This window comes from Rhodococcus sp. LB1, from assembly GCF_001583455.1.
GTDB classification, from domain to species: Bacteria; Actinomycetota; Actinomycetes; order Mycobacteriales; family Mycobacteriaceae; genus Rhodococcus_F; species Rhodococcus_F opacus.
This window is the reverse complement of the sequence record NZ_LTCZ01000223.1, coordinates 1-57,671: the sequence shown is the minus strand read 5'-3', so window position 1 is coordinate 57,671 and position 57,671 is coordinate 1. Positions and strand designations below refer to the sequence as shown.

General features: G+C 66.3%; 51 protein-coding genes (1 of these 51 running past the window's edge). 27 read left to right on the top strand and 24 right to left on the bottom strand.

Annotated features, from left to right (window positions below; translation table 11 throughout):
* From AZG88_RS26570 to AZG88_RS26550, 5 genes are all read left to right on the top strand, one after another.
* A protein-coding gene (locus AZG88_RS26570) for an MFS transporter (protein WP_005250039.1) crosses the window boundary here: on the top strand, window positions 1-933 show its 3' portion. The gene continues 417 nt to the left of window position 1, outside the view; the window shows 933 of its 1,350 coding nt (coding positions 418-1,350); its start codon lies off the left edge, out of view; the stop codon is at window positions 931-933.
* Between the two features lie 92 nt (window positions 934-1,025).
* The gene (locus AZG88_RS26565; RefSeq protein ID WP_061044695.1) at window positions 1,026-1,793 is read left to right on the top strand and encodes an SDR family oxidoreductase; all 768 of its coding nucleotides are present in this window, start codon (window positions 1,026-1,028) and stop codon (window positions 1,791-1,793) included.
* On the top strand, window positions 1,790-2,854 hold the full coding sequence (locus tag AZG88_RS26560) for an L-idonate 5-dehydrogenase (RefSeq protein ID WP_061044696.1): 1,065 nt from the start codon (window positions 1,790-1,792) through the stop codon (window positions 2,852-2,854). The genes AZG88_RS26565 and AZG88_RS26560 overlap by 4 nt, the downstream gene beginning before the upstream one ends.
* A gap of 139 nt (window positions 2,855-2,993) precedes the next feature.
* On the top strand, window positions 2,994-4,202 hold the full coding sequence (locus tag AZG88_RS26555; RefSeq protein WP_061044697.1) for an aspartate transaminase: 1,209 nt from the start codon (window positions 2,994-2,996) through the stop codon (window positions 4,200-4,202).
* 36 nt (window positions 4,203-4,238) lie between these two features.
* On the top strand, window positions 4,239-4,910 hold the full coding sequence (locus AZG88_RS26550) for a 4-carboxy-4-hydroxy-2-oxoadipate aldolase/oxaloacetate decarboxylase (RefSeq protein WP_005250043.1): 672 nt from the start codon (window positions 4,239-4,241) through the stop codon (window positions 4,908-4,910).
* 53 nt (window positions 4,911-4,963) lie between these two features.
* Here AZG88_RS26550 and AZG88_RS52895 read toward each other — a convergent pair whose 3' ends face one another.
* On the bottom strand, window positions 4,964-5,119 hold the full coding sequence (locus tag AZG88_RS52895) for a hypothetical protein (protein WP_164709609.1): 156 nt from the start codon (window positions 5,117-5,119) through the stop codon (window positions 4,964-4,966).
* Between the two features lie 162 nt (window positions 5,120-5,281).
* Here AZG88_RS52895 and AZG88_RS26545 point away from each other — a divergent pair, with 162 nt between their 5' ends.
* A complete protein-coding gene (locus AZG88_RS26545) occupies window positions 5,282-6,277 on the top strand; it encodes an AraC family transcriptional regulator (protein WP_197436309.1) in 996 nt (331 codons plus the stop codon).
* Here the strand turns inward: AZG88_RS26545 and AZG88_RS26540 are convergent, their stop codons facing one another.
* Window positions 6,278-7,381, bottom strand: coding sequence for an NAD(P)-dependent alcohol dehydrogenase (locus tag AZG88_RS26540; RefSeq protein ID WP_005250046.1), 1,104 nt, complete (start codon window positions 7,379-7,381; stop codon window positions 6,278-6,280). It lies immediately after the preceding gene.
* A 26-nt stretch (window positions 7,382-7,407) separates the two neighbouring features.
* Complete coding sequence (locus tag AZG88_RS26535) at window positions 7,408-8,889, bottom strand: aldehyde dehydrogenase family protein (protein WP_197436310.1); 1,482 nt, start codon at window positions 8,887-8,889, stop codon at window positions 7,408-7,410.
* A gap of 158 nt (window positions 8,890-9,047) precedes the next feature.
* On the opposite strand from AZG88_RS26535, the gene AZG88_RS26530 reads away from it, so the two are divergent.
* Window positions 9,048-9,539, top strand: coding sequence for a MarR family winged helix-turn-helix transcriptional regulator (locus tag AZG88_RS26530; RefSeq protein ID WP_082764817.1), 492 nt, complete (start codon window positions 9,048-9,050; stop codon window positions 9,537-9,539).
* A gap of 12 nt (window positions 9,540-9,551) precedes the next feature.
* On the opposite strand, the gene AZG88_RS26525 is transcribed toward AZG88_RS26530, so the two are convergent.
* From AZG88_RS26525 to AZG88_RS26515, 3 genes are all read right to left on the bottom strand, one after another.
* Entirely contained in the window at window positions 9,552-11,132 is a 1,581-nt protein-coding gene (locus AZG88_RS26525; RefSeq protein WP_061044699.1) for an FAD-binding oxidoreductase, read from the bottom strand.
* Between the two features lie 282 nt (window positions 11,133-11,414).
* On the bottom strand, window positions 11,415-12,596 hold the full coding sequence (locus AZG88_RS26520) for a zinc-dependent alcohol dehydrogenase (RefSeq protein WP_005250050.1): 1,182 nt from the start codon (window positions 12,594-12,596) through the stop codon (window positions 11,415-11,417).
* Window positions 12,597-12,686: 90 nt separating this feature from the next.
* The gene (locus AZG88_RS26515; RefSeq protein ID WP_005250051.1) at window positions 12,687-12,983 is read right to left on the bottom strand and encodes a putative quinol monooxygenase; all 297 of its coding nucleotides are present in this window, start codon (window positions 12,981-12,983) and stop codon (window positions 12,687-12,689) included.
* A 105-nt stretch (window positions 12,984-13,088) separates the two neighbouring features.
* Between AZG88_RS26515 and AZG88_RS26510 the strand changes: the two genes are divergently transcribed.
* Both AZG88_RS26510 and AZG88_RS26505 read left to right on the top strand, forming a co-directional pair.
* Window positions 13,089-14,099: a GlxA family transcriptional regulator gene (locus AZG88_RS26510; RefSeq protein ID WP_061044700.1), complete on the top strand. Its 1,011-nt coding sequence runs from the start codon at window positions 13,089-13,091 to the stop codon at window positions 14,097-14,099.
* 63 nt (window positions 14,100-14,162) lie between these two features.
* Entirely contained in the window at window positions 14,163-14,489 is a 327-nt protein-coding gene (locus tag AZG88_RS26505) for a hypothetical protein (RefSeq protein ID WP_005250053.1), read from the top strand.
* A 15-nt stretch (window positions 14,490-14,504) separates the two neighbouring features.
* On the opposite strand, the gene AZG88_RS26500 is transcribed toward AZG88_RS26505, so the two are convergent.
* A complete protein-coding gene (locus AZG88_RS26500) occupies window positions 14,505-15,221 on the bottom strand; it encodes a TetR/AcrR family transcriptional regulator (RefSeq protein ID WP_061044701.1) in 717 nt (238 codons plus the stop codon).
* Between the two features lie 92 nt (window positions 15,222-15,313).
* Here AZG88_RS26500 and AZG88_RS26495 point away from each other — a divergent pair, with 92 nt between their 5' ends.
* The gene (locus AZG88_RS26495) at window positions 15,314-16,525 is read left to right on the top strand and encodes an FAD-dependent monooxygenase (protein WP_061699662.1); all 1,212 of its coding nucleotides are present in this window, start codon (window positions 15,314-15,316) and stop codon (window positions 16,523-16,525) included.
* Here the strand turns inward: AZG88_RS26495 and AZG88_RS26490 are convergent.
* The 4 genes from AZG88_RS26490 to ahpC all read right to left on the bottom strand — a co-directional run bounded on the left by AZG88_RS26490 (window position 16,490) and on the right by ahpC (window position 20,714).
* Window positions 16,490-16,903 carry a VOC family protein gene (locus AZG88_RS26490; protein WP_005250056.1) on the bottom strand — a complete coding sequence of 138 codons (414 nt, stop codon included), beginning with the start codon at window positions 16,901-16,903 and terminating at the stop codon, window positions 16,490-16,492. The two genes, AZG88_RS26495 and AZG88_RS26490, sit on opposite strands and share 36 nt — an antisense overlap.
* A gap of 90 nt (window positions 16,904-16,993) precedes the next feature.
* Entirely contained in the window at window positions 16,994-18,265 is a 1,272-nt protein-coding gene (locus tag AZG88_RS26485; RefSeq protein WP_061699661.1) for a CHAT domain-containing protein, read from the bottom strand.
* 118 nt (window positions 18,266-18,383) lie between these two features.
* Window positions 18,384-19,976: an alkyl hydroperoxide reductase subunit F gene (gene ahpF / locus AZG88_RS26480; protein WP_005250058.1), complete on the bottom strand. Its 1,593-nt coding sequence runs from the start codon at window positions 19,974-19,976 to the stop codon at window positions 18,384-18,386.
* A 174-nt stretch (window positions 19,977-20,150) separates the two neighbouring features.
* Window positions 20,151-20,714 carry an alkyl hydroperoxide reductase subunit C gene (gene ahpC, locus AZG88_RS26475; protein WP_005250059.1) on the bottom strand — a complete coding sequence of 188 codons (564 nt, stop codon included), beginning with the start codon at window positions 20,712-20,714 and terminating at the stop codon, window positions 20,151-20,153.
* 343 nt (window positions 20,715-21,057) lie between these two features.
* Between ahpC and AZG88_RS26470 the strand changes: the two genes are divergently transcribed.
* Window positions 21,058-21,780, top strand: a complete 723-nt coding sequence (locus AZG88_RS26470) for an SDR family NAD(P)-dependent oxidoreductase (protein ID WP_061044704.1) — start codon at window positions 21,058-21,060, stop codon at window positions 21,778-21,780.
* A gap of 46 nt (window positions 21,781-21,826) precedes the next feature.
* Here AZG88_RS26470 and AZG88_RS54200 read toward each other — a convergent pair whose 3' ends face one another.
* From AZG88_RS54200 to AZG88_RS26445, 5 genes are all read right to left on the bottom strand, one after another.
* Complete coding sequence (locus tag AZG88_RS54200) at window positions 21,827-22,144, bottom strand: hypothetical protein (RefSeq protein WP_231914207.1); 318 nt, start codon at window positions 22,142-22,144, stop codon at window positions 21,827-21,829.
* A gap of 177 nt (window positions 22,145-22,321) precedes the next feature.
* On the bottom strand, window positions 22,322-23,083 hold the full coding sequence (locus tag AZG88_RS26460; protein WP_005250062.1) for a ParA family protein: 762 nt from the start codon (window positions 23,081-23,083) through the stop codon (window positions 22,322-22,324).
* Window positions 23,084-23,274: 191 nt separating this feature from the next.
* Entirely contained in the window at window positions 23,275-24,774 is a 1,500-nt protein-coding gene (locus tag AZG88_RS26455) for a tetratricopeptide repeat protein (protein WP_005250063.1), read from the bottom strand.
* Between the two features lie 13 nt (window positions 24,775-24,787).
* Window positions 24,788-25,819 (bottom strand): hypothetical protein, encoded by a 1,032-nt coding sequence (locus AZG88_RS26450; protein ID WP_061044706.1) that lies wholly within the window; start codon window positions 25,817-25,819, stop codon window positions 24,788-24,790.
* Window positions 25,816-27,141 carry a hypothetical protein gene (locus tag AZG88_RS26445; protein WP_061044707.1) on the bottom strand — a complete coding sequence of 442 codons (1,326 nt, stop codon included), beginning with the start codon at window positions 27,139-27,141 and terminating at the stop codon, window positions 25,816-25,818. Before AZG88_RS26445 ends, AZG88_RS26450 begins: the two co-directional genes overlap by 4 nt.
* Before the next feature lie 208 nt (window positions 27,142-27,349).
* Here AZG88_RS26445 and AZG88_RS26440 point away from each other — a divergent pair, with 208 nt between their 5' ends.
* Window positions 27,350-27,892, top strand: coding sequence for a lipoprotein LpqH (locus AZG88_RS26440; protein ID WP_061044708.1), 543 nt, complete (start codon window positions 27,350-27,352; stop codon window positions 27,890-27,892).
* A gap of 96 nt (window positions 27,893-27,988) precedes the next feature.
* Complete coding sequence (locus AZG88_RS26435; protein ID WP_061044709.1) at window positions 27,989-28,792, top strand: hypothetical protein; 804 nt, start codon at window positions 27,989-27,991, stop codon at window positions 28,790-28,792.
* A gap of 9 nt (window positions 28,793-28,801) precedes the next feature.
* On the opposite strand, the gene AZG88_RS26430 is transcribed toward AZG88_RS26435, so the two are convergent.
* Window positions 28,802-29,248 carry a MarR family winged helix-turn-helix transcriptional regulator gene (locus AZG88_RS26430; protein WP_061044710.1) on the bottom strand — a complete coding sequence of 149 codons (447 nt, stop codon included), beginning with the start codon at window positions 29,246-29,248 and terminating at the stop codon, window positions 28,802-28,804.
* 99 nt (window positions 29,249-29,347) lie between these two features.
* Here AZG88_RS26430 and AZG88_RS26425 point away from each other — a divergent pair, with 99 nt between their 5' ends.
* Complete coding sequence (locus AZG88_RS26425; RefSeq protein WP_156517629.1) at window positions 29,348-31,489, top strand: MMPL family transporter; 2,142 nt, start codon at window positions 29,348-29,350, stop codon at window positions 31,487-31,489.
* Window positions 31,490-31,492: 3 nt separating this feature from the next.
* On the opposite strand, the gene AZG88_RS26420 is transcribed toward AZG88_RS26425, so the two are convergent.
* The gene (locus tag AZG88_RS26420) at window positions 31,493-32,653 is read right to left on the bottom strand and encodes a PucR family transcriptional regulator (RefSeq protein ID WP_197436311.1); all 1,161 of its coding nucleotides are present in this window, start codon (window positions 32,651-32,653) and stop codon (window positions 31,493-31,495) included.
* Window positions 32,654-32,945: 292 nt separating this feature from the next.
* Between AZG88_RS26420 and AZG88_RS26415 the strand changes: the two genes are divergently transcribed.
* The 4 genes from AZG88_RS26415 to AZG88_RS26400 all read left to right on the top strand — a co-directional run bounded on the left by AZG88_RS26415 (window position 32,946) and on the right by AZG88_RS26400 (window position 37,559).
* Entirely contained in the window at window positions 32,946-34,268 is a 1,323-nt protein-coding gene (locus AZG88_RS26415; RefSeq protein WP_061044712.1) for an MFS transporter, read from the top strand.
* 34 nt (window positions 34,269-34,302) lie between these two features.
* On the top strand, window positions 34,303-35,109 hold the full coding sequence (locus tag AZG88_RS26410) for a class II aldolase/adducin family protein (RefSeq protein WP_061044713.1): 807 nt from the start codon (window positions 34,303-34,305) through the stop codon (window positions 35,107-35,109).
* 1 nt (window position 35,110) lies between these two features.
* Window positions 35,111-36,034: a 2-hydroxyacid dehydrogenase gene (locus AZG88_RS26405; protein WP_061044714.1), complete on the top strand. Its 924-nt coding sequence runs from the start codon at window positions 35,111-35,113 to the stop codon at window positions 36,032-36,034.
* 262 nt (window positions 36,035-36,296) lie between these two features.
* A complete protein-coding gene (locus tag AZG88_RS26400) occupies window positions 36,297-37,559 on the top strand; it encodes a M20 family metallo-hydrolase (RefSeq protein ID WP_061044715.1) in 1,263 nt (420 codons plus the stop codon).
* 44 nt (window positions 37,560-37,603) lie between these two features.
* Here the strand turns inward: AZG88_RS26400 and AZG88_RS26395 are convergent, their stop codons facing one another.
* Complete coding sequence (locus tag AZG88_RS26395) at window positions 37,604-38,764, bottom strand: PucR family transcriptional regulator (protein ID WP_061699660.1); 1,161 nt, start codon at window positions 38,762-38,764, stop codon at window positions 37,604-37,606.
* Between the two features lie 323 nt (window positions 38,765-39,087).
* On the opposite strand from AZG88_RS26395, the gene AZG88_RS26390 reads away from it, so the two are divergent.
* The 7 genes from AZG88_RS26390 to AZG88_RS26360 all read left to right on the top strand — a co-directional run bounded on the left by AZG88_RS26390 (window position 39,088) and on the right by AZG88_RS26360 (window position 46,613).
* Window positions 39,088-39,858 (top strand): nitrilase-related carbon-nitrogen hydrolase, encoded by a 771-nt coding sequence (locus AZG88_RS26390; protein ID WP_082764820.1) that lies wholly within the window; start codon window positions 39,088-39,090, stop codon window positions 39,856-39,858.
* A gap of 65 nt (window positions 39,859-39,923) precedes the next feature.
* A complete protein-coding gene (locus AZG88_RS26385) occupies window positions 39,924-41,570 on the top strand; it encodes a flavin monoamine oxidase family protein (protein WP_061044718.1) in 1,647 nt (548 codons plus the stop codon).
* 9 nt (window positions 41,571-41,579) lie between these two features.
* Window positions 41,580-43,043 carry an amino acid permease gene (locus AZG88_RS26380; protein WP_061044719.1) on the top strand — a complete coding sequence of 488 codons (1,464 nt, stop codon included), beginning with the start codon at window positions 41,580-41,582 and terminating at the stop codon, window positions 43,041-43,043.
* Between the two features lie 344 nt (window positions 43,044-43,387).
* Window positions 43,388-44,758: an MFS transporter gene (locus AZG88_RS26375; RefSeq protein WP_061699659.1), complete on the top strand. Its 1,371-nt coding sequence runs from the start codon at window positions 43,388-43,390 to the stop codon at window positions 44,756-44,758.
* Complete coding sequence (locus AZG88_RS26370) at window positions 44,758-45,153, top strand: RidA family protein (RefSeq protein WP_061044721.1); 396 nt, start codon at window positions 44,758-44,760, stop codon at window positions 45,151-45,153. The genes AZG88_RS26375 and AZG88_RS26370 overlap by 1 nt, the downstream gene beginning before the upstream one ends.
* Window positions 45,153-45,824, top strand: coding sequence for an RraA family protein (locus AZG88_RS26365; RefSeq protein ID WP_061044722.1), 672 nt, complete (start codon window positions 45,153-45,155; stop codon window positions 45,822-45,824). Before AZG88_RS26370 ends, AZG88_RS26365 begins: the two co-directional genes overlap by 1 nt.
* A gap of 81 nt (window positions 45,825-45,905) precedes the next feature.
* Complete coding sequence (locus AZG88_RS26360; RefSeq protein ID WP_197436313.1) at window positions 45,906-46,613, top strand: PucR family transcriptional regulator; 708 nt, start codon at window positions 45,906-45,908, stop codon at window positions 46,611-46,613.
* A 105-nt stretch (window positions 46,614-46,718) separates the two neighbouring features.
* Here the strand turns inward: AZG88_RS26360 and AZG88_RS26355 are convergent, their stop codons facing one another.
* The 4 genes from AZG88_RS26355 to gabT form a co-directional block, all read right to left on the bottom strand.
* Window positions 46,719-47,606 carry an HpcH/HpaI aldolase/citrate lyase family protein gene (locus tag AZG88_RS26355; protein WP_231914205.1) on the bottom strand — a complete coding sequence of 296 codons (888 nt, stop codon included), beginning with the start codon at window positions 47,604-47,606 and terminating at the stop codon, window positions 46,719-46,721.
* Window positions 47,607-48,065: 459 nt separating this feature from the next.
* Window positions 48,066-51,131 (bottom strand): NAD-glutamate dehydrogenase domain-containing protein, encoded by a 3,066-nt coding sequence (locus AZG88_RS26350; RefSeq protein ID WP_061699658.1) that lies wholly within the window; start codon window positions 51,129-51,131, stop codon window positions 48,066-48,068.
* A gap of 54 nt (window positions 51,132-51,185) precedes the next feature.
* Window positions 51,186-52,640, bottom strand: coding sequence for an NAD-dependent succinate-semialdehyde dehydrogenase (locus AZG88_RS26345; RefSeq protein ID WP_061044726.1), 1,455 nt, complete (start codon window positions 52,638-52,640; stop codon window positions 51,186-51,188).
* Window positions 52,641-52,686: 46 nt separating this feature from the next.
* Window positions 52,687-54,033 (bottom strand): 4-aminobutyrate--2-oxoglutarate transaminase, encoded by a 1,347-nt coding sequence (gene gabT, locus AZG88_RS26340; RefSeq protein ID WP_061044749.1) that lies wholly within the window; start codon window positions 54,031-54,033, stop codon window positions 52,687-52,689.
* A gap of 174 nt (window positions 54,034-54,207) precedes the next feature.
* Here gabT and AZG88_RS26335 point away from each other — a divergent pair, with 174 nt between their 5' ends.
* The gene (locus tag AZG88_RS26335) at window positions 54,208-55,713 is read left to right on the top strand and encodes a PucR family transcriptional regulator (RefSeq protein WP_061044727.1); all 1,506 of its coding nucleotides are present in this window, start codon (window positions 54,208-54,210) and stop codon (window positions 55,711-55,713) included.
* Window positions 55,714-55,743: 30 nt separating this feature from the next.
* Here AZG88_RS26335 and AZG88_RS26330 read toward each other — a convergent pair whose 3' ends face one another.
* A complete protein-coding gene (locus AZG88_RS26330) occupies window positions 55,744-56,229 on the bottom strand; it encodes a GbsR/MarR family transcriptional regulator (protein ID WP_082764822.1) in 486 nt (161 codons plus the stop codon).
* A 131-nt stretch (window positions 56,230-56,360) separates the two neighbouring features.
* Between AZG88_RS26330 and AZG88_RS26325 the strand changes: the two genes are divergently transcribed.
* Window positions 56,361-57,671 (top strand): GMC family oxidoreductase (locus AZG88_RS26325; RefSeq protein ID WP_061699657.1); only part of this gene is annotated, 1,311 nt, incomplete at its 3' end.

The window sequence follows — 57,671 nt, the reverse complement described above, 5'->3', positions numbered from 1 at the left end:
TCCGTGGGCGGTGAGGCGGCGGGAGCCATGACCTTCCTCGCCGAGCACTCGCCGGAGGGCAAGCGCGGACTCATCACCAGCTACGCCCAGATCGCGTCCTTCCTGGCCCTGCTCACCGGCACGCTCGTGGCGTTCGCGATGTCACCGTGGCTCAACGAGGCCGCGATCAACGGCGGCGGACCGGCCAGCTGGGCCTGGCGTGTGCCGTTCCTCGTCGCGATCCCGATGGGCATCATCGGCTGGTACATCCGGCGGGCCATCAGCGACACCCCGAACTTCGAGAAGCTCAAGGCCGAAGGCGGACTGTCCCGCAACCCGCTGAAGGAAGCGTTCGCGACCCCCGAGCACCGCAAGGCGATGCTGCTCGCGCTGTTCATCCCGCTGATGAACGGCTCCGGCTACTACGTGCTGTTCTCCTACATGCCGACGTTCCTCAAGGGCGACAACATCGGCTTCTCGACCGGCACCGCCCTGCTCGTGACCGCGGCGAGCCTCGTGGCGATCTGCATCGCCATCCCGTTCATGGGTGCTCTCTCCGACCGCGTCGGCCGCAAGAAGGTCATCGCCGGCGCGGCGATCGCCATGGCCATCGGTGCCATCCCCTGTTACGCCCTGATCGCGACCGGCAACTTCGTGCTCGCCGTGGTCGGCGCATGCATCATGGCGGTGATCTTCGCCGGTCACACCGCCGTCATCCACATCCTCATCGTCGAGCTCTTCCCCACCCGGGTGCGGTACTCGGCGTACGGGCTGGGCTACAACATCTCCTCGGCGGTCTTCGGTGGCACGGCGCCCCTGCTCATGACGTGGCTGATCCCCCAGTTCGGAATCTACGTTCCCGCGGTCTATGCCGTCGTCACCGCGGTGGGCACCCTCATCGCCGTCAGCACCATCACCGACCGGGCGCACGTGCCTCTCCGCGACACGCTCTGACGGATCCAGACTCGGCCCGGTGGTCTCCTGACCACTCGAAGACCACCGGGCTGTACCAACTTTCACCACCACCAGCAAGACAAGGGAGCGTTATGCCATTCAACGACTACCGGACGGCACTCGTCACCGGTGCCAACACCGGAATGGGTGCCGCGGTCACCGAGATCCTGACCAAGCGCGGACTGACCGTCTACGGTGTGGCCCGCAACAAGGAACGTCTCGACGAGGTCGCGGACAAGACGGGAATGATCCCGCTCGCCGTCGACATCACGGATATCGACGCACTGAGCGCGGCCGTCGAGGGGCTCGAGATCGACGTGCTGATCAACAACGCGGGAGTGTCGGCCACCGGCAACATCCTGGATGCCTCGGCCGACTCGGTCGACGCCATGGTCGATGTCAATCTCCGCGCGGTGCTGCACCTGTGCCGGCTGCTGATGCCGGGAATGGTCGAGCGGGACCTCGGCCACATCGTCAACATCAGCTCCATCGCCGGCCTGTACAACTTCTACGGCCACACCGCCTACCACGCCACGAAGGCTGCGGTGCACCAGATCTCGCGACAGCTGCGCAACGACACCATCGGCAAGCGCATTCGCGTGACCGAGATCTGCCCGGGCAGAGTCGAAACCGAGATCTTCGGACGCAACCTGGGCGGGTCGCCGGAGGCGATGAAGGAAGCGTGGGAGACGTACTACGAAGGCTTCGAATCCATCACGACCAAGGACATCGCCGACACCATCGAGTTCGCGATCGACGCCCCGGGCCACGTCAATCTCGGCCTGATCGAAATCATGCCCACATTCCAGGTACCGGGTGGACTCGACTTCATCCGGCGCAACGATCGAGACCCGCAGTGAAGACTGCACAGCGCGAGTCCGGCGCCCCGCTTCCGGCCGAAACCCTCGGGGTGGTGGCGCACGCCGCGGGAGACCTGCGCATCGAATCGGTGCCGCTGCGCCGGCCCGAATCGTCCGAGACGGTCGTCGAGATCGCATACGGCGGGATCTGCGGATCCGACCTGCACTACTGGACGCACGGGGCGGCGGGTGAGTCGATTCTGAAGGCACCCATGCTGCTGGGCCACGAAGTGGTGGGAACGGTGGTGCAGGCCGCGGCGGACGGCAGCGGCCCCGCAGCGGGTGAACGAGTCGCCGTGCATCCCGCCACTCCCGGCGGTCGCGGCGCCAGGTTCCCCGCCGATCGCCCGAACCTCTCGCCGGGATGCACGTACCTCGGCAGTGCAGCGCAATTCCCCCACACCGAAGGGGCATTCGCGAAGTACGCAGTTCTGCCCTCCCGAATGCTGCGGCCGCTGCCACCGGACCTTCCACTGCGCACCGCTGCGGTCGCGGAACCCGCCGCCGTCGCGTGGCATGCCGTGGCCCGCGCCGGCGACGTGTCGGGGAAGAGCGCTCTCGTCGTGGGGTGCGGACCCATCGGCGGCCTCGTGGTGGCAGTCCTGCGCCGGGCCGGGGCGCGCGAGATCACCGCAGTCGACGTGCACGAATATCCCCTCACCGTCGCACGGGCGCTCGGCGCCGACCGGACCCTCGACGCCACCGACTCCGAGAGCATCGCGGCCGTCGACGCCGACATCGTCGTCGAGTGCTCCGGTAACGGTCTCGGGCTCGAATCGGCGATTCGCGGCGTGACGCGCGGCGGCCGAGTCGTCATGCTCGGACTGCTCCCCACGGGTCTTCAGCCCGCGCCGCTCTCGCTCGTCATCACGCGGGAACTCGAACTCGTCGGATCCTTCCGATTCAACGACGAGATCGATTCGGTGCTCGCCGCTCTGGCGGACGGCAGCCTGAACGTCGAACCGGTGATCAGCCACGAATTCGGCATCGAGGACGGCCTCGAGGCCTTCGCCGTCGCCAAGGACGCGTCCACGTCCGCGAAGGTGTTGCTGGCGTTCTGATTCCAGTCATGCCGAACGGCTATCGCCCGACAAGTAATCGGTCTTGTACAGGCGTGATGTGCCCCCGATAGCCTGGGTGTGAAGGTACCGCCCGACTACCCGGCTTCTTTCGTTCCCACGCCCTCGACCAGGAGGAACAATGTCCACCTTCGTCCCTGCAGCACGAGTCGACCAGATGCGTGAGTCACCGAGTGTGGCAGCTGCGCAACGGGTTCGCGAGCTCCGGGCGTCGGGGCGGGAGATCCTCGACCTGACGGTCGGAGAGCCCGATTTCGACACGCCGGACCACATCAAGGCGGCAGCCGTCGCAGCGATGGAATCCGGTCTCACCAAGTACACCCCCGTCAACGGTATTCCCGCACTGCGGGACGCGATCTCGAAGCGGATGCTCGACCGGACCGGGGTCGAGTTCGCGGACAACGAGATCACCGTCGGCGGTGGTGCCAAGCAGGTCATCTTCCTGGCGCTGATGACGACGGTGGAGGAGGGCACCGAGGTGATCGTGCCCGCACCGTACTGGGTGTCGTACCCCGACATGGTGACCGTCCACGGCGGAACACCCGTCGTCGTCGACTGCCCGGAATCCGACCGGTTCCTGCTCACCGCGGAGAAGCTCGCTGCCGCCATCACTCCCGCGACGAAATGGGTGATCCTCAACGCGCCGTCGAATCCGACCGGTGCGGTGTACAGCGAGCGGGAACTGGCGGAACTGGCAATGGTCCTCGACCGGAACCCGCACGTGAACGTCCTCTGCGACGAAATCTACGACGAGATCGTCTTCACCGACTCACCCGTTCCGAACCTGTTGTCGGCCGCGCCGCACCTCCGTGATCGGATCCTGGTGACCAACGGTGTCTCGAAGGCCTACGCGATGACCGGCTGGCGTCTGGGGTACGGCGTCGGGAACAAGGGCCTGATCGCAGCGATCAACAAGCTGCAGTCGCAGAGTTCCTCCTGCCCGTCGTCGATCAGCCAGGCCGCCGCGGCCGAGGCGCTCACCGGCGATCAGAGTTTCGTCACCACCTCCGTCGCGAGCTACCGGGCACGGCGGGACGTCATCTTCGAATTGTTCTCCCGAATCGAGGGTCTGGAACCCGTACTGCCGCAGGGCGCGTTCTACCTGTTCGTCGGATGCTCCGGCCTGGTGGGCAAGCGGACACCCGACGGCACACCGCTCGAGAACGACCAGGACGTGGTGCTCTTCCTCCTCGACCACGCGTCGGTGGCCACCATCCAGGGCTCCGCGTACGGCGCCCAGTCGTATTTCCGCGTCTCGTTCGCCACGTCCGAGGACGTGCTGCGGAACGCGGCCGCGGCGGTCGAGAAAGCCGTCGCGTCGCTCAGCTGACCCCACCCGCCCATTTACACGACCAACGGAGACACCATGGTTCACGTCACTACCAAGATCGACCGCGCCGACAAGGCCGCGATCGACCGGCTGGGCGCCTACTCGGCCGCCACCATCCACGAAGCCCAGGGCCGCAAGGGCGCACTGGATTCGGGGATCAAGCCCATCGACCGCGATATGTCGTTCTGCGGAACGGCGTTCACGGTCGTCTGCCATCCGCGCGACAACATCATGCTCCAGGTCGCCATCAGCTACGCGCAACCCGGCGACGTGCTCATCGTGTCCTCCGGCGACCAGCCGGCGGGCCAGTTCGGCGACGTGCTGGCCAACGCGTGCGTGGCCCGAGGCATCAGCGCGCTGGTCACGGACGGCGGAGTGCGGGACAGCCGGGAGATCCGCGAACTCGGGTTCCCCGTCTTCTCCAAGCACGTGTGCATCGAGGGAACGGTGAAGGAATCCCTCGGTCCCGTCAACCAGCCGTTGGTGTTCGGCGGCCAGATCATCTATCCCGGCGACGTGATCAAGGGTGACTGCGACGGAGTGGTGGTGGTCCGGCGCGACGAGGTCCAGTTCGCCATCGACGCCTCCCGTGAGCGCGACGCCGCCGAGGCCGCCTACATCGAGCGGTACAAGAAGGGCGAAACCCCGATCCAGGTCAGCAATCTCGCCCAGGTGCTCGAAGCGAAGGGCCTCACCGTCGACCAGTGAGCCGGCCGCTGCCTGCCGCAGCGGTCCATCAGAGTGCCATGACGAAGGTGCGGTTATGCCGTGGACACCTGCTCGGAGGGTTCTCGGCGGAGGTGATGGTCTTCCTCTCCGGGGGTGTCCGAGCCTCCGGTCAGCTCGTCGAGGAGGATGTATCCCCCGTAGCCGAGCCCGGCGACGGCGAGGACAGCGGCGTACAGCCGGTCGAGCATCAGTTTCTCCGTATCGTCTGCGGAAACCCCCGAGCCGGCCAAGTATGCCCCTGGGCCGGCTGGCTCGGGTACTACCCGATCGGACGGTTCAAAGACTGTCCTTGACAGACTTCAAGATAAGGAAACCTTGCAATCGTGGTGTGACTCTGGTCTCATTGTGAGATGTCCACCTCTGTCGGCGGCTCAGCGTCTGTCTCTCTCGTCAGCCGAGACGTCGAAGAGGCGCGCCACGTGGGCGGAAGACTGTTCTACCCGCACTCCGTGGAAGTTCTCGGCGATCAGCAGAGCTTCGGCATACACCTCGACGCCGCAGAGTTGGGTCCCGTCACAATGGGCTGGCTGTCCTACGACACCGAGGTCGAGATCGAAACCGGCAAACTCGAGGACTGGTACCAGGTCAATGTGCCGGTGAGCGGCCGGTTGAAGACGAGTTCGGGCGCCGACCGGATCATCGCGACCCCGTCGTGCGCCGCCGTGTACCGCGCGGACCGCGGATCGGTGCTCCAGGGCTGGGGGCAGGAGACCCGACGGATCCTGGGGATGAAGATCGAACGCCGCGCCGTCGAGGAGCAACTCGCCCTCCTCCTCGGACGCCCCATCCGCAACCCGATCGCCTTCGACCTCGCGTTGGACATCACCACCGGGCACGGGCAGCAGTGGTGGTCCGTGATGCAGGCCCTGTCGGTGCAACTGCGCGACACGGATGCGCTGTTCCGCCACCCGCTACTGCTGGCGCCGCTGACGCAGAGCGTGATCGTGTCGCTGCTCCTGGCATCGCGCCACGACTACAGCGAGCAGTTGGCGGCGACCGTCGCCCCCGCCTGCCCGGCGGCGGTCGAGCACGCCAAGCAGTACATCGAGGCGCACGCAGACGAGCCGTTGACCGCCCTCGAGATCGCGGGCGCGGTCGGGGTGAGTCTGCGGGCGCTGCAGCACGGCTTCCAGACGTCGTTGCACACCACCCCGATGCGCTATCTGCGGGACCTCCGGCTGCGGAAGGTCCGTGGCGACCTGCTGGCGGCCGACCCCGAGACGGCAGGCGTCGCCGAGATCGCCTACCGGTGGGGGTTCAACCACCTGGGTCGCTTCGCCGGGCAGTACCGCGAGTTGTTCGGTGAAAGCCCCTCTGCGGCACTGCGTTCGATTACTTCTCGATGATCAGAACCGGAGAACCGGTTTGATCGAGGCGCCGCTGGTCATGTCCGCGACCGCGGTGTTGATGTCGTCGAAACTGTAGTGCGTGATGAGACGGTCGATCGGCAACCGGCCCGACTTGACGAGGTCGACGAGCACGGGGATGAGAGTCTGGGTTTCGCTGTCGCCGAGCGTCAGACCCACGATGGTGCGGCCCGGGATCATGGCGTTGACGTCGACCGGCACCTCGGTGCCGAAGGCCGGTGCACCGACGATGACGGCCGTGCCGCGAGGTGCAAGCGCGTCGATCGCGGTCCGCAGCACCCCGACGTTGCCGGTGGTCTCGACCGCGCCGTCGACGCCGCCGGGAACGATTTTCGCCAGTTCCTCCGCGGTGTCGACCTCGGCAGCGTTGATCACATGGGTCGCGCCGAGTTCACGGGCGAGTTCGAGCCGAGCCGGAACCCGGTCGACGACGATCACCTTCGGCGCGGGAGTCAGAGCCGCGGCCATCACCGCCGACAGCCCGACGGCGCCCGCCCCCGTGACGAGCACGGTCTGCCCCGGGCGGGGCTTCAGCACGTTCCACACCGCCCCGACTCCGGTCTGCACACCACACCCCAGCGGCGCCAGTACGTCCAGTGGGGCGTCCGGGTCGACCTTGACCGCACTGCGCGCGTCGACGACGGCATGGTGCGCGAAGGAGGACTGCCCGAAGAAGTGCCCACCGATAGCCTCTCCGCCGCGACTGACGGGGCTGGTGCCGTCGGCGCGCCCGCCCCCGATCAGGTTGAGCGGCAACCATGTTGCGCAGTAGGCCGGATGCCCGTCGCGGCAGTTCCCGCACGAGCCGCACGAGCTGAACGACAGGAGGACGTGATCACCGACGTCGACCGTCGTCACGCCGGCGCCGACCTTCTCGACGATCCCGGCTCCCTCGTGCCCGAGCACGCCCGGCAGCGGGAACGGCAGCGCGCCCGAGGCGACGCCGAGGTCGGTGTGGCACAGGCCCGCGGCGACGAGACGAACGAGGATCTCGTCGGGGCGTGGTTCGTCGAGGTCGACGGTGGACACGGTGAACTTCGCTCCGCCGGTTTCGACGACGGCGGCAGTGGTGCTGGTGGTCATGGATGCTCCTGAAAGGGTGAGGCGCTCTAGGCGAGGGAGATGACGACGGACTTGACCTTGGAATACGACTCGAGCGCCTCCGGGCCGTATTCGCGGCCGAATCCGGAGTTCTTCACGCCACCGAACGGGACGGCGGGGTCGAGCATGGCCCAGTCGTTGACCCACACGATTCCGGCCTGCAGTCGGGCCGCGACGCGGTGAGCCCGTGCGACGTCGACGGTCTGCAGGCCCGATGCGAGCCCGTATTCGGTGCTGTTGGCCAGCCCGATTGCCTCGTCCTCGGTGTCGAACGGTTGTACCGTCAGCACCGGTCCGAAGATTTCCTCCTGCACCACGCGGGAGGTGTTGGGCAGGTCGGCGATAACGGTCGGCTGGTAGTAGTGGCCGCCGTTCAGATCCAGGCGTTCGCCGCCGGCGATGATGCGTGCGTTCTCGCTCCGGGCGATCCGCACGTACTCCTCGACCTTCCGCACGTGCTTGTCCCCGGCCATCGGTCCGACGACGGTAGTCGGGTCGAACGGGTCGCCCACGGGCACACCGGGAACGGCCTGGCCGAGGATGCCGAGCACCGTCTCGTAGAGCGGCCGGGCCACGAGCAGTCGCGGGCCGCCCATGCAGAACTGTCCGGTGTTGAACACGAAGCCCTTGATGATCGCGCCGATCGCCTTGTCCACGTCGGCGTCCTCGAAGACGATGTGCGCGGCGTTGCCGCCGAGTTCCATGGTGACGGGGGTGAGGTTCTCTCCGGCGACGCTCGCGGCGTGCCGACCGACCGCCGTCGATCCGGTGAACGCGATCTTGTCGATCCCCTTGTGCTGCAACAGGGCTTCGCCGACGGTCGACCCCTTGCCGGTGACGACGTTGACCACACCCGCGGGAACCCCTGCCTCGGTGAGGATCTCCGCCATCAGCAGGGCGCTCAGCGGGGTGTCCTCGGCGGGCTTGTGGACCACGGTGTTCCCGGCCGCCAGGGCGGGTGCGATTTTCGACGTACTGAGGATGAGTGGGAAGTTGAACGGGGTGATGGCGCCGACGACCCCGAGCGGTTCGCGGCGAGTGTAGGCGTGGGCGTCGAGAGGCGTCTCCCGGTTCGATCCGCCCGCGGTCTGCGCGAGCGCGGCGCAGTACTCGTACTGTTCGGCGGTGGTCACCACGTCGACCGGTCGGCACAGGGAGACGGGTTTGCCGACGTCGACGCTTTCGACGGCGACGATCTCGTCGGCCCGTTCGCGGACGAGCGCAGCGACGCGGAGCAGGATCCGGGCCCGTTCGCGGCCGGGCAGTCTTGACCAGCGGCCGTCGTCGAACGCGGCACGTGCGGCGCGGACGGCGGAGTCGAGATCGTCCGCGTCCGCCTCGGCGACGGTGGTGACGGGTTTCCCGGTGGAGGGGTCGACGATCTCGAATCGTTCCCCGGCGCCGGCCTCGCGCCACTGCCCGTCGATGAACAGCTGACGTGGCCCGATCTGCGGTCGGGTAATGAGGACTGTGTCGTCGGTGACGGTCATGTCGCTGCCTTCGATTCGTATGAGCTGCCGACCGGTTTCGGCAGGGTTCCTTGTGTTCGTTGTTGCGGTCGAACCCGGCTCGGGCGACCTAAGATAGTCAGGAAACCTGAGGTCCGAGTTCGTGGGCCTCGAGCTCGAGGCGCGGGGAGAAGTGGACGATGACGACGGACCTTCCGGACGAGATCGACGAGACACCGCTCGACGGGGAGTACGCGCACGACTCCTCGCCGACCCTGCTGTACGCGATCAAGCAGGTCGAGCTGGCGATCCGATCGCACATGGATGCCCTGCTGCGGCCGATGGGCATCACCGCGCTCCAGTACACGGCGCTGACCGTCCTGCGCCGGCGCGACGGATTGTCGTCCGCCGAACTGGCACGAAACTCCTTCGTCACCGCGCAGACGATGGGCGAGATGCTCTCCGCGCTCGAGCGCCGCGGACTGGTGACCAGGCGCGTCGACCCCGCCAATCGCCGCCGCATGCTCACCAGCCTGACCGCGGAGGCTCTGGACCTTCTCGCCGAGTACGACACGAGCATCTGTGGGCTGGAGGAACAGATGCTCGCCGACATGACTGTTCGTCAGCGCGAGGCGTTCCGCGGATACCTCGGCCGCTGCCGGATCGCCCTGGCCGAGACGCCCGCGCACTGAGGCGCGTGGGTGTCAGAGCTTCTGGCCACGGAACCGTTGCGGCCACACACCGGACTTGCCGGGCGCGATGATGCCGTTGGGATCGAGGGCGTCCTTGATCTTCTCGTGGAACTTCAGCAGCGCACCGTCGCCCCAGTCGAACGTAGCCATCACGTCGTCCATCAGGGCGTTGTGGGTGCGGTACTCGCCGTAGCCCGCGTCGGCGGCCTCGCGGACGAGGACCTTCGTCATCTGCAGGATTTCCTCACGAGCGTCGGGGATCGCCGTGTCGTAGATGAACAGGCACACGTGGTGCATCTCGCGGAGTCCGATGATGAATTGCGCCGCGTAGTCCTTGGCATATTCGTCGGCGCGAGCGCGCACCATCTCGAACTGCTTCATCGCCTCCCGGCCGTCCGGCGCCGACACCGGGGAGAATCCGATGTGCCCGCCGTTGGGTACCCAGTCCAGGAGCTGCAGTTCGTCCAGGCTGGGGACGCCGTTGTTGATCTTGTGCCTGTCCTGCAACACATGTCCACCGCGGTCGGCGCGTTCCTCGTGTGTGAAGAAGCGGGCACCGGGAATCTTGCCGAACGCCTCCTTGATCATCCCGTAGTACATCTCGATCAGCGGCGGAGGTCCGTACAGGGTGCCGTAGAAGTTCCAGAATCCGAGATCGAGGTCTTTCTTCATCCTCTCGATCGCCTCGGCCGGCATCGGCCCGTCACCGTCGAACCACTCGGTGCGCTTCGACACCGCGGCCGCGTCCATGAAGATGTTGCGCAGCACCGGAACATTCTGCAGCGGAGCCATATTGATGCGCAGCGGCAGCATGATGTCGACGATCTGCTCCAGATCCTCCTCCTTGTCGAAGGTGATCAGGAACGACTGCGACGCGGGCGGCCGCTGCATCAGGGCGATCCCCATCTTGGTGACGATCCCGAGATTCGACTGGGTGAACATGCCGTCCGGGAAGGGGCCGAACCCGTAGGGAAACAGCTGCCACGCGTCGCTGCCGGGTAGTGCGCCCATCCCGGTGCGCATCACATCACCTTGCGGCAGCACCACTTCCAGGCCCGTCTGCCACATGAAGTGGTCGCCGTACGGGGTGTACCCGACGCCGCGGTCCAGAGTGTTACCGACCACGCTGCCCCACCCCAGGTCGGGGCAGTCGAGCATCAGTCCGGAATCGTGGCTCTGCAGATAGTCGTAGAGGTCGAAGTAGGTGACCCCGGGTTCGAGCAGTGCGTAGCCGTACTTCTCGTTGACCTCGAGGATCCGGTTCATCCGCTCGCCCGTCTTGACGATCACCGAACCCGACAGCCTCGGAGTGGCGCCGCCGTAGCCGTTGTTCTTTCCGGTCGAGACCGGGGAGAGGGGGATGCCGTATTCGTTGGCGATCCGGACGATGTCCTGTACCTGCTCGGTCGATTCCGGTGAGACGACGGCCGACGGCATGTTGGCCTCGGCGGCGCCGACCGGGTACGGGTCGCGGAACGCTTCGAGCTCGTCGGCGGTCGACAGGACCCACTTGTCGCCCACGATGTCGCGGAAGCGTTGGAGCGCCGCGTCGAATCGCTCGTCGGAAACGCCGGGGGGAAGGGTTCGCGTCATTCTTGACTGCTCCTCGTTCGGGCGGCCACCTCACTGCGGCCGGGTCGTACGCAAGACCTGCGACAGCTGATCGCTGAATATCAGGTTTCCTTGCTTACAAGTGTGAGGGGCGTCACTGAAAGGGGCAATCCGCTATGCGCCGGGCGTGATGCGGATTTCTCCGGCATCCGTGCTGGTCAGCGAGATTCTCGCGGAGAGGTCTATCCGGTTTGCGCAAAACGGCGGCGGTGGCCGGGCCACCCGTCACGGGTTCCCGGCCACCGCCGCGTGCGCCTGCGTTGCTCAGGGTTTGAGCTGGATCTTCACCGCACCGTCCTGTTTCTTCTGAAAGATTTCGTACGCGTGGGGTGCGTGATCGAGGGGGAGTTCGTGGGTGGCGAAGGTGTCGACGCCGAGTGGGTCGTCGTCGCCGAGCAGCGGCATGATGTCGTCCACCCACTTCTTGATGTTGGCTTGGCCCATGCGCAGCTGAATCTGCTTGTCGAACAACGTGAGCATGGGAATCGGGTCGGCCATGCCGCCGTAGACGCCGATGATGGAAATGGTTCCTCCGCGGCGGACGATGTCGATCGCCGAATACAGCGCGCCGAGTCGGTCGACACCGGCCTTCTGCATGAGCGGCGCCGCCACCGCGTCGGGCAGGTACCCGACGATCTGCTGGGCCAGTTTGCCGATCGGTGAACCGTGCGCCTCCATGCCGACCGCGTCGATCACCGAGTCGGTGCCGCGACCGTCGGTCGCATCGCGGATGACGTCGGCGAGGTCGCCGCCGTGCTCGTCCAGGTTCAGGGTTTCGATGCCCCGGGCCTTGGCGCGAGCAAGACGTTCGGGGACGTTGTCGACCGCGATGACCCGTGCACCCTTGTGGTGGGCGATGCGCGCCGCCATGTCTCCGATCGGTCCGAGGCCGAGCACGGTCACCGACCCGCCCTCGGGGATCGCGGCGTACTCGACCGACTGCCACGCCGTCGGCAGCACATCGGACAGGTAGACGAATCGGGAATCCGGCGGTCCCTCGGGGACTTTCATGTGGGTGAACTGGGCCTGGGGCACGCGCAGGTACTCGGCTTGTCCTCCCGGCACCTCGCCGTAGAGCTTGGAGAATCCGAACAACGCCGCTCCCATGCCCTGCTCGCGGACCTGCGTCGTCTCACACTGCGTGTACAGCTGCATGTTGCACATGAAACAGTTGCCGCACGAGATCTGGAACGGGATCACGACGCGGTCGCCGACCTTCAGGTCGCCCGCCTCCGTGCCGACTTCTTCGACGATCCCCATCGGTTCGTGGCCGAGAATGTCCCCTTCTTCCATGAACGGACCGAGAGTTTCGTACAGGTGCAGATCGGAACCGCAGATATTCGTCGTCGTGACCCTGATGATGGCGTCGGTCGGGTGTTCGATCCTCGGATCGGCGACGGTGTCGACGCTGACCTTTCGCTTGCCTTGCCACGTGACTGCTCGCACTGGGAACCACACCTCTCGTCGGTCGATGTCCGTGTTCGGGTGCCCGACGGGGGATGCGGGTAAACCGTGCTCACCGGGGCGGGATCGCCCCTACTTGACGGCGATGACGTCGACGGGACGAATGTCGGGATCCTTGGCGAGCAGTTCGGGTCCGACCGTGCCCAGTGCCTGGGGGATGGCTCCGGTCAGGTGCGCCTGCCGGCCTTCCTCGTTCTCGAACGTGTCGAAGATGCCGTACGTCGTGTCGCTGACTTTGAACGCGTACCAGGTGACGGTGCCCTGTTCTTCCGCCGCCAGGGCGCGTCCCTGCTCGAGGAACGCGGCCAGGTCTTCACCCTTGCCCGGCTTGGCCTCGAGCAGTGCCAGTATTCCTCTGTCGATCGTCATGATGTCTCCTCCTCGGTCGATGTACGACTTCGTTCAACTCCGACGCTATGGGCGTCGAGCGGCATGCGGGGCGGCGGAAGCGCCACCTTTGTTACCGTTTCCGTCATGAGAGTCGCGGTGCTCGCCGTGGACGGCATGTTCGATTCGGGTCTGAGCGTCATGCTCGACGTCCTGGCGACGGCCGATGCCCTGCGTGACGACGCGGAGGCGGGCGACCAGGCGTTCACCGTCATCCCCGTCGCGGTCGGACCATCGGTCCGCACCGGTCACGGACTCGTGCTGGCCACCGCCCCGCTGACGGAGATCGCCGAGCCGCCCGACGTCCTCGTCATGCCCGCCCTCGGGGTGAAGACGCCGGATCGGATCGTCGACGTGGTGCGCGGGCATCCCGCCCTCGACTGGGTCGCGGAGGGGCGCAGTTCCGGCGCCGCCCTCGCCGCGGCGTGCAGCGGCACGTTCTTCCTCGCCGAGGCCGGGGTGCTCGACGGATTGACCGCGACGACGAGTTGGTGGCTCGGGCCGGCGTTCCGCGCCCGCTATGCCCGCGTCGACCTCGACGAGCGGCGCACCCTCATCCACGACGACCGGGTGACGACGGCTGGGGCGGCGTTCGCGCACATCGATCTCGCGCTGGCGATCGTCCAGCAGCACAGCCCGGCGCTGGCAGATCTCGTCGCCCGGTACCTCCTGATCGGCGACCGCCCCTCGCAGGCGATCTTCGCGGTGCCGTCCCTGCTCGCCACCGCCGATCCGACGATGACCGCCTTCGAACGGTGGATTCGCGATCACCTCGCGGAACCGTTGCCCATCAACTCGGTCGCGCACGCGATCGGGGTGAGTGAACGAACGCTGCAACGCACCACCGCCGCAGTGCTGGGCATGTCGCCGGTGGAGTTCGTTCAGGAGATCCGACTCGACCAGGCGACATTCCTCCTACGCACGACGCAGCAGAGCGTCGACACGATCGCGTCCGCTGTCGGCTACCAGAACTCGGCCACGCTGCGCGCGTTGATTCGCCGTCGGCGTCACACGAGCACAACCGAGATCCGCCGTGGCAACGCGTCATTCGGCCACGAACACCGGCGGAGCGGACGGGGAGCGCGGCCCGGCCGATAGTTCGCACTGGCGCCGGACGGACTCGGGCGGGACGATCGAGGGTGACGAACGGAGAGGAGCATCGTGAACCGAAATCAGCCGTTCGTGTGTGAGATGGCCTTCCACATCGTCCACCTGCACCGAGCGGGGGAGACGGACAAGGCGCTGAACCTGCGAAAGCAGCCGCAGGGCATGACCGTCGACGACGAACAACTTCACCGCGCCGTCGCGCAGATCTACGGTCTGCCCGACCAGTCGAACGAGGCGATGGAGGAATGGGTGCGCTCCCAGTACCTGGCCGACGGTCGCGACAAGGGCTACCTGTCCGACGACGACGCGTCGGCGCCTCTGTGGCTTCTCGCCGGCAAGGCGCACACCCACTACGGCGACCTGAAACCGCAGGCGAGCTGAGGGCCTCGCGCTCTGTTATTCGGCACGGGCCGCGACGAGGGCGGCGAGACCGTCGAAGATCCGGGCCAGGCCGAATTCCAGCGCGTCGTCCTGCCCGGAGGTGGAACCGGCCGACGTGAACGCGGCCCTCACCTCGGGGTAGCGGTCGGCGTGGTCGGCGAGGATTCCCGTCATGATCGCGTTCAGGGATTTCTCGGGTGTGTCGGTTTCGGCGCCGGGGGCCGTCGTCTGCTGAACGAGGCTGCGCACGTGTCCGGTGATCAGGACCACCGTGTCCAGGCGTTCCCCGCCGTCGAGTCCCGTGTCGCGCAGTGCGTCGAGGCCGGTTTCGAGCCAGTCCAGTTCGTTCGGGCCCAGCACGCGTGGACCGACGGCGACGTCCACCACCCACGGATGCCGCCGGAGGCCCGCCCACATCCGGAGGGCCCACTCGTGGAGCGCAGCGCGCCAGCCGCCGTCGATCCCGGACAGGTCGGGCGCGGGTCCCAGAGCGGCATCGAGCATGAGGGCGGTCAACTCGGCCTTGCCGGGGGTGTAGCGGTAGAGGGACATCTTGGTGAACCCGAGGTCTTCGGCGAGGCGCTGCATCGACAGTGTGGCGAGGCCCTCGGCATCCGCCATCGAGATCGCGGTGGCGACGATCTGCTCGAGGCTCAGTGCGGGCTTCGGACCCCGCTTCGGTCTCTCCGACGACCCCCACAGCAGCTCGGCGGTACGGGGCTGGGTGACCATCTGCGCTCCTCTGGCCGACTCTTGATCCGGAATAGTGTCTACCATACACTGAATTGTGTCCATCAGACACAATTAATCCGTTGGAGGCTCCCATGCCGAACAGCACCGTCCTGATCTCGGGTGCAAGCATCGCCGGGCCGGCCCTGGCGTTCTGGCTCGGTCGGTGCGGATACGCCGTCACCGTCGTCGAGCGGGCGCCCGACCTTCGGCTCGGCGGCCAGGCCGTCGACTTCAAGGGGGAGGTTCACCGAAAAGTCCTGGAGAGGATGGGAATTCTCGACGACGTGCTCGACAGGCAGACCGGAAAGACCGACCTCCTGATCGTCGACGAACGCGACAGGCACCTGGCGACCATCCCGGGGGAATTCGTCGGCGGAGACGTCGAGATCCTGCGGGGCGACCTCACCGAGATCCTCTACCGACGCACCGCGGATTCGTGCGAGTACCTCTTCGGTGATTCCGTCGCCGCACTGGTCGACACGGAGTCGGGTGTCGAGGTCACATTCGAGAAGTCGGACGCACGCCGCTTCGACCTGGTGTTCGGCGCCGACGGCATCCACTCGGCCGTCCGCCGCCACCGGTTCGGGCCGGAGGACGAGTTCGTTCGATTCCTCGGGTACTACTACGCAGTCGTCGGGACCACGGGTTCGGCGAGTGACGCCTCGCCGGACCGGAAACGCGGGACGGGACTGATGTACAACGAGCCGGGTCGGATGGCCGTCGTCGGCGGACCGAAGGCTCCGGAATTGTTCGTCTTCGCCTCCGACCGGATGGAGTACGACCGCGGCGACGTCACCCAGCAGAAACGAATGCTGACCACCGCGTATGCCGATGCGGGGTGGCGCGTGCCCCGGCTGCTCGCGCACCTGGACGACGCGCCCGACTTCTACCTCGACTCGATCGCGAGGGTCGAGACCGATACCTACACCGCCGGCCGCGTGGCCCTGGTCGGCGACGCCGCGTACGGAAACACGCTGGGTGGCTTCGGGACCGGACTCGCCCTCGTGGGTGCGTATGTACTGGCGGGTGAACTCGCCACCGCCGACGGCGACCACCGCGTGGCATTCGGACGCTACAACGAGCAGATGCTCGGGTACGCGAAGATCGCCCGCAGGGGCAGCGCCGGACCGTTTCTGGCGCCGAAGTCGGCTATTCGAATCAGGCTGCGCAACTGGACGTTCAAGTCCAAGACTCTGTTCGGCCTGATGATGAAGCTGACCGATTCCTTCGCTACCGACATCGATCTGCAGGACTACCCTGCGCTGCGATCAGCCGGGTGTGCCGGCGATGTTGACCATCCATGAAATGCCGAACTTGTCTGTACAGGCACCGAATTCGTCTCCCCACATCTGCTTCTCCAGGGGCACGGACACGGATCCGCCGTCGGCGAGCTCGGCCCAGTAGCCGCGGAGTTCGTCGCCGTCGTCTCCGCTCAGGCTCACCGCGATATTGGTCCCCGGGTTGTGTTCCATACCGGGCGGGGTGTCTGCACCCATGAGCGTGTAGCCGTTGTCCGACTCGAGCATGGCGTGCATGATCTTGTCGGCGCCCTCGCCTTCCGGCGCACCGTATTCACCGAACGTGTTCAACGCGAGGGTGCCGCCGAAGACTTCCTTGTAGAACTCCATTGCCTGCCGCGCGTTGCCGTCGAAGCTGATGTAGGGGTTGAGACGAGAGGTCATGGGACATGCTCCTTCTTCGTGCCGGAACCGACAGCAACGACGGTACAACGACCGGCCGACACGATGTGGGGAACGGACGGCCGAGGCGGATCAGTGCGTCGAGACCGTCGCGAACGCCGCCCACAGCACCGGTGAGTGCTCGATCGTCCGCTCGTCCCGCCAGGTGGCCACCCGGTCGCGTTGCCAGTCGCAGAGCGCGCCGACCGCGTCGGGCAGTTCGTGCGCCGCGTCGATCGAGCAGATGGCGTCCTGCAGAGGACACGAGGATGTTGCGGCGCCGGCGATGCGCTGGAACGCGAGGTCGGTGGGCAGCGCCCAGCGGCTGGCCGTGACGAGTTCCGCCCCGCCGGCGATCATCGCGGAGACCAATCCGAGTGCCTCGCTGAACCGCAGGTCGCCACCGCTCTCGCAGGCGATGAGTGCGACCCGGCTCGGGATCGGCCACAACTCCGTGCCGCGGATCGGCTCGGCCGTGAGCGTGTGCGTGCCCAGCAGCAGGTCCTTCGCGGACAACGGCCGGTGGGCACGGGTCGGCTCCGCGAACCCGACGGAGTCCGCGGCGCAGGCGAGGTGTAGTTCGGCGTGCTCGCTCTGACCGGATTCGGGTGCCGCCGCGGTGACATGTCCGACGTACACCAGGCGGCCCGCACCTTCACGCAACGCTGCGCCGAGCCACTCCCGGTCCACGTCTTCGCGGCGGAAACAGTCCGTCGGTCCGTCGACGGCGGGGAGCAGCCGGCCCTCCCCGGCGTAGGTCGCGACCCGCTGCGACAGCGGACTGTCCGCGGCCATCCGCCCCAGGACCGAGCCGAGCGCCGAATCCGCGCGGAAGCCCGGAACCCTGGGGTCGAGCACCGCGACGACGGGGAGTTGTCGGGTGTGCGTCCAGGCTCGGACCGGTCGGCCGGGCGAGTGGACGATGCTGAGCGGAGCCAGCAGGCTGACGTCCGCGATGTCGACGAGACGCAGCCCGGCGTCGGGTGCGATCAGTTCCCACGGCACCTGCGCGACGCGGGGCGACGGCTGGATCCGGAGGTGGGGGCGCACACCGCGGGTGAACAGATCGTGCAATTGCTGCGCGAGACCGAACGGGAGGAATGTGCGTGAAAGGAGCTGAGCCAGATCGTGCTCCGACTCGTAAGCGGAGAAACCGCCCGCCGTCAGCGCGTGGTGCAGCCCCTGCGGATCCGTGAGGTCGGGCAGGGCCCGGGCCAACGTAGCGAGGGCTTCGTCCACCTGCACGGCGGGTGCGACGCCGACACCGCCGGGATGAGAATCGTGGGTCCACCGCCACGACGTGTACAGATCGCCGGCGTCGGCCATCCGGATCGCGGTCGGCGGGTGAGACAGGTCAGTCGGCACCGTCCCAGCATCCCTTACCCACCCGGGCGGTGGTGTGCGTACCGGGCACCCGGGTCGATCCGAAAGCCGAAAGCCGTGCCTGCACGGATGCAGGCACGGCTCGTCGACCTCGGCCGAGCTATCCGACCGTTGCGGCGGTGGAATCCTCGGCGGGTACGCCCGTCCGGATGAGCCGATCGAACGCGCTCAGCGCTGCCGTTGCTCCGGCACCGGCGGCGATCACGATCTGCTTGTACGGCACGGTCGTGCAGTCGCCGGCAGCGAACACGCCGGGCACCGACGTCTGGCCGCGGTCGTCGATCGCGATCTCGCCGCGATCGGACAACTCGACGGACCCGGCCAGCCACTCGGTGTTGGGCAGGAGGCCGATCTGGACGAAGACACCCTCGATGTCGAGCGTGTGCGAGGTATCGGTCGTGCGGTCCTGGTAGGTCAGGCCGGTGACCTTGTTACCGTCCCCGAGGACCTCCGTCGTGAGCGTGCTCAGGAGGATGTCCGCGTTCGGGAGGCTGCGCAGCTTGCGCTGCAACACGTCGTCGGCGCGGAGCACCGAGTCGAACTCGACGAGCGTGACGTGCTCGACGATTCCCGCGAGGTCGATTGCGGCCTCGACGCCGGAGTTACCGCCACCGATCACGGCGACGCGCTTGCCCTTGAACAGCGGTCCGTCGCAGTGCGGGCAGTAGGTCACACCCTTGTTCCGGTACGTGTCCTCGCCGGGCACGTTCATCGAACGCCACCGCGCACCCGTCGACAGGATCACGGTGCGCGCGAGAAGAGAAGCACCGCTTTCCAGTTCGATCTCGACGAGACCGTTCTCGGTGGCGGCCGGCACGAGCTTCGCGGCACGCTGCGTGTTCATGATGTCGACGCCGTACTGACGGACGTGATTCTCGAGCGCCGACCCGAACTGGGGTCCCTCGGTGTAAGGGACGGAGATGAAGTTCTCGATCGCCATGGTGTCGAGCACCTGACCGCCGAAGCGTTCAGCGGCGATTCCGGTGCGAATTCCCTTGCGCGCGGCATATACCGCGGCCGCGGCACCGGACGGGCCACCTCCGACGACGAGCACGTCGAAGGGATCCTTCTGCGCGATCGCGGCGGCGGCTCGGTCTGCGGCGCCGACGTCGAGCTTGCCGGCGATTTCCTCCAGGCTCATCCGGCCGGAGCCGAAGAGTTCGCCGTTGAGGAAGACCGTCGGGACTGCCATGATCTGGCGGCCGTCGACCTCGTCCTGGAACAGGGCGCCGTCGATCGCGACGTGGCTGATGCGCGGATTGAGCACGCACATCAGATTCAGGGCCTGCACCACGTCGGGGCAGTTCTGGCAGGATAGCGAGAAGTAGGTCTCGAAGTGGAAGTCGCCGTCGAGGTCACGGACCTGCTCGAGCAGTTCGGGGGCCTCCTTCGACGGGTGGCCGCCGACCTGGAGCAAAGCGAGTGCGAGCGAGGTGAACTCGTGGCCGAGCGGGATGCCGGCGAAGCGGACCTCGATGTCGGTGCCGCTGCGGCGGACCGCGAACGACGGGCGTCTCGTGTCGTCGTCGCGGCGTTCGTAGGTGATCTTTTCCGACATCGCCGCGATCTGGGTGAGCAGTTCGGCGAGTTCGACCGACTTGGGTCCGTCGTCGAGTGAGGACACGAGCTCGATCGGCAGGGTCAGCTTTTCGAGCAGGGACTTCAGTTGGCCGGCAAGCGAGGCTTCGAGCATGAGGATCTACTCCATCGATCGGGAGGACAAGGGATCGGAAACCGGAAATTCTGGTTCAGGTGGTCCGGAAGGTGTTGGTGCGACACCGATTGCCCCCACGGGAGCTGAGCACCGGGAACCGCCCGCACGGGCTCAGGAAACCTGAGCCCGTGCCTGCGGTACGACTGGGCTGCGTCAGATCTTGCCGACGAGATCGAGCGACGGCGCGAGGGTCTCTTCGCCCTCTTCCCACTTGGCCGGGCAGACCTCGCCCGGGTGCGACCGGACGTACTGCGCGGCCTTGACCTTGCGAACCAGCTCAGCGGCATTGCGCCCGATGCCTTCTGCGGTGACCTCGGTGAACTGGATGACACCGTCGGGGTCGACGAGGAAGGTGCCGCGGTCGGCCAATCCCTCGTTCTCGCGGAGGACCTCGAAGTTCTTGCTGATCTCCTGGGTCGGGTCACCGATCATGGCGTACTTGATCTTGCCGATGGTGTCGGACGATCCGTGCCATGCCTTGTGCGTGAAGTGCGTGTCGGTGGACACCGAGAAGACCTCGACGCCGAGGCGCTGCAGTTCCTCGTGGTGGTCGGCGAGGTCGCCGAGTTCCGTCGGGCAGACGAAGGTGAAGTCGGCCGGGTAGAAGTAGAAGACCGCCCACTTGTCCTTGATGTCGTCCGCGGACACGGTGATGAACGCGCCGTCCTTGAAAGCGTTCGCGGCGAAGGGCTTGATCTGCGTGTTGATCAGGGCCATTGAAACCTCTATTCGGTGGATACGGGGAAGCCGACAGCGACGAGGCTATCCAGCACATTGGAATAGGTCCAATCTATGAGACCTATTCCATAGATTGGGTGGGGCTATTAATAGTCGCCGAATCGGCAGCGCTGCAGGTCAGTGCCGCACTCCACCCGCACGGCCCGGGGTGGTCGCCGGACGTGCGGTGTGACGACCGTGACACCCATCGCCCCGAAACTCCTCGTAGGGAATGGAACCAGACTTTGCCGCTGCAGCTCGTGCCGATGAAGTCCGGAATCTCGCGCGGTTGTACATCGCGCGGTTTTACCCTGGTACGCGAGACGTGAAAGGCGGATGAGTGATGCTGCTGCAGAACCGCACCACGATCGTCCACGGGGGCAGTGGCGCCGTCGGCTCCGCGGTCGCTCGGGCGTACGCGCGGGAAGGCGCTGAGGTGCACCTCACCGGACGCACGCGGGCCACGCTCGAGGATGTCGCCCACAGCATCAGGGGAGAGGGCGGGATTGCGCACGTCGCCGTTCTCGATGCGGTGGACCGGGACGCGGTTGAGCGGCATGCCGCGGCGGTGGCGGACCAGAGCGGCGGCATCGACGTCTGCTTCAACGCCACCTTCAACGACGACATCCAAGGCACGCCGCTCGTCGACATGGGGGTCGGCGACGTCATGCAGCCAGTCGCCAAGGCGGTCACGACGAGCTTCACTGTGGCCACGGCCGCTGCGCGCCACATGGTGGAACGCGGCACCGGCGTCATCCTCGTCATGGCTGGCGGACGGGAGGCGATCCCGAACCTCGGTGGCTCCCACGTCGCGTGGGCCGCACTCGCCGGCCTGTGCCGACAGTTGGCCGCTGAGCTCGGGCCGAAGGGTGTCCGCGTCGCCTGGCTACTGTCGCCGGGCTCCCCGAAACCGGACGAGCCCGACCCGGACGCCACCCGTCTGCTGCTGCCACGGCGCCCGAGCTACGCCGATGTCGCGAACGCGGCCGTCTTCGCCGCGTCCGACTGGGCCACGACGATGACCGCGACCGAGATCAACCTCACCGGGGGCGCTGTCGTCGACTGACCCGGTGCGCGATAGGCGCTCCTCCGCCACTTGGTACCTGGGCGGGCTAGTTGATGCGTGGTCCCCGGACGCGTTCGCGGATGCGCGGCGGGAAGGGTTCGCCATTGTTGTATTTGCGTTCGAGGATGGCGAGGTAGTGGGCGAGGGCTTCGTCGACGAGGTTGGGCCAACTGTTGGGGGCGCCGGCGATGTGGCCGATGGCGGCGACGGCATTCTTGCCATTTTCGACCTTGGCGCGGTTGATGGAGACGGATTCCTGCTTCTTGTCTGCGGGGACCCGTGTGGTGGTCTTCCTTTCCTCGCCGAGGGTCACCGGCCCCGGTTGGAGTTCGGCGATGGTGACTGCTTCTTGTGCGAGGTCCACGCCCTGTTCGACGAGGTTCGGCAGTCGTGGCTTGCGGCGTTCGAGGGGGTTGTTGGCNNTTCGTCAGAAGGTCCTTGCGACGAGTTCTCGAGTACGCCCCGTCCTGGTGGGCGCCTGTGCGGGGCTGGGGGCGTCGTTCGAGGGGGTTGTTGGCGAGTCCGGGCTTACGTGTCGCGGTCATCGGAGGTCCCTTTCGACGAGTTCTTGGGCGGCGTCGCGGTAGGCGCGGGCTGCGGAGGAGGACGGTGCCCACCTGACGACGGGTTCTTCGGCGCTGTAGCTTTCGCTGACGCGGACGGACTTCGGGATGATGGTGCGCATCGTCTGGTCGGGGTAGGTCTCGTGGAGCGCGGCGAGGACCTGCTGGTCGATGACCTGGCCGAGTTCGACGCGGCCGCACAGAATGTGATTGAGCCGTGCAGTGGGGTTGAGCAGCTCGACCTGCTGGGTGATGTAGTTTTCGATCCGCATGAGCGCTTCGAGTTCCATGGCTCCCGTCATGACAGCGGCGAGCACTTCCGTGCAGGCGACGAGTGCGCTGATGGTCAGGTGGTCGAAGTCTCCGGGGCAGTCGAGGAGGTTGAAGTCGACGTCGGGGGCGCTGGCGAGGGCCTTGCGCAGGATGCCGTGTGCACCGGGCTTCTTGAGGAAGTAGGGCCCGACGGAATCGAGTTCCTTGGTGGCAGGCACGAGGTGGATCCCGGACGCGGTGATGGTGGTGGCGTCTTCGATGCTCGCCACCAGCATGAGTACCGACAAGACATCGTTGTCGACGGCTTCGGGCGTGGCGCCGAGCCAGGTCGTGGCGTTGCATTGTGGGTCGAGGTCGATGACGCGGACGGTGTAGCCGGCTTCGACGAGGGCTTGGGCGAGGTTGACCGTGCTCGTGGTTTTGGTGGAGCCGCCTTTATGGTTGACCACTGCGATGGTGCGGGTCATGTGGGCCTGTCCCTTCGTGAAAATATAGTGACGTAGCTCAAGATACTTAATTTGGTCGAGGTCCGCGGACGAGCCGCCGATATGAGCCGGGAGATCCTCGCCGAGTGTGTGAGCCCCGACCTTCCGCTGTATATGCGCTGACGCCGATCCAGGTCGGTACCGGATCTGGCACAACGCCGATCGGCGACCGGTCACCACGCAGGCACCACCCGGCTGTCCCGGACCGCGCGTCGATAGCGTTCCTCGGCGACCGCGATCGCGGTGCCCAGCACAATCCGTCCATCCGGCGTGACGACGAGCCGCGGAGGAAGTGGCACCGGCAGACCGGCGCCGGCTGCGACCCCGGCCAGTGCGGCGCCGAGCAAAAACGAACCCTCGGTGCCGGTCGCGCCCGCCGGGGGAAGGTCCGGCAACTGCAGAGGCAGCCGCGCCGGCGCGCTGTGCCCGGCCCGGCCGACGTCCACCGTCGTCCCCGCGCATTGCGCTTCGACGAGATCGGCCACCAGGCGCGCATCACCCGACGCGTAGGCGAGGCGGAACGCCAAGTGAATCGCCGGATTTGCGATCTCGCGGTTCCACTGCTCGCGCTGACGCCCGTTCGGGAGTGTGCACCGCACGGCGTCGATGGCGATCGCCGCGGGCACCGCGAGCGCGGTGGCTCGTGCCCGCACCGCGCTGTCAGGGGTGTCGGACGCCGCGAGCGCGGATTCGAGCAGGGCTGCATGCCAGAAGTCGACCTGCGCGCAGTGCAGCCCGAGCCCCAGCCCGCAGTACGTGTCGAACGCGGCGGCGAGCAGCTCCTCTCCGTCGTCGGGTCGCCCTTCACCGAAGGCGACGGTGGCGAGGCGGGTCTCGACGTCCGCGACGTCGAGTACCGCTCCGGAACTCCGGAAGTAGTCGAGGCTGCGGCGATAGAGTGTCGACGCGCGTTCGGTGTCGCCCCGCCCCTCGGCGAGAAAGGCCAGCACCTTCGATCCGATTCCCGCCCGGTGACCGATCCCGGCGCGCTCGAAATACGTCTCGCTCGACAGCAGCAGCGGTTCCGCGTCGTCGAACCGCCCCGAGCGGACGTGCATGATGCCCAGGTTCTGCTGTGTTTCGGCGATCGCGTGGATGTCGCCCGCGGTCTCGAACGCGTCGAGCGCCTGGCAGGCGAAGTCGTCGGAGAGGTCGAAGCGCCCGGTCTCGAAGTGGATGGCGGCCAGGTTCATGAGCGGGTGGCCCGCCAGCGCGGAGGCGAAACGCACTGCCGCGTCGAGGGACTCGGTGGCGATGTCGGCCGCGTGCGCCCACTGCTGCCGGTGCATCGCGACCGCGGTCAGTGACAGCAGGCACGCGACCCGCAGGTCGCCCTGATCGTCGGCTGCCGCGAGCAGTCCCCGCGCCTGCTCGAGCGCGTCCTGCGCACCGTCGAGGTCGCCGATGTGCTGCAATGCCTGCGACAGGTTGACCAGCGCCGCGGGACGCATCCGGATCGCGTCGGCCGGCATCACCGCGAGGGCTTCCCGGTAGAGGTCGACGGCCCTCGTGTGATCGCCCAGCTCGTCGGACATGCTGGCCGCGTTGATGATCGCGCTCGTCCGCAGCTCACCGGTGGTCGAGCGGGCGACCCGCTCGAATGTCCGGAGTGCCTCGGCGACCTCTCCGCGGGAGTACGCTGCCGCGCCGGCCGCGAGGAGGTCGCGCGCCATCTGATCTCCCACGTCAGAAGTCCGAATCCGAGGCGGCCGCCGCTACCTCGGCGAGTAGGGGCGCGTCCGGTCCGTCGTCCGGCGCCGTCTCCGCAGCACGGCGTAGCCGCCGGCGGACCAGGGCCCGAACCCGCTCCCGGACCTCCGAACCTCCGACGTCCGGGTGGCCGGTCACGCCGAACCCGGGCAGACACACATCCACGGACACCCCCGCCTCCGAGCCCGGTGGTGCGGCCGACTCGCCGAACCACACATCTCCCAACAGCTGCAGCGCGACGTCAGCGGTGCCCGATGCGGTACCGATCAGCGCGTGTGGACGCACATGCTCCGGCACGGGTTCGGAGAGGCCCGGTGCCGCAACGACGCTCACCCGCACGGTCGTGTTCCCGGCGGCGCGCACCACCTCCCAGGACACCGCACGCTCGGACGCGTCGACGAGTCCGGGTGGGTATCGGCGCCAGTCGGATCCGGTGGTACCCCGCGCCAGGACGAGCGTGCTCGGCAGCGTCGGGGTCGCGGCGCCGGCCGCGAGGGCGTAGTCGTCTGCCCGGCCGGGACGCTCGGCGAGCGCCGGGCCGGTCGCCGCGACGGAGTCGACCCCGTCGACGAGTAGATCGCATTCCTCGACGAGCGTGGCGATCTCGCCGTTCAACAACCCCTCGTCGAGTGGCGGGAAGGCGTCGATCGTCGAGGTGGGCCACCACCGCGCCGCCCAGTGCGCGTACGCGAGTCGCCGTGCACCGTCGGCCACCCGAGGTCGCGCCGGGGAAACCGTGACGTCGCGCCCGGAGCCGGACGCTATGGCGAGCGCCACCTCCTCGCCGAACACGGCCCACACCCAGTTCTGCGCCGAGGCGACGTCGTCGAGCACCGCGACCGGGACCGGGTGTTCCGCGAGCACACTCCACGACAGGTGTCCGCCGACGACTTCCAGCACAGCCACGTCGATGCCTGCGGCGTCGTCCAGGACGCTGGGTGCGTCGTCGGGGGTGATGATCCAGACCCCGTCGGGCGCGCGGTCGACCCGCACTGTGCCGGTAGTCAACTCGCCCTCGATTCGGGAGCATCCGCCGCATCCGTGAGCGGAATTGCGCTGAGTACCTGCTTGACCCGCATGCGGTGGTCGAGGATGACCGATCGCGCCACGCCGTCGAGGACGTCCCAGAGTTCCTCGGGTTCGTGGACGGCGAACTCGCGCACGTCGCGGCCGTGGAGGCGGACCCACAGGCGGCGGAGGTAGGGCCGCCACGGCTCGAGGAGTTCGGCGGCGATGGCCGTCAGCGGATTCGCTTCGGGCAGCGACGCGGCGTCGGCGCTCACCGTGAGGCGGCGTGCCTGCAGGACGTACGCCTCCCGTTGCCAGCGGCCGTTGATCACCCGGACGGCGGTGGTGTCCGTGGCCGCGGGGGGAGACGGCGTTCCGATCGGACGGAGACCGGTCGCCAGCGCGGCGCCCGTCGTCGCCGCGACCCGCAAGGATTCGTCGAGAAGCGCCCAGGGCGAGCAACTTCGGGCGATCTCGGTCGTGACCAGTTCCTGGATCGGTGGCAGCTCCGCACGGTCGGTCGACGCGCGGAGCACCGTGAAGACGCGCTCATGGACGGACCGGTCGAACGGGAGCCCGAGGGTCGACGTGGACGCCGACGTCCCCAGCCGCGGCGGCACGGGCACGGGATGCGCCGTCAGTCCGAGCCGGCGGGCCGAGACCTCGGTCGTCCAGAGCGCGATGCCGTGGTGGGTCCCCGCGTGCCCGGCGACCAGGCTGTCGAGCGCGTGCCGTCCGTCGTCACCGTCCTGCTCGAGGCGCGCGCCGGGACAGGCATCGAGGACCGCGTCGATCGCGGCGGCGTGGTCGCCGGTGGCCGGGCCCGACAGCGGCCGCCGTCCCCACGCGACGTCGATCAGGGCGTTCAGTTCGCGTGCCCGCGCAGGGTCGGTGACGTGGGCCTTCAACGCCTGAGTGGTGCGGCCTGCGGCGACATCGTGCACGTCGCGCAACGTGTCCTCGGCGACGGATTCGCTCCGGAGCGGGTCGGGGGCGCCCGAACCGGTCGCCAGTTCGAAACAGCGTTGGAAATACAGGTCCTGGGGGTTGCCGTCCGTGATGCGCAGCGCCCGGCGAACCCGTTTGAGCAGCGTGAACCAGGCGGCGGTGGCGCGGAGCACGTCGGCGGAGGCGTGCACCCGGGCGGCGAGCAACTGCGCCCCGTCGGCCGTGACGATCGGACCGGCGCACAGCGGGTTCTGCACCGGGCGGATGACCAGCGGATCGAGGATCAGTTTCACGGTGCGGCTCAGGGGCCCGCCGTCCGGCCCACTGAGCGGTTCGACCCCGTCCAGCTCGCGCCACACCTCGTCGAGGACCATCGCGCGCGGTCGCCGAGCAGCCGCTGAGCTCCTCGATCCCGTCCGCATTCGAGCAGGTTACCGCAGGGATGCCCCGTCGACCCGTCGGCAAATCTGGGATCGGTAGGGCGCGAGACGTTCCTACCTTTCTCACATCGGCTCCAGTCCGCGAGCCGAAGGAATCGACGACGGGCGCCGAGCGCCCCTCACGAAACGTGAAGGACGGATCATGAACAAGATCGTTCGGACTCAGAAGCGCGTCTACACCGCCGCCGTCGTGGCGGCGGCCGCTGTCGCCCTGCTCGTCTCGGGCTGCAGCGACACCAGCGACGGCAGCTCCGGCGGCGGAAGCGCCGAACAGTCCCCGGCGGCCTCGGGCCCGGCGGGTGCATCCTCCGCGGCGGTCGACGGCAACGCGCTGCAAGCCGACTTCGACGCCACCTGCGCCAAGCAGGGCGACACGCTGGCGTTGGCGCTGGCGGACACCGCCAACGCGACGTACGGCGACCTGGCGGTCTCCGCCACCATCACCGGCACGGACACCGTGCAGGCCGTCGGGATCGCGGGCAGCAAGGGCGGGTCGAACGGCCTCCCGTACGCCCTCGGCTTCGGCCAGGGAATGCCCGGCGGCTCCGCGACGGTCGTGAAGGACGGCGACACCTACACGATCACCGGCGAAGGCGTCGGCGCGCCCGACATGAGCAACCCGACCGCGCCGAGTTCGTCGAAGTTCGACATCACGTTCGCATGCTCGACCGTCGTGGGCGGCTGAGCCGGCTCACCCGGGACGCGCGCGGAGTCGCGGCAGGCGAGTTCGTGCGCGTCCCACTCGTTCTTCCACCCAGTTCAGGCACGGAGAGGACTCATCGTGAAGAAGATCGTGCGTACCGCCGCCCTGGTGTTTCTCGTCGGGTCGGTCGGCTACTACCTGTGGTACGGCCTCGGCGATCGGGGGCGGGCGAACTACGGAATCGACGCGCTGTCGTGGATCGGCCCGCAGATGATCTGGCCGATCGTCGCGCTCAGCGTGGTCGTGGTCTGTTTCGCCGTCACCGGCGACAGCGTGCTGGCAGCGTTCACGGGGCGAAACAGTGCCGCGTTCCGGCACGGAGCGGTCGGGATCGGGACGGTGCGGTCGGTGCGTCAGACCGGCATGACGCTCAACGACCAACCGGAAGTGCGGATCGACCTCGGCGTCGAGGGCGCCGACGGCAAGATCTTCGAATCGCACGCCAGGATGATCGTGCCGCTGACCGAGTTGGCGCTTCTCCGTCCGGGGGTCGTCCTGCCCGTCCGCTATCTTCCGGACCGCACCGACAAGGTCGAGATCGACCGCTCGGGCGATATGTCGACGGCGCAGGATGCGTTGAACCGATCCATGATTCGTCAGGGGATCACCACCCCGGGCAAGCTCGACATCGCGGCACGCGGCATCCCCGCGCAGGCGGTGGTGCACTCGCTCAGCGTGCCCGGCGAGATCCGCAACGGGAATTCGAAGGTCGAACTCGGGCTGGCCGTCACCCGGCCCGACGGCACGACGTTCACGACCCGTGTCGAGAAGTTCCTGCCGCCGCGCAGCGTCGGGCACGTCCAGGTCGGCCGGGTGGTGACGGTCCACTATCTGCCGGGGAATGAACAAGAGGTCGTCATCGCCCTGCCTGCGAATGTGTGACGGCGGCGATCAGTCCCCGGTCTCGTCCCGGGGCGGAAGTCCCAGCGAGCGGACGAGGAGCAGGAGTTGTTCGCGCAGCGGCCCCACGTCGCCGACCGCGGCGGTGAGGGCCGCATCCTCCTTCTCCAGGGTCAGCAGGCGGCGGTAGATCGCGCGCCCCGACTCGGTGATCGCGACCCGCTTGCGCCGCTCGTCGAGCGGATCGGTCTCCCGGGTGACATACCCGGCTCGCTCGAGGCGGTCGATGGTGCGGCTGATGGTCTGGTCCGTCACCCGGGAGGCCTTCGCGATGTCCCGCTGCGAGGCAGGCCGGTCGGCGATCGTGTGCAGTGAGATGAGGCCCGCGTGGGTCATGTTCTGCGACCGGAGAATGGCCTCCCACGAGTGCTCGACCAGCCGCGCAGCCGTGGACAGCAGGCGTCCGGTGGGCCACTCGTCCATGCCGTCGCTCGTCATTTCTTCGCCTCCATTTGCAATTTGCTCAGCAGGCTGAACAAAATAGGAACATCGCAATCCGGACATCCGGTCGTCGAACCGTCCAGCATTGGAGAGCACGTGACCACAACTGCCCGCCCGCGCCCGGTTCGTCGCCTGCGGTGGATTCTGCCAGCCCTGCTGGTGATCGTCTGGCTGGCCGTCGGCGGTTTCGGTGGTCCGTTCGCCGGCAAACTCTCCTCGGTCCAGCAGAACGACAGCACGTCGTTCCTGCCCGCGTCAGCCGAGGCCACGGAGGTCTCCGCGCTGCAGAAGGGCTTCACCGACACACAGTTCGTGCCCGCGATCGTCGTCGCCGAACGGACGTCGGGGATCACCGCGGCCGACACCGAGTTCCTCGCCGGCACCGCGGCGTCCTTCGCCGGTTCGGAGGGATTCGGTGACGAGGTGTCACCGCCGATCCCGTCCGCCGACGGCCGGGCACTGCAGATGTTCGTGCCCGTCGACAGCGCCGGCGAGGTCGGCGACAGTGTCACGGAACTCCGGGACGCGCTCGATGCCGCACCGGACGGTCTCACCGTCCTCGTCACCGGGCCCGCCGGACAGGTAGCGGATCTGTCCGCGGCGTTCGCGGGAATCGACGGACTGCTGCTCCTGGTGGCGGGTGTCGTCGTGATCCTCATCCTCGTCGTCGTCTACCGCAGTCCGATCCTTCCGTTCGCGGTGATCACCTCCGCCGTCTTCGCGCTGGGACTGTCGAGTCTCCTCGTGTACCTGCTCGCCGACGCCGGTGTGATCGCACTGAACGGTCAGAGTCAGGGAATCCTGTTCATCCTGGTCTTCGGCGCCGCGACCGACTACGCACTGCTGCTCGTGTCCCGCTACCGCGAGGAACTCCGGATCGAGCAGGACAAGTACCGCGCCATGCGGACCGCGTGGCGGGCGACGCTCGAACCCGTCGCCGCGTCCGCGGGCACCGTCATCGCCGGCGTGCTCTGCCTGCTGCTGTCCGATCTCAACTCCAACCGCGGCCTCGGACCGGTGGCGGCCATCGGCATCGCGGCGTCGTTCGTCGCGTCCATGACGTACCTCCCCGCGGTGCTCGTGCTCCTCGGCCGGACGGCGTACTGGCCGAGCCGGCCCGCGTTCGATGCACGGCACGCCGAGAAGGACGAGGCCGCCGACCACAAGTTCTGGGCCGCGCTCGCGGCACGGATCGGTGCGCATCCACGCCGATTCTGGGTGGCGTCGAGCCTGGTGCTGGTGCTCTTCGCGCTCCTGATGCCCCAGTTCGAGGCGAGTGGTGTCGCCGAGTCCGAGACGTTCCTCCTCGACGTCGATTCCGTTGCGGGCCAGCAGATTCTCGGCGACCACTTCGACGCCGGCTCCGGTTCACCGGCGGTGATCATCGCGAACGAGGGCTCCCGCGAAGCGGTAGCCGACGCTGCCCGCGTCGACGGAGTCGGCGACATCACCGTGCTGTCCGCCCCCGGCACGCAGGACCCGCTGGTGGTGGACGGCCGGGTGGCGATCGAAGCCACCCTGACCGATCCGGCCGATTCCCTCGCGGCCGAGGACACCATCGTCCGCCTGCGTGACGCCGTCCACCCGATCGACGGCGCCGACGCCCTGGTCGGCGGCACCACCGCCACGGACCTCGACACCAAGACCACGTCGACGCGTGACCGCACCCTCATCATCCCCGTCGTGATCCTCGTGGTGTTCACGATCCTGTGTCTGCTGCTGCGTTCGCTACTGGCGCCGCTGCTGCTGATGGGAACGGTGGTGCTGTCCTTCGCTGCGACGCTGGGCATCTCGTCCCTGGTCTTCGAGCACATCTTCGGATTCCCGGGTGCCGATCCCGTCGTCCCGCTGTTCGCGTTCGTGTTCCTCGTCGCCCTCGGAATCGACTACAACATCTTCCTCATGACCCGGGTCCGGGAAGAGGCCCGGCGCATCGGCACGCGCCGGGGAGCGCTCCGCGGCCTGACCGTCACCGGCGGAGTGATCACGTCGGCGGGAGTGGTTCTGGCGGCGACCTTCTCGGCGCTCGCCGTCATCCCGCTGATCTTCCTCGCGCAGATCGCCTTCATCGTGGCGTTCGGCGTACTCCTCGACGCACTCCTCGTGCGGTCACTCCTGGTGCCCGCCCTCACCGTCGACATCGGGCAGAAGATCTGGTGGCCGAGCAAGCTCGCGTCGGCATCGGAACCCGACGAGAACGTCTCTGCGGAGCCGGAATTGGATTCGAGTCGTATGTGAGCGTCACGCCAACGCGAGTAGCGCCAGTGCGGCCTGGTCGGGCACGGTGACGTTCAGGCTCGTCAGCTTCTCGAATCTGCCGAGGCGGTTGAGCACCGTGTTGCGGTGGCAGAACAATTGCGCCGCGGTGTCGGTGACGCTTCCCGTCGCGAGGTAGGCCCGCACGGTCTCGAGGATGCGTTCGCGTTCCTCGTCGGTGATCGGGGCGAGCCCGGACAGTAGGTGGGCCGAGAAGTCGGTCTGATCGTCGAGCCGGCCCTTGGTGACCCGGGCCCACGCTTCCGTCAGCGTCGTCAGGCCGTGTTCGTCCGGGCGGATCGTCCGGAAGATCTCGTGGGCGGTGTTCGCGGCCGCCGGCACCGCGGCGAGGCCGGACACCGCCGCGACCATGCCGCCGGCCACGTCCTGCAGTTGCCGGTGCTGGGTCTCGAGCCCCCGGGTGGGCGTCCGCGGCGCCGGCCACAGAACCACCACGCGGCCGGACTGATTCAGGACGAAGAGTTGTTCGCCGCCGGCCGCCAGAGTGTTCGCGATCCTGTGCACTGCCTGGGATGCTTCGGGATCCACGACGACGACCCGGAACGTGGCGTCGGCGTCGACCTTCAGCGCCCGGGCGATCTGTTCGATCTTGCTGGGGACGAGGCCTGCCGGCCCGAACAGTTCCGCCAGGTACGTCTGCTGCTCGTCGCGGGTGAAGGCGGCCATCGCGGCCTTCTCCTCGAGGTAACTCTGGTGGACGGCGCGAGCGTAGTCGTCGACCACGTTCCACAGGCTGTCGACATGCAGCGCGAGAACGGCCATGTCTGCCGAGTTCGCGCGCCACAGCAGAGCCGACCAGATGATGCCGAAGTCGAGACGGACCGCGGTCACCAGATCTTCGACGGGTATTCCCTGCCGCGCGCGCAGACGACCGAGGTCGGAGGGCAGTGAGCTGAGTTGGGTCGTCGTTGCGCCGGCGGTGACGGCTTCGAGTATCAACCGAATCGACTCGCGAGCGGAATCGCGCAGAGCGTCCTGGTCGACCAGCCCGGACTGGTAGGCCTCGAGGGATTCGAGCCGGTCGAGGAAGGCGGTGGCCAGATCGTCCGTGTTGCGCATCGCGCCGACGATCAGTTCACGCCAACGAGGCAGTGTCTCCTGCTTCCGTTTGGCGAGGTTTCTCACGGCGAGGTCCTTTCGACCGAGTTTGCGTTCAGGTTTCGTCGAGATCTCCGATTCGAGCATCGGGGTAACACGTCGTTGGAGATTCGTTCATCGGCTCTTGTCGCGGTAGGCGAATCACCTGGGACAGCTCGCCGGCATCATTGCTCCTTCGCCGTCACATTATGCACATACACAATAATCCTGCCCTTCCTCGAGGCAGATTGCGATTTCCTCCCGTTGCCGGGTGCGGTTTGATTGAAGACACGCCAATTGGACCTTCCTGCCTTTCACCCGCGACATTCGGAGCAACACCATGAGCCCCTCGGCAACCCGACAGGTCGGCCCCCCGACCCCGATTCCACGCGACACGTCCCGTCGCGTGGCTTTCGCCGCATTCGTGGGAACGGCGATGGAGTGGTACGACTTCTTTCTGTTCACCACCGCCGCCGCGCTGGTGTTCAACGTGCAGTACTTCGTTTCCGACAACGCGCTGACGGCGACGCTCGCCTCGTTCGGCACGCTGGCGGTCGGATTCGTGGCGCGTCCGGTGGGTGGACTGCTGTTCGGATGGCTCGGCGACCGCGTCGGCCGCAAGAAGATCTTGATGACCACCATCGTCGGTATCGGGGTCGCCACCGTGCTGATCGGTATGCTGCCCAACTACTACTCGATCGGTGTCATCGCGCCGATCGCACTCATTGTGCTGCGCGTGCTTCAGGGGCTGGCGGTCGGAGGTGAGTGGAGCGGTGCTGTCACGATTGCAGCCGAGAACGCCTCACCGGAGGAACGGGCGAAATACGCGTCCATCCCGCAGCTCGGCTCTCCGGTCGGCACGATCCTGTCCTCGGGTGCCTTCTTCCTGACCTCTGCTCTGTTGTCGGAGGACGTCTTCGATTCCTGGGGTTGGCGAATCCCCTTCCTGCTGGCTCTGCCCTTGTTGGGAGTGTCCATCCTGATCCGCCGTCAACTCGAGGAGTCCCCCGAATTCGAGGCCTTGCAGGAGGAGGACGCGGTTGCGGAGGCACCACTGCGCCAGGTGTTCGTCGGTGCGTGGCGCCAGCTGCTCGTCGGTGCTTCCGTCATGCTCATCGGCGCAGGCGGCTTCTACCTGATCACGACGTTCATCATCAGCTACGGCAAGCGGGTTCTCGGCCTGGAAGCGTCGATGCTTCTTCTGGCAACCGTCATCGCGGCGGTGATCGAGATTCCCGTCATCATCTCCGGCGGGCGATGGGGTTCGCGGTTCGGTTCGTGCCGCGTCGTGATCGGCGGTGCCGTCGCCACGATTCTTCTCGCATTCCCGATCTTCTGGGCGATCGGCACCGCGAACCCCGTACTCGTCGTACTCGGGATGAGCGTGGGAGTCGCGGCCGTGTCCTATCCGTACGCTGTCAGCGGGGCCGTACTCACCAGTCTGTTTCCCGCGAAGGTGCGGTACAGCGGTGTGGCCGTCTCGTCGAACATCGCCGGACTGGTATCCGGATGCGTCCCGCTGATCGCGACCGCCGTGCTGACCGTCACCGGCGACCACCTCTGGCCCGCAGCGATCATTCTCGTGGCCATCGGCGCGATCGCCCTTGCCGGCGGCGTTCTCGCACCGCGGTGGAGTGTTGTCGAAGACGGCCTCAAGCACTGACATTCACTCTCGACCCACAGAAGGAACAGTCGTCATGAGCACAGCAGAGCAGCAGATTCCCGCGTCCGTCCCGGCCGCGACGCAGGAGCAGAGCGAATGGGACCTGCGCGTCGAGTTGGCGGCCGTGTACCGCCTCGTCGCGCACTTCCGGATGACCGATCTCATCTTCAGCCATATTTCCCAACGACTTCCGGGCGAGGAACCTCGCTTTCTGATCAATCCGTACGGACTGCTGTTCGAGGAGATCACCGCGTCGAATCTCGTCGAGGTGGGTCTCGACGGCGAGTTGTTCACCCCGTCGGAGTACCGGGTAAACCCGGCCGGGTTCGTCATTCACAGTGCCATCCACGCCGCCCGGCCCGATGCGCACTGCGTGCTTCACACCCACTCCCGCAACGGTTGTGCGGTGGCAGCGCAGAAGAACGGCCTTCAGCCCGTCAACCAGACGTCGATGGAGTTCTACAACCGGATCGCGTACCACGACTACGAGGGTGTCGCACTGAACGATGCGGAGAAGGTCCGACTCGTTGCGGACCTCGGTGACAAGAACGCGATGATCCTCCGCAACCATGGCCTCCTGACGGTGGGAGACAGCGCGCGCCGGACCTTCCTGCGCATGTTCTATCTCGAGCGTGCCTGCGAGATGCAGGTCGCAGCGCAGTCCACCGGCCAGGAACTGATCGTTCCGTCGCCGGAGGTCTGCGAGCACACCGCTCGACAGCTGAACAACGAAAACCGCGCCGGCGCCACGGATGACCACGACAACAGTGACAATTGGGACCTCGCCTGGTCTGCGTTGCTGCGTCTGGTCGATCGCATCGCCCCGGACTACCGGTCCTGAGATGGCGCACAACACAAAACGCCGTGCCGTGGTGGTGGACGGGGTCGGTACGCTTGTCGCCGATCCCGCACTGCTGCCGGACCTCTGGATGCTCGACGTGTCGCCGTACCTGCCGCACGGTGACGACGTCATCGCCATGGCAGTGAATCCGGAGACCGCTCAGGTCGGGGCTCGGGACCTGGATCGGGTCCCGAATCTGCGGCTGCTCGCCGCGACGTCCGCAGGCACCGACCATCTCGACATCGAGGAGGCACGTCGCCGCGGTATCACCGTCACGAACACTCCGGACTATTGCACGGACGAGGTCGCCGACCACACCACGGCGCTCGTCCTCGGGCTTCTCCGTCAGACGCACCGCCTCGACCGATCGGTTCACCTCGGCGGCTGGACGGTGGGCACCCCCCGTCCCCGTTTCGTACGTGGTGCAACCCTGGGGATCTGGGGTTTCGGGGCGATCGGGCGTGCGGTGGCACACCGCGCACATGCCCTCGGCATGCGTGTGCAGATCCATTCACGCAAGCCGATCGGTGACGATTTCCCGGACTACACCCAGGTGAGCTGGGACGAGCTGATCGCCACCAGCGACGTTTTGTCGGTGCACGTGCCGCTGAGCGACGAGACGCGGGGCCGGCTGGACGCCGAGGCGCTGCGGTCGATGCAGCGGGACAGCTATCTGGTCAACGTCTCTCGCGGCGGAATCGTCGACGAAGTGGCTCTCGACGCCGTGTTGCGCTCCGGTCACCTGTCCGGTGCCGCGGTCGACGTGCTCGCGACCGAACCGCCCGTCGACGATCACATTCTCTCCTCGACACCGAATCTGGTCATCACACCGCACGCCGCGTGGATCTCCGAGTTGTCGATCCACGCCCCGTTCCGTATGTTCGCCGAGGCGGTTGCGGCGCTTCCGGAGGAACCGGACCGGTAGCCGGAGCGGTCGAGGACGTTCGTATGCCCACCCACACGACGCAAGTCGTCTGGGTGGGCATACGTGTACGCCCGAGCGAATCCGCCGCAGGGGGTGCCTGTGGGAATGCACAACGATCGTGCGCGAACCGGTTGAGGTTCGTCATCCCGAAATCATGCCTGGACGTGCTTGTATTGATGCATCCGCAGTCGCACACGATGTCGACTCCGCTACCCGGACGCCGGGGCCGGCGGACGCAGATCCACTCCCGGGAGGAATCCACATGACCACCGCCAGCAAGACCGATTTGGATCGTTCCGTGGTCGCGGACTTCCAGCACCTGTCACGATTCGGCGCGACTGCCGGTGGTGGCGTAGACCGGCAGGCCGCCACCGGAGCCGACGGGGCCCAGCGGGCGTGGCTCGCCGAGTGGCTCGCCGCGCGAGGCTTTCGTGTCGAATACGATCGCGCAGGCAACCAGTTCGGCCTCCTGGAAATCCATCCCGGCGCCCCCTACGTTCTGACGGGTTCCCATCTCGACAGTCAGCCGCTCGGTGGCCGCTACGACGGCGCGTACGGCGTGCTCGCCTCGGCGCACGCCGCTCAGCGCGTCGCGCAGAAGTGGCGGGAGGGCAACATCGCGCCGAAATACAACCTCGCGGTGGTCAACTGGTTCAACGAGGAAGGCTGCCGGTTCAAGCCGAGCATGATGGGCAGTTCCGTCTACACCGGCAAACTCGATGTGGAACAGGCATTGTCGACCACCGACCGCGACGGAGTCTCGGTCGCGGAGGCACTGTCCGGTATCGGCTGCCTGGGATCGGGTGCGGGACCGCAGGCCGCCGCATACGCCGAGATCCACATCGAGCAGGGCCGAAATCTCGAGAACGACGGAATCACCATCGGCGTGGTCGACTCCACGTGGGCGGCGCAGAAGTACGAACTGGTGGTCCACGGCGATCAGTCCCATACCGGGTCCGCGACGATGCCCGATCGGCAGGACGCGCTGCTCGGTGCCTCCCTGCTGGTGGTCGCGGCCCGCGAACTGGCCGAGGATTTCGCGGCCGCCCCGCTGCACACCTCCGTCAGCCAGATGACCATCGAGCCCAACTCCCCGGTCGTCATCGCCCGGGAAGTGCGGATGCACCTCGACCTGCGATCGCCGATCGAATCGGTCGTCGATCTCGCCAACGAGCGACTGATGTCCCGGTTCGCCGAGATCGAAGCCCGCGCTCAGGTGCGCATCGAGAAAGCCACCGCACATTCCTGGGGAGTGGCGGGCTACCAGCCCGAGGGCGTGAAGCTCTCGATGGCCGCCGCGGAGGACCTGGGTCTGACGTATCGGCAGATCATGACTGTGGCCGGGCACGATTCGGTGAACATGAAAGATGTCGTACCGACCGTGATGCTGTTCGTGCCGAGCGTCGACGGAATCTCGCACAACGAGCACGAATTCACGACCGACGACGACGTGTGCGCCGGTGTGGACCTGTTGACCGAGGTGGTCGCCCGCCTCGCCGTCGGAGAACTCGACCAGACCGCGTAGTCGGAATCCGCATCAACCGCGCCGGCCCAGCCGGCGCGGTTGATTCAGTTCTGCTGCGCCGCAAGCGCGACCATGGCGAGCGCCGCATCGGCCGGTTTCGTGATGTCGAGCCCGGTCAGCTCCTCGATTCTGTGAAGCCGGTTCAGCACGGTGTTCCGATGACAGTAGATGGTCGCGGCCGTTCCCAACAGGCTGCCGGTGTGCAGATACGCCACCATCGTCTCCAGAAGCCGCTCGTTCTCCCGCTCAGTTGCCTCGCGTAGGGGAACCAGAACGTATTGCCCGAGATCACAACCGATCTCGGCGAGATACTTCTTCGCCAGCATCGGCCACGAGGCCTTCAGATCGGTGACGCGTTCCTCGTCCGGCCCGAGCTGATCGACCATTCTGCTCGCGGCCAGCGCTGCCAGGGGGATGTCCGCGATCGCCCGCGCGATCGGTGCCACGGCCGCCCGAACCTTGTCGAGCAGCGCCAGTTCACGGGGCGTCACCACCATCGGTGATGTGGAGGGAATCTGCCAGAACGCGATGAGGTGGCGTCCCTGCTCGTGCGTGAAGACCCGTTCGGAGAAGTGCGCCCTGTCGATATTGTGCCGCAGCGTCACCGCCGACTCGCTGGGCACTGCCACGACCCGGTAAAACGACGACACCGAGACGCCGAGAGCCCGGGCGATCTGCACATGGTTGACCTCGAACTGGCCGACGGCGTCGAACAGAAGACTGATCTGCTGGCGCTGGAGGTCTTGGCGTTCACGGGTCAACTGGTCCTGTTCCGCCAGGTACGCGGCCTGAGCGAAGCGGGCGAAGGTGTCGACGACGTTCCACACCTCTTCGGCGTGCGCGGCGAGTACGTGCGCTTCGCTCCGGCCGGCCGTCGACAGCAGTCCCGACCACAGAATCGGGAAATCGAGCCGGATGGCCGTGAGCATCGAGTCCAGAGGGATGCCGTCGCGTGCTCTGCGCCTCCCGAGGCGGGAGGCCAGACGCTCGACCACTCCGACCTGTGTGGGGTCGACAAGAGCGCGAAGCATCAGTGCGAACACGTCGCTGCTGGTGGCGCGGAGTTCGGCCTCACGGAGTCCGGCATCGCGGTACTCGCCGGCATCGAGCAGCCGATTCATGAACTGTTCGACCAACGTGCCCAGGTTCTCGCTCTGCCGTGACACCAGGCCGTGCCACCGCTGAGTGTCTTGTCGGTTGGTCATCGCCACCGTTCTCCGTTCCTACTGTACCAACGCACAAATGCGCCGCCGGACCGAACGCGAGCCCTCGGCGCCGGTCCCGAGATCCACGTGGTCGGGCATGCGCTGCGTCGAAGTCGTGAGGAGGCAATCGCTCCGGGTGACAATCGTGGACCATCCGAACCCATTGTGTACAGCGGATCCGGCGAGCACTAGGAAAGTTCCCGAATCGATGTGCTTTCGCCCATTTCTGCCCCGCGTTCTCGTTGACCGCTGTCATTGGATGTGGCGCAGTTCACCAGCAGACTTGAATTCGCCAAGTTCCCACACCAATTCCGGAGAATCCAGTGCGTATTGCCGTCCTTCAAGCAACGTCCGTGGTGGGGCACGTCGATGCGAATCTCGACACCCTCGCCGCCGCGGCCTCGGATGCGGCAGACGGCGGTGCGGACATTCTCGTCACCCCCGAACTGTTTCCCACGGGATATGCGCCGGCCAGGATTCACCACCTCGACGGTGCGTCTGTGCGACAGTCGGTCTCGAAGCTGGCGGAGAGTTATGGCATCGCTGTCGTCGCCTCTACCGTCGAACAGTCAGGTTCCGGACGGTTCATCACCGCCACCCTGTTCGGGAGTGACGGCACACAGGTGCTCCACTACCGGAAGTCGCACCTCTTCGGCCCGGAGGAGGCACAGTTCTTCGCCGCGGGCACGGAATTGTCGCCCGTCGTTCGGTTCGGCGATCTCACAGTCGCGCTGGGGATCTGCTACGACGTCGAGTTCCCGGAGTACGTGCGCGCTGTCGCCGTCGCAGGGGCCGACCTGGTGCTCGTGCCCACGGCGGTACCCACCCGTGTGTCTTCGGTATTCGACTCCGCCGCCGTGCCAAGCCTGCTCGTGCCGGCGCGCGCACTCGAGAACACGGTGGCGATCGCGTACGCCAATCAGTGCGGCACCGGGTTCGCCGGACGCAGTTGCATCGTCGCGCCGGACGGCTCCCGCGCGGCGCAGGCCGGGGACGAGGCGAAGCTGATCTTCGCCGACATCACGAGCGAAGCGATTCGTGCGGCCAGAGCGGACAATCCGTACCTGCGCTCGCGCCGACTCGACTTGTACTGACGAGAAACATCTTCCGAACCGAACCACCCTGAAGGAGTAGTGTGTCTTCCTCTGCCCCGATCACGATGCTGATCCCCGATTTCCCGTTTCCCTACGACGAGTACGTTCGTCACCCCGCCGGGATCGGCTCCGTGCCGAGCGAGGCATACGGTCGCAAGGTTGCCGTCGTCGGCGCCGGCATGGCCGGTCTCATCGCAGCGTACGAGCTCATGAAGATGGGCCTCCATCCGGTGATCTACGAATCCGCGGAGATCGGCGGGCGGATGCGAGGCAAGAGATTCGGGACGGACGGGGGACCGGTAGCCGATCTCGGCGGGATGCGGTTCCCGGTGTCGGGGCAGACGTTCTTCCACTACGTCGATCTGCTCGGGTTGAACACCGCACCGTTCCCCAACCCGTTGACCGACGCGAGTTCGAGCACGGTCGTCGAGCTGGGCGGCAAGGCACACTACGCCCACACCCCGGACGGGCTGCCCGAATTCTTCCACGACGTCTCCGCGGCATGGAGTGACTGCCTCGAGGAGCGGGCCGCCTTCACGGAGATGCAGACCGCAATCCGAGACCGCGACCTGAAGAAGATCAAACGCATCTGGAACGAGCTGGTGCCTGCGTTCGACGGCATGTCCTTCTACGGATACCTCGAATCGTCGAAAGCCTTCTCCGCACTGCCCTTCGAATATCGGGAGGCGTTCGGGCAAGTCGGATTCGGCACCGGCGGATGGGATACCAACTTCCCGGACTCGATGCTCGAGGTCCTGCGTGTCGTCTACGTCGACGCGGACGCGCACCAGCAGCGCATCGTGGGCGGCGCCGATCAGGTGCCCCACGGGCTGTGGAACCACGCTCCCGCAGACCTCGTCCACTGGCCGGACGGAACGACTCTCGCCTCCCTCCACAACGGATCACCCCGGTCCGGGGTGCAGCGGATCGGGCGCGACCGTACGCCCAGCGGTGGTCCCGGCCGGATCGCGATCATGGATCGGTGGGGAAACGAAGAATCGTACGACGCGGCCGTCGTCACCTGTCAGTCGTGGCTGCTGTCGGCCCGTATCGAGTGCAGTGAAGAGCTGTTCAGCCAGAAGCTCTGGATGGCAATCGAACGTAGCCATTACATGCAGGCCTCGAAGACGTTCGTGATGGTGGATCGCCCGTTCTGGAAGGACGTCGATCCCGAGACGGGTCGCGACGTCATGAGCACGACCCTCACCGACCGCATCACCCGCGGCACGTATCTGCTCGACGACGGACCGGACAAGCCGGCGTTGATCTGCCTGTCGTACACCTGGAACGACGACTCCCTCAAGTGGATGCCACTCGACGCCGACGAGCGCGTGAAGATGATGCTGCATTCGCTCGCCCAGATCTACCCCGGTGTCGACATCGCCTCGCACATCATCGGCGAACCGGTCACCGTCTCGTGGGAGGCGGATCCCCATTTCATGGGTGCCTTCAGTGACAACCTGCCGGGGCACTACCGCTACCAGGAGCGGTTGTTCACACACTTCGAACAGTCGGACTTCGAACCCGGGCACAAGGGGATCTATCTCGCCGGTGACGACATCTCGTTCACCGGTGGATGGGCGGAAGGTGCCGTCACCACCGGCCTCAACGCGGTGTGGGGGGTCATGAATCAGTTCGGTGGAACCACGCCGCCGTCGAATCCCGGCCCCGGCGACCTTTTCGACTCGATCAAACCTGTTCGACTGGACTAGGAGAGCACTGTGAGTACGAGCCATTCACCCGAATCGCCTGCGGTACACATTCCGTCGGACTCCTCGGCACGCCTGTCGCACGAGGGGGACGGCGACTACAAGAAGGACCTCAAGACCCGGCAGATCCGGATGATCGCGATCGGCGGCGCGATCGGAACGGGACTGTTCCTCGGAGCCGGCGGCCGCCTCGCCTCGGCCGGGCCCGCCCTGGTAGTCGTGTACGCGGTCACCGGCTTCTTCGCCTTCCTGATGCTGCGCGCGATGGGCGAGCTGGTGCTCCATCGGCCGACGTCCGGATCCTTCGTGTCCTACGCCCGGGAGTTCTACGGCGAGAAGATGGCGTTCGTCGCCGGGTGGATGTACTGGATGCTGTGGGCGATCACCTCGATCGTCGATGTCACTGCCGCCGCGATCTACGTCCACTACTGGCACTTCTTCACGTCGGTTCCGCAGTGGGTGCTCGCGTTGGGTGCGTTGGCGATCGTCCTGTTCGTCAACCTGTTGTCCGTCAAAGTCTTCGGGGAACTCGAGTTCTGGTTCGCGATCATCAAAGTCGTGGCGCTCGTCTCGTTCCTGGTGATCGGCGGGATCGTCGTGGCGCTCCGCTTCCCCGTCGACGGTCACGCGACCGGATTCACGCTCATCTCGGACAACGGTGGATGGCTCCCGAACGGCATGCTTCCCCTGGTCATCGTGATCGTCGGTGTCACGTTCGCCTACTCCGGCATCGAACTGGTCGGCATCGCAGCGGGAGAGACACCGAATCCGGCCAAGATCATGCCGCGCGCGATCAACAGTGTGATCGTCCGCATCATGGTGTTCTACGTCGGTGCCGTGCTGCTGCTCGTCCTGCTCCTGCCGTACACCGACTACAGCCCGACGCAGAGCCCGTTCGTCACGTTCTTCACCCAGCTGGGCATAACCGGCGCCGGCAACGTCATGAACTTCGTGGTGCTGACCGCGGCACTGTCCAGTCTGAATGCCGGACTGTACTCGACGGGCAGAGTCCTGCGGGCGATGGCGATGAGCGGGACGGCGCCACGGTTCACCGCTCGCATGAGCAGCTCCGGCGTGCCCTACGGCGGAATCCTCCTCACAGCGGTGGTGACGCTGATCGGGGTGGGACTGAACTACGTCGTCCCCGATCACGCTTTCGAGATCGCGATCAACGTCTCCTCGCTCGGCACGCTGACGACGTGGGCGGTGATCGTGCTGTGCCAGATGAAGTTGCACCGCTGGGCGACTCGCGGAGTGGCGGAACGCCCGGCGTTCAGAATGCCGTTCGCCCCGTACTCGTCGTACGCGACGCTGGTGTTCGTCGCTGCGGTCCTGGTTCTCATGGCGCTCGACTATCCGGTCGGGACGTACACGGTCGCGTCGGTCGTCGTCGTGATCCCGGCACTGATCGCGGGATGGTTCGCCGTTCGGCACCGAGTGCAGGTGCTCGCGGGCCGGCAGCAGACGCACCGGTGATCGATATCACGACTGTGCCCGGTGCGAGTCGTGGCTGTGCATGCGGACAGATGTTTCCAGCAGATGTCACGATCGTCACGTCGCTTTTCACCCGGGAACTCGAGGGTGCCAGGCGGCCAGTCGTTCTCTACGAGAACGGCTCCGGATCACCGCATTGCTGCAATGCAGGCTCAATGTGCTGCGGCCGCACCGAGCTGGACCGGGAGGTGGGAATCTGCCCACCGGGAAGGTGTAAACAGTGTGTGTTTCCCTATTGAACGTGTCCCCTGTCACAGCGGATAGTTGATGCCATCGGGAGTGGTCAGCTACCCGTCACTCTTTCCCAGCCGTTCTTTGGAGAACCCATGGCTCAATCTGCAGTCGGCGGCCCGGCGTCGCAAGATATCAAGAGCAAGATGCGCAAGATCGCCACGGCCAGTGTTATCGGCACAACCGTCGAGTGGTACGACCTCTTTGTCTTTGCCACGGCCTCGGCCCTGGTCTTCAACAAGATCTTCTTCCCGAGCTTCGACGCGCTCGTCGGAACCATGTTGGCCTTCGGCACGTTTGCCGCCGCGTACGTCGCCCGGATCGTCGGCGCGGCGCTGTTCGGCCACTTCGGTGACAAGTTGGGCCGCAAGTCCATGTTGCTGATCTCCCTGATCACCATGGGTGCGGCAACCTTCGCGATCGGACTGCTACCCACCTACTCGGCGATCGGCATCATGGCCCCGATCCTGCTGTTGACTCTTCGCGTCATTCAGGGCCTCGCGCTCGGTGGCGAATGGGGCGGCGCGGTTCTGATGGTGGTCGAACACTCTCCCAAGACGAAACGTGGATTCTACGGCTCATTGGTCCAGGTCGGGGTTCCCGGCGGAACATTGATCGCCAATCTGGTCTTCCTGATCATCGCCGCGAACTCGCCGGAGGAATTTCTTCTTACCTGGGGTTGGCGTATTCCGTTCCTGGCGAGCGCTCTCCTGGTGGCCGTCGGCCTCTACATCCGCTTGACTCTGGAAGAGACACCGTCGTTCCAAGCGGTCAAGGAAGCCGGCGCGAAAGCCAAGATTCCCTTCGTCGTTCTCATGCGCAAGTACTGGAAGCAGGTTCTGCTGGGCGGTATTGCCACCTTGTCCACGGGCACCGCGTTCAACATCATGGTGGCCTTCGGACTCACCTACGGCAAACAGCAGCTCGGATTCTCCAGCGACACCATGCTGCTGGCGGTTCTGATTGCTTGCGCCACAGGGCTGTTCATGATTCCGGCGTTCGGCGCACTGTCCGACCGCATCGGGCGCAAACCCGTGATCATCGGCGGCATTGTCGCGGAGGCTCTCGTCGCCTTCCCCATGTTCTGGATGATGGATACGAAGTCCGTCCCGATGGTGATCTTCGCCTACATCATGATGATGACCGCCTTCTCGGCCAACTACGGCCCCATCGCCACATTCTTGGCCGAGCTGTTCGGGCCCCGGGTCCGGTACTCGGGCCTGTCCATCGCGTACATGCTCTCCGGACTGCTGGGGAGTGCCGCAACCCCCGCCATCACGACGGCGCTCCTGAGTGCAACGGGCTCAGGGTCCTCCGTGGCCTGGTACATGATCGGATCGGCGGCCGTCTCAATCGTTGCTCTGCTACTGCTGACGGAAACGCTGCGGAACAGCCTCGACTCGGCCGACGAAGCGCCGGCAGAGAACTCTCTCCCGGAGGCGGATCCTCAGCGGGTCCGGGTCTGATGCGGCGCATAGGCGTAGTGTCCGGCGATGTGCGTCCGGTCGGACCGTTCTCTCACGCAGTGGTGGCCAATGGGTTCGTGTTCACCTCGGGTCAACTCCCCGCCATCTCGAACCTCAGCGATCAGCCTGACGCCTTCGACGACAAGGTGCGTCAGACTCTGGCCAATCTGGAGGCGACATTGCGTGAGGCGGGATCCTCCCTGCAGAACGTGGTCAAAGTGAACACCTACCTCACCGACCCGGGGCAGTTGGAGCCGTACAACGCGGTCTATTCGGAGTTCTTCGGCAGCGACCTGCCCGCCCGTACCACCGTGTGCGTCAATATTTTCGGCATCGCCTTGGAGATCGAGTGCGTCGCCGTCCTCGCCGAAGACTCGATCCCGGAAGGAATATGATGTCTCGAGTTCCATCGTCCACGTCTCGGCAGACACTGCCCACCTCGGCGGCGCTGCTGGCCAAACTCCGCCGGGTCAGCTTTCCGACCATCGGGCACTACCTCGAAGAGGGGTTTGTGGATCCGGCCATCCGCTCGCTTCTCGCCAATGTGCGTGTGGTGGGCCGCGCACTGACGGTGCGCATTGCGGATGCGGATGCGGTCGCGATGAATCACGCACTGAGTGCCCTGACGCCCGGCGATGTGCTGGTCGTCGACATGGGAGGCGACGCGGTTCACGCTTCGGTCGGAGCTGTCACCTCCTGTGCGGCGCTGTCCGCCGGCGCGGTCGGAATCGTCGTCGACGGAGTGGTAACCGATATCGTCGAACTGCGAGAGGGAGGGCTGCCGATATTTGCACGCGGCACTTCAGTTCTCACCACCAAGAGGCATGACGGCGACAACAGCGCGATCAACGTACCGGTCGTGGTCGGCGGTGTTTCCGTCAGCCCTGGCGATATCGTCCTCGCCGACGACAACGGTGTCCTGGTCCTGACCCCGGACGGTGCGGCGGATATCGTCGATCTGGCCCTCGCGTCCGACGCTGCCGAACCCGAAACCCTTGCCCGTCTCCGGGCCGGCGAACCTGTCGCCGACGTGCTCTATATGGGCGACAAGACAAGCAGATCGTGAAGGAACCACCGCAGTGAACCCGGGATGGATGCCGATGGCGATCAGCGGGAAGTAGGTGCATCGGTCATCGGACATCCAACCATGCCCACCGACGCCGTGGCGCCGCATGTGTACTTCGCGGCAGCTGCAGGTATCGATGGTTCGGTTCGCGTTCTCGGTGTTCATGCCGGTGGCCTTTCGGCAGCCGACCTCGCGCTCGTGAGGACGGTGCTCACCCACGAAATCGAGAGTTCCGGGCGGCCACTCTTCCTCTACGAGAATGCCTCCCGGATCACAGCGCTACTGAGCGGTGACATTGACGTCGAAGGATGCAGAGAGTTGCTCGCAGACTTGCCTCCCGCGATTCGCTCCCAGTTGCGTGTCGGGCTGAGCGCAGCGCAGCCTGTCGCTGAGGTGGCGAATGCCTCGCGGCAGGCACACGTTGCTGCGGCCGCCGCCTCCGGCGGAACCGCCGTGTTGGATTTCGGGGAGATCGCGGGCGGCGAGCTCTTGGTGTCGACGCCGTGTCGTGAGGTACTACGAGTGGTGGGCGAATCGACACTCGGGCGTGTGGACGACTATGACCGCGTCAACCGTACCGCCCTGCTGCCGACCCTTCGGGCGCTCCTCGAAGCGAATGGGCACATCGAATCCGCGGCAGCGGTCCTGGGGATTCACCGCCATACTCTGCGCGCCCGAGTGACTCGAATCGAGCGCATTCTCGAGTGCTCGTTGACCTCGGCGTGCGTGCGCGCCGAGCTGGTACTCGCCCTCATCGTGTGCGAGTACCCGAGACGGCCCGCTCCGTGACGCATCCGCTGACGGGCCGACTGTTCCGCCGGCCCGTCAGCGAGATCGGCAGCTCGGTGAGCCCTTCCCCTGGCGCCGTCGATGTTCGGCGAAGCACGAAGTGGTTCAGTGCATCTCAGGTGCGAGGGTATTCAGTCCGAATGTCCTCGCACGGTCGAGAACTCGATGAGCCCTGGCGAGCCGAGGCAGATCGCTTCCCTTTCGTGCGTTGGCTCCATCGGGTCCGAGCAGCGTGATCAATTCTTTCGCGTCCGAGATCTCCCTACCGGTCGGACTGAGGGCCGTGTTGATCGTGGCGGCATGTGACGCGTGTAAGCACATGCGGCCGGTCATACCCAGACCGGCCGCATACTCCGTTTCGTCGACGGTGAGGATCTGATCATCGGGCACGGTCGGCCCGTCGATCGGAGCGGGCAGACCCGCCGCCCGACTCACCACGACCAGCCGAGAACGTGCGTACGTCAGTGCGTTACGGTCGATACCGGCTCCGACGTCCATGCGGAAGTCTCCGCTTCCGAATGCCAGCCGACCCACCCGCGGGTGGGTGGCGATCGTTCCTGCAGCCTCGAGACCTGCGGCCGACTCGATGAAGGCAATGACCGGTGTGGTGACACGAAGTCCTTCGGTGATCTTGTCGACATCGCTCGCCGAGTCGGTTTTCGCGAGCATGACGCCGAGAAGACCTGGTGAATCACGGAGTGCCGCGACGTCGTCCTTCCAGAACTCGGTCGTGACGTCGTTGATACGGACCCACGCGCGCCGATGGTGAAGCGCGTTCACGACTTGGGCGCGTGCAGCGAGTTTCTCGGCGGGAGGTACGGCGTCTTCCAGGTCGAGGATATCGACGTCGGCGCCGGACCCCATCGACTGCGGCAGGTCGGACGCTCCGGAGATCAGGAACCAGGATCGTGCCGCGGTGTAGGGCAATTCCGGGCTTCGCCCACCACTCGCCGATTCGTCCGTCCAGGTATCGATGGTGTTACTCGATGTCACTTTTCCCACTTCCATTGTTCGTCGGGTGCGTCCTCCGGGGACCCCGGAATCGCATGCCAGGTGATCGGGACGTGCAACCAGGCCAACGCTTCGCAACCCGTTCCAACACGATCTGCTCCATGAAACGTGAGCACTCCAGAGGGCGGTCGGTGAGGATCACATCCGCGTTCACCGCAGTACAGATGCGATCCACGACCCTGTCCTCGAGCGGTGTCGTAGGCACTGCCACGGCAGCGTCCGCGAATCCGACTGCATCCATGACGATTCTGCGGTCCCGTTCGTCCTCGACCTGCACGAGGACGGTGTCGCCGCTGCCGACGCCGACTGCGCGAAGACGATCGAGGATGTGGCGGGAGGGTGAGCCCGGCAGGCAAGAGGACGTCATGATCGGCTCCTGGATCGTGGGGATGCAGAGCGGCCGGCGGAACCGCGTGTCGCGGATCCGCCGGCCGAATTCGTTCAGTTGTCGAGAGCGCGCAGCGCGGCGGTGACTGCGCAGGTTTTCGCCAGGTCGACCTCGCCGTCCCCGCGAACCGCATCCACGACGAGTTCGAAGCGATGCAGATCGCGCGAATGGGCCTCGCACCACGCAGCGACTGCGTTCCCCGTCGCCGTGCCGTCGTCACGCAGCACCCGGACTGTCAGCGCATGGTGCAGGTCGGACAGGTCGTCGTGCACCGCCGCCGCGGCCAGCACATCCCAGTGGGTGGAACCCGTGCGATCCGACAACGCGTCGACCACCCAGCCGATGCCGAGTCGCTGCCCGAGTTCGTGATGCACCTCGGCTACCCGCTCCACCGAGATTCCCAGTAAGTCCGCGGTGTCCGCGAACTGGAGCGCACCGGGAAGATCTGCATCGAGCGGGCGTTCGCCCCGGGGGAGTTCGACGAGCTTGCGGACCGAATCGGCGAACCGGTCTATCTCCCTCTCCGGTACCACGATTCCACGTCGTCGGCGCAGCAACCACGAGACGGCGTGTTCGATCAACCAGCTGGTGTCGAGTAGTGACTCCGGTCGTTCGATACCGGTGCCCGGACCCTCGAGTGCCCGTTCCCACAGCACATCCAGCTCGTAGATCGCGCTCACGGCAGCGTATGCCGAAGCGACCTCCGAAGTGGTGATTCCGAAGCGCTCCTGTAGCCAGAAGATGGCTCCCGGGCCCACGCGGTTGATCAGCTCGTCGGCGATCGACGTCGCAATGATCTCCCGTCGTAAGGGATGGGCGGCGATCTGAGCGGCAACGTTCCCGGTGATGGCGTCCGGAAAATAGTCGGTGAGGCGCGCAGCGAATACTTCGTCGTCCGGCACGGTGGAAGCGAGCAGTTCCTGGGAGACCAAATTCTTCGACTGCGCAAGGAGAATCGCGATCTCCGGTCGCGTGAGTCCGTGACCCGAGGTCGCGCGGCGCTTCAATTCCGCGGGCGAGGGCAGTCCCTCGGTACGTGGATTGATTCCGCCGACCTTTTCGAGGTTGCCGATCAACCGGACGTGCCTGTCGAGGAGATGACGGGCTTGTGCGGAGGCGAGGCTGATGGCCAGGATCTGGCTCGCGCTGTCGTCGAGTACTCGCGAGGCGACGTCGTCTGCGACCTGCGCCAGCAGGGACGACCGTCGTTCCGGCGAGAGGGTGCCCGCTCGCACGGCTGCGTCGAGCGCGATCTTGATGTTCACCTCGAAATCCGAGGTGGCGACTCCCGCCGCGTTGTCGATGAAGTCTGCGTTGATGCGCCCACCTTCACCCGCGTAGTCGATTCTGGCCTGCTGCGTCAATCCGAGATTGCCGCCTTCGCCTATCACCGCGCACCGGAGTTCCCCTGCCGACACTCGTACGCGATCGTTGGCCGGATCCTGTGCGTCGACGTCGGTCTCGCTCGCAGCCCTGACGTAGGTGCCGATGCCGCCGTTCCAGAGCAGGTCGACCGGTGCGCGTAGCAACGCCTGGATCAGCTCGTCGGGGTCGAGCGACGAGGCCTCGATGCCGAGGCGCGCCCGCACCTGGGGTGACAGGGTGATCGATTTCGCGGACCGAGACCACACGCCGCCACCGGTGGAGATCTTCTCGCGGTCGTAGTCCGTCCAGGACGACGTCGGCAGTCCGAAGAGGCGCTCGCGTTCGCGGTACGACGCGGCGGCATCGGGGTCGGGATCGAGGAAGATGTGCCGGTGGTCGAACGCACCGACGAGCCTGATGTTCCGCGACAGCAGCATCCCGTTGCCGAACACGTCGCCGGACATGTCGCCGATGCCCACGACCGAGAACTCGTCGGTGTCGATATCGTGGCCTGCCTCCGCGAAGTGCCTTTCGACGGACGGCCACGCTCCGCGCGCGGTGATGCCCATGGCCTTGTGGTCGTATCCCGCCGAGCCGCCCGACGCGAACGCGTCACCGAGCCAGAAGTTATACTCCGCCGCAATGCTGTTCGCCAGATCCGAGAAGGTGGCGGTGCCCTTGTCCGCGGCGACGACGAGGTACGCGTCCTCGCCGTCGAGGCACAGAGTGTCGGCCGGATGGACGACGGCCCCGTCGACGATGTTGTCGGTGATGTCGAGGAGCCCGCGGATGAAGGTCGCGTATCCCGTCCGCGCCGGGGTGTCGGCCGATCGAACGACGAACGCCCCCTTGGCTCCCATCGGGACGATAGGGGCGTTCTTGACCGACTGGGTCTTCATCAGACCCAGCACTTCGGTCCGGAAATCCTCGCTACGGTTCGACCAGCGCAGACCACCGCGTGCCACAGCGCCGCTTCGGACGTGGATCCCTTCCACTTCGTCGGAGTGAACGAAGATTTCACGAAAGGGAACTACTCGCCCTCGTGTGGCCAACCGCCCGGAATCAATCTTGAAGGAGAGGTAGGGCTTCGGTTGTCCCCGCGTGTCGCGCTGGAACCAGTTGGTGCGTACCACGGCCAGGACGAACGCCTGGAGGGCTCGTCGGATTCTGTCCTCGTCGAGGGTGGTCGCGCTGTCGACCAGGTCGGTCAGAGCGGCGTTCGCCCTCTCGGGGTCGCCGGTCCGAGCGGGATCGAGCCGTGCCCGGAAGAGCGTGACCAGGGCACGGACGAAATCGGGATTACTCGCCAGCGAGTCGACGAGATAGGTCTCGGAGAATCCGAGTTGAGTCTGCCGGAGAAAGCGGCACATCGCGCGGACGAGCACGGCCTCGCGCCAGTCGATCCCCGCTGTCGCGACGAGACGGGCGTACTGATCGATTCTCCACCGGCCGGCCGAACCTGCCTCGAACGCCGCCGCGATGTGATTGAGCACCGGGTCGGAGAACGACGATCCCGCGAAGGCGAACTCGTGCACCGATCCGGTGCCCTCGGCATCGTCGGTGGAAACCTGGCGATGCGCTGCGGTGCGGAGACCGAAGCTTTCGAACATCGCGCAGACATCGACCAGCAGGGGTTCCGTCGCGGGCCACCCCACCACCGCCGCCATGCCGGCGGCGGTGTGCTCGAACGTGACCTGTGGATGTCCTGACGCCGTGGGTGAATAGTCGACCGTGGTATCGGTCTGGAGAGTCATCGTCGTGTCCTCATCATCGAAGTGCCGGTGCGTGTGACGTTGTGGGTTGCCCGGCTAGCGGAGCGCGATGTACTTGATCTCGAGGTATTCCTCGATACCTTCGCTACCGCTCTCACGGCCGAGCCCCGATTCCTTCACCCCTCCGAACGGTGCCGCGACATCGGAGATGATGCCCCGGTTGACGCCGACCATCCCGGACTCGAGTGCGCTGGACACCCTCAGCGCACGGTCGAGGTTTTCGGTGTAGATGTACGCAGCCAGACCGAATTCGGTGTCGTTGGCCGCGGCGACGCCTTCGTCCTCGCCGTCGAACCCGATGACGGCTGCGACCGGCCCGAAGACCTCTTCCTTCAGAATCCGCGCGCCGGCCGGCACGTCAGCCAATACCGTCGGCTCGTAGAAATAGCCCTCGCCGGCGGCGTTGCAGCCGCCGGTGGTGACGACAGCGCCCTTGTCCACGGCGTCCGTCACCAACTCTGCGACACTCGACCGCTGCTTCTCGGTGATCAGCGGCCCCACCTGTGTGCCGTCGAGGTCCCCGGGCCCTACCTTCAGTGCTTTCATACGAGCGGTCAGCTTCTCGATGAACTCGGCTCGTACCGCGTTGTCGACGTGGATCCGGTTGGCGGCTGTGCACGCCTCACCGGTGTTACGCATCTTCGCAGCCATCGCGCCCTCGACTGCCTCGTCGACGTCGGCATCGGCGAATACGACGAACGGCGCGTTGCCACCCAATTCCATCGACGTCCGCAACACACGCGTGGCGGACTGCTGCAGCAGGATCTTTCCCACGCCGGTGGAGCCGGTGAAGGTGACCTTCCGAAGTCGGTGATCGTCGAACATCGGAGCGGTGAGCTTGGACGAACTCGAGGTCGGCAGGATCGAGAGCACGCCCGCCGGCAGGCCTGCCTGCTGGAAGACCTCGCCGAGCAGCAGCATCGTCAGCGGTGTCTCGGCGGCGGGCTTCACCACCATCGTGCACCCGGCCGCGAATGCCGGTGCGATCTTCCGGGTGCCCATCGCAAGAGGAAAGTTCCACGGCGTGATCGCCAGCGTGGGGCCTACCGGTTCCTTCGTGACCAGAATCCGGCCGTTGCCCGACGGTGACTGCGTGTAGCGGCCGTTGATCCGCACTGCTTCCTCGGAGAACCAGCGCAGGAATTCACCGCCGTACGTCACCTCTCCGTAGCTCTCGGTGAGAGGCTTGCCCATCTCGAGCGTCATCAGCAACGCGAAGTCGTCCCGGCGCTGGATGACCAATTCCCAGGCCCGGCGAAGTATCTCGGAACGCTCGCGTGCCGGCGTCGATGCCCATCGGGCCTGCGCCTGCGCGGCGGCGTCGAGCGCCCGTACGCCGTCCTCCGGGGTCGCGTCGGCCACCTCGATGAGTACCTCGCCGGTTGCGGGATTGCGGACCGGGAACGTCTTGCCGCCGGTGGCCGGCACCTGCTCGCCACCGATCCACAGGTCGGTCGGAAGTGAGGCCAGAAGGGTCTGGGTGTCGGTCATGTGTCTTTCCTTCAGGTGTCGAGGTGATCGTTGGCCGCGCGTGGGATCAGCGATGCGCGTGCGCGCGAACCGCGTCTTCGAGGACGGTGAGGGCCTCGTCGAGTAGGTCGTCGCCGATGACCAGGGGTGGCAGCAGGCGGATGACGTTCCCGTACGTGCCGCAGGTGAGGATGATGACTCCCTGTGACAAGGCTTCGGCAGCAACCGCTTTGGTCAGTTCCGGGTCGGGTTCGGTGGTGCCGGGCCGGACGATCTCGATGGCCAGCATGGCGCCGCGCCCGCGTACCTCTCCGATGACACCGACCTCTTTCGCGAAAGCCTCGAGGCGCGGTTTGACGGAATTCTCGATCTGGCGCGCGCGGGCCGGTAGGTCCCATTCCCGCATCGTGTCGATGGTGGCGAGCGCGGCCGCGCAGGCCACCGGGTTTCCGCCATAGGTTCCGCCGAGCCCTCCGGCGTGTACCGAGTCCATGAGGTCGGCGCGGCCGGTGACCGCCGCCAGCGGCATGCCGCCCGCGATACCCTTTGCCAGGGTGATGAGGTCGGGAACCACGCCTTCGTGCTCGCTCGCGAACCATGCGCCGGTCCGCGCGAAGCCGGTCTGCACCTCGTCGGCGATGAAGAGCACGCCGTTCTCCTTCGCCCAGGCGACCAGGGTGGGCAGGAATCCCGGTGCAGGCACGATGAAGCCACCCTCACCCTGGATGGGCTCGTAGATGATCGCGGCCACCGAGTCGGCACCGATCTGCTTCTCGATCTGCGTGATCGCCCGGCCCGCGGCCTGCTCGCCCGTGAGGCCGGACTCGTCGCGGTACGGGTACGACGCGGGCATGCGGTACACCTCGGGTGCGAACGGACCGAAGTGCGCCTTGTACGGCATCGACTTCGCCGTCAGTGCCATCGTGAGGTTGGTTCTGCCGTGATAAGCGTGGTCGAACGCGACCACTGCTGTCCGGCCGGTCGAAAGTCGAGCGATCTTGATTGCGTTCTCGACAGCCTCCGCGCCGGAGTTGAACAGCACCGAACGCTTCTCATGGTCTCCCGGGGTCAGCGCGGCGAGTTCCTCGGCGACCCGCACGTACCCCTCGTAGGGGGTCACCATGAAGCAGGTGTGAGTGAAGCGTTGCGCCTGCTCCGCGACCGCGGCCGCTACGGCGGGGTTCGATGCGCCGACGCTGGTCACAGCGATTCCGGCGCCGAGATCGATCAGGGAGTTACCGTCCGCGTCGACGATGACTCCACCGTCCGCGTCGACCGCGTAGACGGGCACCGAGGAACCGACGCCTGCAGCGACGAAGCTCTTGCGCCGGGCTGCGATCTCGGCGGAACGCGGCCCGGGAAGCGTGGTGGCGAGGTGCCTCTTCTGGGCAAGTCGATAGGTGAAGTCGGTCATGAATGCTCCCATGGGCGTTGAGGAACCCGACGATGACGGCCGATCCAATGGGTTCGGCTTTCACGCATCTCCGGTCGATGTCTTCAGCAAGTGTTCCGTCGAGGGCCGACAACCAACAGTGGCCGAAGTGGGCAGAGCGGTTTCACTGATGCGCCAGAATGGCACACTGGGTGCATGCCGATCACAGTCCGCCAACTCTGCGACACCCAAGCCTTCAACCTGACCGTTCGGGCCGGCGAGGAGCATGTCGAACGCGAGCTGAGCTGGGCGCACGTCTCCGAGCTGGAAGATCCCACGGCCTTCCTCAGCGGGGGTGAACTTCTCCTCACCACTGGGGTGTCGCTACCCGCCGACGCCGAGGCCATAGAGGAGCGGGTGCGGCGACTGGTTGCGGCAGGTGTCGCGGCGGTGGGTTTCGGCGTCGGGCTGCGCTTCGACACCGTCCCGGACGCATTTGTCGCGGCGGCCCGCGCCGAACAGCTCCCGTTGCTGGAAGTGCCCCTCGCTGTTCCGTTCATTGTCTTGGAAAAGGCTGTATCGCAGGCCCTCTCGTCCGACGATCACGCCCGGTTGCAGCGCACGCATCAACAGCAGCGCCGGCTGATTCACGCGACGCTGGCCGCGGACGGTGCGAGGACCCTCGTGCGCCGCACGGCGGAACTCATCGGCGGCTGGGCCGCTCTGCTCGACGCAGCAGGGCACGTCGTGCACGGCTCGCACCGCACTGTGCGTGGAGCAGTGAACCGCACTGCACCGCAACGCATCGCACGCCCGGGCGAAGTCGTGTTCTCGTCGGAGGGCGGTGAGGACATCATCTCTCATCCGCTGGCGGCGGTGGATGGCAGAGTGCTCGGGTATCTCGTTGCGGGACGTCAGGGTGTGGTCGGATCGCTGGACCACGGGGTCGTGACGGTGGCAGCCTCCCTCCTGACGTTGTTCGTACGCAGAACCGACGAGACCCAGCGAGCACTCGCCCGCGCTCGAGCCGCGGCCCTTCGGCTCCTGATCGCGGGCCAGATGGCCGCGACCCGAGAGGTTTCCCAGGATCTGTGGGGTGGGTTTCCGTCCGAACCGGTCAAGGTGATCACGGCTGTGGGTTCACAGAGTGCGTTGAACAGCGCGATCGCGGTCCTCGACACCGGGCCGAGCGGGGCAGCCATCTTCGGTCGGGTCGAAGGCCACCTGCTGGTGGTGGTCTCCGAAGCCTCAGTTGAAAAGTCGGTTTCGAGGCTCGTCACGGTTTCCGACCTCCGGCTGGGAATCTCGGAGAACGCGTGGTGGGACGAGTTCGTCCGCGCCCGCCGGGAGAGCCGGCAGGCTGCGGACGAAGCCGCACAACGCAACGAGGGGGCGCTGCACTTCGCTCAACTCGGCGGTGAGGGCCTCGCCTCGTATCTCGACAGGTACCGTGCGCGATCCTATGCGGAGAACCATCTCTCGGTATTGCAGGACGCCGGAAGCGCGGGACGGGAGGGAAGCCTCTGTCGAACCCTGCGTTCATGGCTGACTCACAACGGTCAAACCGACCCCGCGGCAAAGGACCTCGGAATTCACCGACACACTTTGAGGCGACGCCTCGATCGAATCGAGAATCTTCTGGGCGTCTCGCTGAACTCGCCCGCTACCCGCGCCGAACTGTGGTTCGAGCTGGAACTACTCCGGGGTGGCTCGGATTCGTAGACTTGCTCTCGGTGATGCCTGCCTGTTCGCTCATGGTCGCGCAGCGTTGAACCCTGCCGTGTACTCCGCAAGCAGCGACTCGAGTCGGCTGACCATGAAGCTGTAGTACGCATGCATTTCGTCGAAGCGGGCGCGCTGTTCGGGTGGGAGGGTCTTTCCGCGGGTTTGGGCACTCTCCGCCAGCGCCAGCAGTTCGGTGGTCTGCTCGAGTTGGTGCTGTAGGCATCCGATCCAGGCATCGTCGCGCCATCGGTAGACGAACTGGCGACTTCCCGGCTCTTTGAAGCGTTCCACGGTGCCGGTGGTGATGAGCAACCGGGTTGTCTCGGATACCGATCCCTTGCTCGCATCGAGCGCATCCTGCAGTTGCGCCATCGTCATCGGAGCCTCGCTGAGCATCAGGACTCCCGCGGCTCGGCCCGCCATGGGGGGCCAGCCCATTGCACCGCCGATATGCACACCGAAGTCCTCGATGAGGGAAGCCTTCTCTCCGCTGTCGCTGCCGTCGACGGACACCGCCACCTCCATTCGGTCAGAAAAAAATGAATATTCACTATTGACTGAACTCTTTGTCTACAGAATCATACTCGGCAGGACCCGGGTGCTTCCCGAGACCTCATTCGCGCAACTCGTTACGGAGGTTTTTTGTGACCGAGACAGGCTGGGACGTCATCGTGGTGGGTGCGGGTTCGGCGGGGGCCGCGTTCGCGGTCCGCTCCGCAGAGAAAGGCAAGCGGGTCCTGCTCCTCGAAGCCGGACCGGACTATCGCTCGGCGCAGATGCACCAAGCGTGGCGGTCACCCAACCCGATCAGGGCATTGCTCGACCCGACGGCGACCGAAAATCTGGTGTGGACGGGGCTCGATGCGGCACGGACCGAGAAGCAGGCGCCTGCGCCCTACTGGCGAGGTAGAGGGGTCGGCGGCAGCTCATCGATCAATGGACAGATCGCGATCCGTCCCCCGATGGCGGACTTCGACGATTGGGTCAGCTGGGGTTGCGTGGGTTGGGGACCCGACGACGTCCTGCCGTACTTCGCCAAACTCGAAGACGACGAGGAGTACGGCGACGAGGCCTATCACGGCCGAGGTGGACCGACCCCGATTTACCGCATGCCCCAGGAGAACTGGGGATCCGTTGATACCGCGCTGTGCAGGGCTGCCCTGTCGGCCGGTCATGCATGGGCCGCGGACGTCAATGCACCCCACGCCATGGGTGTCTCGCCGTACCCGATCAACTCCCGCTCCGGCCGGCGCGTGTCGGTCAACGACGCCTACCTCGAGGCCGCTCGCGAGTCCTCGACCCTGACGATCCGCGGCGATGCCCTGGTCGACCAGGTGATCTTCTCCGGAGACCGCGCGATCGGCGTCCGGGTCGTCGTCGACGGCACGGTGGTGACCGAGCACGCCGACGAGGTGGTACTCAGCGCCGGAGCGGTCCACTCTCCCGCGATTCTCATGCGATCCGGAATCGGTCCGTCCGGACATCTGCGCTCGTTGGGGATCGAGGTGCGCCAGGACCTTCCGGTCGGGCGAGGTCTGCAAGACCATCCGATGGCGGTGGTGTCGATTCCTCTGATCGACGAGGCAGGGATCCAGAGCCCGGACGACCGACACACCAATGTCTGCGTCCGCTACACCAGCGAGCCCGGCGCCCCCATCGGCGACATGATGTTCGTGTCGCAGAATCAGAATGTCGTTGCGATGGCCAATCCTGATATGCGCGCGTTGGCAGGCGCGTTCGGCGTCTGGGTGAATCAGGCGTTCTCCCGCGGGGTGTTGACGCTGACCTCGGCCGACCCGGCGGATCAGCCTCAGATTCACTCCCGGATGCTCTCCGACGAGCGGGACCTGTCCCGTTTGCGCGACGGGATACGCGACCTGGTCGAACTCGCTCGTGACCCGGCGGTCGCCGCCATCACCCATGGGCCGCTCGAGGCCGAGAACAGGGCCCTGTTC

Bases quoted from the DNA above. Each gene is read 5' to 3' on its own strand.
- AZG88_RS26440 (WP_061044708.1), top strand. From the start codon at position 27,350: ATGAACAAGATCGTTCGGACTCAGAAGCGCGTCTACACCGCCGCCGTC.
- AZG88_RS26395 (WP_061699660.1), bottom strand. From the start codon at position 38,764: ATGACCAACCGACAAGACACTCAGCGGTGGCACGGCCTGGTGTCACGG.
- gabT (WP_061044749.1), bottom strand. From the start codon at position 54,033: ATGACCGACTTCACCTATCGACTTGCCCAGAAGAGGCACCTCGCCACC.
- AZG88_RS26510 (WP_061044700.1), top strand. From the start codon at position 13,089: ATGAGAGTCGCGGTGCTCGCCGTGGACGGCATGTTCGATTCGGGTCTG.
- AZG88_RS26335 (WP_061044727.1), top strand. From the start codon at position 54,208: ATGCCGATCACAGTCCGCCAACTCTGCGACACCCAAGCCTTCAACCTG.
- AZG88_RS26360 (WP_197436313.1), top strand. From the start codon at position 45,906: ATGCCCACCGACGCCGTGGCGCCGCATGTGTACTTCGCGGCAGCTGCA.
- AZG88_RS26460 (WP_005250062.1), bottom strand. From the start codon at position 23,083: ATGACCCGCACCATCGCAGTGGTCAACCATAAAGGCGGCTCCACCAAA.
- AZG88_RS26445 (WP_061044707.1), bottom strand. From the start codon at position 27,141: ATGGTCCTCGACGAGGTGTGGCGCGAGCTGGACGGGGTCGAACCGCTC.
- AZG88_RS26345 (WP_061044726.1), bottom strand. From the start codon at position 52,640: ATGACCGACACCCAGACCCTTCTGGCCTCACTTCCGACCGACCTGTGG.
- AZG88_RS26515 (WP_005250051.1), bottom strand. From the start codon at position 12,983: ATGACGATCGACAGAGGAATACTGGCACTGCTCGAGGCCAAGCCGGGC.
- AZG88_RS26530 (WP_082764817.1), top strand. From the start codon at position 9,048: ATGACGACGGACCTTCCGGACGAGATCGACGAGACACCGCTCGACGGG.
- AZG88_RS26415 (WP_061044712.1), top strand. From the start codon at position 32,946: ATGAGCCCCTCGGCAACCCGACAGGTCGGCCCCCCGACCCCGATTCCA.
- AZG88_RS26535 (WP_197436310.1), bottom strand. From the start codon at position 8,889: ATGACCGTCACCGACGACACAGTCCTCATTACCCGACCGCAGATCGGG.
- AZG88_RS26470 (WP_061044704.1), top strand. From the start codon at position 21,058: ATGCTGCTGCAGAACCGCACCACGATCGTCCACGGGGGCAGTGGCGCC.
- AZG88_RS26375 (WP_061699659.1), top strand. From the start codon at position 43,388: ATGGCTCAATCTGCAGTCGGCGGCCCGGCGTCGCAAGATATCAAGAGC.
- AZG88_RS26365 (WP_061044722.1), top strand. From the start codon at position 45,153: ATGTCTCGAGTTCCATCGTCCACGTCTCGGCAGACACTGCCCACCTCG.
- AZG88_RS26410 (WP_061044713.1), top strand. From the start codon at position 34,303: ATGAGCACAGCAGAGCAGCAGATTCCCGCGTCCGTCCCGGCCGCGACG.
- AZG88_RS26495 (WP_061699662.1), top strand. From the start codon at position 15,314: ATGCCGAACAGCACCGTCCTGATCTCGGGTGCAAGCATCGCCGGGCCG.
- AZG88_RS26500 (WP_061044701.1), bottom strand. From the start codon at position 15,221: ATGGTCACCCAGCCCCGTACCGCCGAGCTGCTGTGGGGGTCGTCGGAG.
- AZG88_RS26555 (WP_061044697.1), top strand. From the start codon at position 2,994: ATGTCCACCTTCGTCCCTGCAGCACGAGTCGACCAGATGCGTGAGTCA.
- AZG88_RS26525 (WP_061044699.1), bottom strand. From the start codon at position 11,132: ATGACGCGAACCCTTCCCCCCGGCGTTTCCGACGAGCGATTCGACGCG.
- ahpC (WP_005250059.1), bottom strand. From the start codon at position 20,714: ATGGCCCTGATCAACACGCAGATCAAGCCCTTCGCCGCGAACGCTTTC.
- AZG88_RS26455 (WP_005250063.1), bottom strand. From the start codon at position 24,774: ATGGCGCGCGACCTCCTCGCGGCCGGCGCGGCAGCGTACTCCCGCGGA.
- AZG88_RS26400 (WP_061044715.1), top strand. From the start codon at position 36,297: ATGACCACCGCCAGCAAGACCGATTTGGATCGTTCCGTGGTCGCGGAC.
- AZG88_RS26565 (WP_061044695.1), top strand. From the start codon at position 1,026: ATGCCATTCAACGACTACCGGACGGCACTCGTCACCGGTGCCAACACC.
- AZG88_RS26385 (WP_061044718.1), top strand. From the start codon at position 39,924: ATGCTGATCCCCGATTTCCCGTTTCCCTACGACGAGTACGTTCGTCAC.
- AZG88_RS26430 (WP_061044710.1), bottom strand. From the start codon at position 29,248: ATGACGAGCGACGGCATGGACGAGTGGCCCACCGGACGCCTGCTGTCC.
- AZG88_RS26405 (WP_061044714.1), top strand. From the start codon at position 35,111: ATGGCGCACAACACAAAACGCCGTGCCGTGGTGGTGGACGGGGTCGGT.
- AZG88_RS26350 (WP_061699658.1), bottom strand. From the start codon at position 51,131: ATGACTCTCCAGACCGATACCACGGTCGACTATTCACCCACGGCGTCA.
- AZG88_RS26540 (WP_005250046.1), bottom strand. From the start codon at position 7,381: ATGACCACCAGCACCACTGCCGCCGTCGTCGAAACCGGCGGAGCGAAG.
- AZG88_RS52895 (WP_164709609.1), bottom strand. From the start codon at position 5,119: ATGCTCGACCGGCTGTACGCCGCTGTCCTCGCCGTCGCCGGGCTCGGC.
- AZG88_RS26490 (WP_005250056.1), bottom strand. From the start codon at position 16,903: ATGACCTCTCGTCTCAACCCCTACATCAGCTTCGACGGCAACGCGCGG.
- AZG88_RS26370 (WP_061044721.1), top strand. From the start codon at position 44,758: ATGCGGCGCATAGGCGTAGTGTCCGGCGATGTGCGTCCGGTCGGACCG.
- AZG88_RS26550 (WP_005250043.1), top strand. From the start codon at position 4,239: ATGGTTCACGTCACTACCAAGATCGACCGCGCCGACAAGGCCGCGATC.
- ahpF (WP_005250058.1), bottom strand. From the start codon at position 19,976: ATGCTCGAAGCCTCGCTTGCCGGCCAACTGAAGTCCCTGCTCGAAAAG.
- AZG88_RS26545 (WP_197436309.1), top strand. From the start codon at position 5,282: ATGTCCACCTCTGTCGGCGGCTCAGCGTCTGTCTCTCTCGTCAGCCGA.